The organism is Oligoflexia bacterium, from assembly GCA_034439615.1.
Lineage (GTDB): Bacteria > Bdellovibrionota > Bdellovibrionia > JABDDW01 > JABDDW01 > JAWXAT01.
In genome coordinates, this window is sequence record JAWXAT010000036.1 from 57,672 (window position 1) to 115,342 (window position 57,671).

General features: G+C 39.6%; 49 protein-coding genes (2 of these 49 cut by a window edge). 24 read left to right on the forward strand and 25 right to left on the reverse strand.

The annotated features are described in order from the left end of the window. On the reverse strand, window positions 1-296 hold the beginning of the coding sequence (locus SGI74_09210) for an N-acetyl sugar amidotransferase (GenBank protein MDZ4677673.1). It extends 859 nt beyond the left edge of the window; the window shows 296 of its 1,155 coding nt (coding positions 1-296); the start codon lies at window positions 294-296; its stop codon lies off the left edge, out of view. Window positions 297-463: 167 nt separating this feature from the next. On the opposite strand from SGI74_09210, the gene SGI74_09215 reads away from it, so the two are divergent. After that, window positions 464-1,252, forward strand: a complete 789-nt coding sequence (locus SGI74_09215; protein ID MDZ4677674.1) for a methyltransferase domain-containing protein — start codon at window positions 464-466, stop codon at window positions 1,250-1,252. Between the two features lie 126 nt (window positions 1,253-1,378). Further along, the gene (locus SGI74_09220) at window positions 1,379-2,062 is read left to right on the forward strand and encodes a hypothetical protein (protein ID MDZ4677675.1); all 684 of its coding nucleotides are present in this window, start codon (window positions 1,379-1,381) and stop codon (window positions 2,060-2,062) included. Between the two features lie 2 nt (window positions 2,063-2,064). On the opposite strand, the gene SGI74_09225 is transcribed toward SGI74_09220, so the two are convergent. From SGI74_09225 to SGI74_09235, 3 genes are read right to left on the reverse strand one after another with little or no spacing between them, the layout of a single operon-like run. Further along, complete coding sequence (locus tag SGI74_09225; protein ID MDZ4677676.1) at window positions 2,065-3,522, reverse strand: hypothetical protein; 1,458 nt, start codon at window positions 3,520-3,522, stop codon at window positions 2,065-2,067. Continuing rightward, window positions 3,458-4,801 (reverse strand): alkaline phosphatase family protein, encoded by a 1,344-nt coding sequence (locus SGI74_09230; protein ID MDZ4677677.1) that lies wholly within the window; start codon window positions 4,799-4,801, stop codon window positions 3,458-3,460. The genes SGI74_09225 and SGI74_09230 overlap by 65 nt, the downstream gene beginning before the upstream one ends. Continuing rightward, window positions 4,798-5,859 carry a glycosyltransferase gene (locus tag SGI74_09235; GenBank protein MDZ4677678.1) on the reverse strand — a complete coding sequence of 354 codons (1,062 nt, stop codon included), beginning with the start codon at window positions 5,857-5,859 and terminating at the stop codon, window positions 4,798-4,800. Before SGI74_09235 ends, SGI74_09230 begins: the two co-directional genes overlap by 4 nt. A 35-nt stretch (window positions 5,860-5,894) precedes the next feature. Between SGI74_09235 and SGI74_09240 the strand changes: the two genes are divergently transcribed. Genes SGI74_09240 through SGI74_09260 form a run of 5 tightly spaced genes read left to right on the forward strand, consistent with a single transcriptional unit; the run spans window position 5,895 to window position 12,581 of the window. Next, window positions 5,895-7,274, forward strand: coding sequence for a hypothetical protein (locus SGI74_09240; GenBank protein ID MDZ4677679.1), 1,380 nt, complete (start codon window positions 5,895-5,897; stop codon window positions 7,272-7,274). Window positions 7,275-7,285: 11 nt separating this feature from the next. Continuing rightward, window positions 7,286-7,828 (forward strand): HAD family hydrolase, encoded by a 543-nt coding sequence (locus tag SGI74_09245; GenBank protein MDZ4677680.1) that lies wholly within the window; start codon window positions 7,286-7,288, stop codon window positions 7,826-7,828. Next, on the forward strand, window positions 7,828-9,459 hold the full coding sequence (locus SGI74_09250) for a transaldolase (GenBank protein ID MDZ4677681.1): 1,632 nt from the start codon (window positions 7,828-7,830) through the stop codon (window positions 9,457-9,459). The genes SGI74_09245 and SGI74_09250 overlap by 1 nt, the downstream gene beginning before the upstream one ends. Window positions 9,460-9,484: 25 nt before the next feature. After that, a complete protein-coding gene (locus SGI74_09255; GenBank protein ID MDZ4677682.1) occupies window positions 9,485-10,810 on the forward strand; it encodes a hypothetical protein in 1,326 nt (441 codons plus the stop codon). A 25-nt stretch (window positions 10,811-10,835) separates the two neighbouring features. Further along, window positions 10,836-12,581 carry a hypothetical protein gene (locus tag SGI74_09260; protein MDZ4677683.1) on the forward strand — a complete coding sequence of 582 codons (1,746 nt, stop codon included), beginning with the start codon at window positions 10,836-10,838 and terminating at the stop codon, window positions 12,579-12,581. Between the two features lie 119 nt (window positions 12,582-12,700). Here the strand turns inward: SGI74_09260 and SGI74_09265 are convergent, their stop codons facing one another. Beyond that, window positions 12,701-13,747 carry an MBOAT family O-acyltransferase gene (locus tag SGI74_09265; protein MDZ4677684.1) on the reverse strand — a complete coding sequence of 349 codons (1,047 nt, stop codon included), beginning with the start codon at window positions 13,745-13,747 and terminating at the stop codon, window positions 12,701-12,703. Window positions 13,748-13,925: 178 nt separating this feature from the next. Then, on the reverse strand, window positions 13,926-14,267 hold the full coding sequence (locus SGI74_09270) for a hypothetical protein (protein ID MDZ4677685.1): 342 nt from the start codon (window positions 14,265-14,267) through the stop codon (window positions 13,926-13,928). A 373-nt stretch (window positions 14,268-14,640) separates the two neighbouring features. On the opposite strand from SGI74_09270, the gene SGI74_09275 reads away from it, so the two are divergent. Beyond that, window positions 14,641-15,315 (forward strand): class I SAM-dependent methyltransferase, encoded by a 675-nt coding sequence (locus SGI74_09275; protein ID MDZ4677686.1) that lies wholly within the window; start codon window positions 14,641-14,643, stop codon window positions 15,313-15,315. Here the strand turns inward: SGI74_09275 and SGI74_09280 are convergent. After that, on the reverse strand, window positions 15,312-16,010 hold the full coding sequence (locus tag SGI74_09280; GenBank protein MDZ4677687.1) for a WbqC family protein: 699 nt from the start codon (window positions 16,008-16,010) through the stop codon (window positions 15,312-15,314). The genes SGI74_09275 and SGI74_09280 overlap by 4 nt on opposite strands. Window positions 16,011-16,097: 87 nt before the next feature. On the opposite strand from SGI74_09280, the gene SGI74_09285 reads away from it, so the two are divergent. The 5 genes from SGI74_09285 (at window position 16,098) to SGI74_09305 (ending at window position 22,908) form a co-directional block, all read left to right on the forward strand. After that, the gene (locus SGI74_09285) at window positions 16,098-17,534 is read left to right on the forward strand and encodes an NAD(P)-binding protein (GenBank protein ID MDZ4677688.1); all 1,437 of its coding nucleotides are present in this window, start codon (window positions 16,098-16,100) and stop codon (window positions 17,532-17,534) included. Next, window positions 17,521-18,669, forward strand: a complete 1,149-nt coding sequence (locus tag SGI74_09290) for a class I SAM-dependent methyltransferase (GenBank protein MDZ4677689.1) — start codon at window positions 17,521-17,523, stop codon at window positions 18,667-18,669. The genes SGI74_09285 and SGI74_09290 overlap by 14 nt, the downstream gene beginning before the upstream one ends. 22 nt (window positions 18,670-18,691) lie before the next feature. Then, window positions 18,692-19,621: a glycosyltransferase family 2 protein gene (locus SGI74_09295; protein ID MDZ4677690.1), complete on the forward strand. Its 930-nt coding sequence runs from the start codon at window positions 18,692-18,694 to the stop codon at window positions 19,619-19,621. 17 nt (window positions 19,622-19,638) lie between these two features. Then, a complete protein-coding gene (locus SGI74_09300; protein ID MDZ4677691.1) occupies window positions 19,639-21,054 on the forward strand; it encodes a hypothetical protein in 1,416 nt (471 codons plus the stop codon). Between the two features lie 102 nt (window positions 21,055-21,156). Beyond that, on the forward strand, window positions 21,157-22,908 hold the full coding sequence (locus SGI74_09305) for a hypothetical protein (protein ID MDZ4677692.1): 1,752 nt from the start codon (window positions 21,157-21,159) through the stop codon (window positions 22,906-22,908). Here the strand turns inward: SGI74_09305 and SGI74_09310 are convergent. From SGI74_09310 to SGI74_09320, 3 genes are read right to left on the reverse strand one after another with little or no spacing between them, the layout of a single operon-like run. Next, window positions 22,899-24,809, reverse strand: coding sequence for an N-acetylneuraminate synthase family protein (locus tag SGI74_09310; GenBank protein MDZ4677693.1), 1,911 nt, complete (start codon window positions 24,807-24,809; stop codon window positions 22,899-22,901). The two genes, SGI74_09305 and SGI74_09310, sit on opposite strands and share 10 nt — an antisense overlap. Beyond that, a complete protein-coding gene (locus SGI74_09315; protein ID MDZ4677694.1) occupies window positions 24,806-25,783 on the reverse strand; it encodes a GDP-mannose 4,6-dehydratase in 978 nt (325 codons plus the stop codon). Before SGI74_09315 ends, SGI74_09310 begins: the two co-directional genes overlap by 4 nt. 40 nt (window positions 25,784-25,823) lie before the next feature. After that, window positions 25,824-27,170, reverse strand: a complete 1,347-nt coding sequence (locus SGI74_09320) for an O-antigen ligase family protein (protein ID MDZ4677695.1) — start codon at window positions 27,168-27,170, stop codon at window positions 25,824-25,826. Between the two features lie 122 nt (window positions 27,171-27,292). Between SGI74_09320 and SGI74_09325 the strand changes: the two genes are divergently transcribed. The 4 genes from SGI74_09325 (at window position 27,293) to SGI74_09340 (ending at window position 32,039) form a co-directional block, all read left to right on the forward strand. Next, complete coding sequence (locus tag SGI74_09325) at window positions 27,293-28,843, forward strand: hypothetical protein (GenBank protein ID MDZ4677696.1); 1,551 nt, start codon at window positions 27,293-27,295, stop codon at window positions 28,841-28,843. Next, entirely contained in the window at window positions 28,840-29,538 is a 699-nt protein-coding gene (locus tag SGI74_09330) for an acylneuraminate cytidylyltransferase family protein (protein MDZ4677697.1), read from the forward strand. Before SGI74_09325 ends, SGI74_09330 begins: the two co-directional genes overlap by 4 nt. Window positions 29,539-29,676: 138 nt before the next feature. Continuing rightward, entirely contained in the window at window positions 29,677-31,020 is a 1,344-nt protein-coding gene (locus tag SGI74_09335; protein MDZ4677698.1) for a TIGR04372 family glycosyltransferase, read from the forward strand. A 17-nt stretch (window positions 31,021-31,037) separates the two neighbouring features. After that, window positions 31,038-32,039, forward strand: a complete 1,002-nt coding sequence (locus SGI74_09340) for an SDR family oxidoreductase (protein ID MDZ4677699.1) — start codon at window positions 31,038-31,040, stop codon at window positions 32,037-32,039. Here SGI74_09340 and SGI74_09345 read toward each other — a convergent pair. From SGI74_09345 to SGI74_09355, 3 genes are read right to left on the reverse strand one after another with little or no spacing between them, the layout of a single operon-like run. Next, complete coding sequence (locus SGI74_09345) at window positions 32,026-32,439, reverse strand: NUDIX domain-containing protein (GenBank protein ID MDZ4677700.1); 414 nt, start codon at window positions 32,437-32,439, stop codon at window positions 32,026-32,028. The two genes, SGI74_09340 and SGI74_09345, sit on opposite strands and share 14 nt — an antisense overlap. A gap of 2 nt (window positions 32,440-32,441) precedes the next feature. Beyond that, entirely contained in the window at window positions 32,442-33,332 is an 891-nt protein-coding gene (locus SGI74_09350) for an SDR family oxidoreductase (GenBank protein ID MDZ4677701.1), read from the reverse strand. Then, complete coding sequence (locus SGI74_09355) at window positions 33,329-34,606, reverse strand: nucleotide sugar dehydrogenase (protein ID MDZ4677702.1); 1,278 nt, start codon at window positions 34,604-34,606, stop codon at window positions 33,329-33,331. Before SGI74_09355 ends, SGI74_09350 begins: the two co-directional genes overlap by 4 nt. A gap of 106 nt (window positions 34,607-34,712) precedes the next feature. On the opposite strand from SGI74_09355, the gene SGI74_09360 reads away from it, so the two are divergent. Together SGI74_09360 and SGI74_09365 are read left to right on the forward strand one after the other, a co-directional pair. After that, on the forward strand, window positions 34,713-35,870 hold the full coding sequence (locus SGI74_09360) for a DegT/DnrJ/EryC1/StrS family aminotransferase (protein MDZ4677703.1): 1,158 nt from the start codon (window positions 34,713-34,715) through the stop codon (window positions 35,868-35,870). Continuing rightward, entirely contained in the window at window positions 35,860-36,963 is a 1,104-nt protein-coding gene (locus SGI74_09365; protein ID MDZ4677704.1) for a DegT/DnrJ/EryC1/StrS family aminotransferase, read from the forward strand. Before SGI74_09360 ends, SGI74_09365 begins: the two co-directional genes overlap by 11 nt. A 12-nt stretch (window positions 36,964-36,975) precedes the next feature. Here the strand turns inward: SGI74_09365 and SGI74_09370 are convergent, their stop codons facing one another. Continuing rightward, a complete protein-coding gene (locus SGI74_09370; protein MDZ4677705.1) occupies window positions 36,976-38,022 on the reverse strand; it encodes a transketolase C-terminal domain-containing protein in 1,047 nt (348 codons plus the stop codon). Then, window positions 38,013-38,981, reverse strand: coding sequence for a thiamine pyrophosphate-dependent dehydrogenase E1 component subunit alpha (locus tag SGI74_09375; protein MDZ4677706.1), 969 nt, complete (start codon window positions 38,979-38,981; stop codon window positions 38,013-38,015). Before SGI74_09375 ends, SGI74_09370 begins: the two co-directional genes overlap by 10 nt. 123 nt (window positions 38,982-39,104) lie before the next feature. Between SGI74_09375 and SGI74_09380 the strand changes: the two genes are divergently transcribed. Then, window positions 39,105-39,755, forward strand: a complete 651-nt coding sequence (locus SGI74_09380; GenBank protein MDZ4677707.1) for a class I SAM-dependent methyltransferase — start codon at window positions 39,105-39,107, stop codon at window positions 39,753-39,755. Here SGI74_09380 and SGI74_09385 read toward each other — a convergent pair. Both SGI74_09385 and SGI74_09390 read right to left on the reverse strand, forming a co-directional pair. Next, window positions 39,752-40,669 carry a Gfo/Idh/MocA family oxidoreductase gene (locus tag SGI74_09385; GenBank protein MDZ4677708.1) on the reverse strand — a complete coding sequence of 306 codons (918 nt, stop codon included), beginning with the start codon at window positions 40,667-40,669 and terminating at the stop codon, window positions 39,752-39,754. The two genes, SGI74_09380 and SGI74_09385, sit on opposite strands and share 4 nt — an antisense overlap. Further along, window positions 40,666-42,225: a PfkB family carbohydrate kinase gene (locus SGI74_09390; GenBank protein MDZ4677709.1), complete on the reverse strand. Its 1,560-nt coding sequence runs from the start codon at window positions 42,223-42,225 to the stop codon at window positions 40,666-40,668. The genes SGI74_09385 and SGI74_09390 overlap by 4 nt, the downstream gene beginning before the upstream one ends. A 220-nt stretch (window positions 42,226-42,445) precedes the next feature. Here SGI74_09390 and SGI74_09395 point away from each other — a divergent pair, with 220 nt between their 5' ends. Together SGI74_09395 and SGI74_09400 are read left to right on the forward strand one after the other, a co-directional pair. After that, a complete protein-coding gene (locus tag SGI74_09395; GenBank protein ID MDZ4677710.1) occupies window positions 42,446-44,308 on the forward strand; it encodes a radical SAM protein in 1,863 nt (620 codons plus the stop codon). After that, window positions 44,305-45,261 carry a hypothetical protein gene (locus SGI74_09400; GenBank protein ID MDZ4677711.1) on the forward strand — a complete coding sequence of 319 codons (957 nt, stop codon included), beginning with the start codon at window positions 44,305-44,307 and terminating at the stop codon, window positions 45,259-45,261. The genes SGI74_09395 and SGI74_09400 overlap by 4 nt, the downstream gene beginning before the upstream one ends. 4 nt (window positions 45,262-45,265) lie before the next feature. Here the strand turns inward: SGI74_09400 and SGI74_09405 are convergent, their stop codons facing one another. Genes SGI74_09405 through SGI74_09435 form a run of 7 tightly spaced genes read right to left on the reverse strand, consistent with a single transcriptional unit; the run spans window position 45,266 to window position 54,686 of the window. Continuing rightward, window positions 45,266-47,596: a putative sugar O-methyltransferase gene (locus SGI74_09405; protein MDZ4677712.1), complete on the reverse strand. Its 2,331-nt coding sequence runs from the start codon at window positions 47,594-47,596 to the stop codon at window positions 45,266-45,268. Between the two features lie 36 nt (window positions 47,597-47,632). Further along, on the reverse strand, window positions 47,633-48,898 hold the full coding sequence (locus SGI74_09410) for a sulfotransferase (GenBank protein ID MDZ4677713.1): 1,266 nt from the start codon (window positions 48,896-48,898) through the stop codon (window positions 47,633-47,635). Further along, window positions 48,895-49,707 carry an inositol monophosphatase family protein gene (locus SGI74_09415; GenBank protein ID MDZ4677714.1) on the reverse strand — a complete coding sequence of 271 codons (813 nt, stop codon included), beginning with the start codon at window positions 49,705-49,707 and terminating at the stop codon, window positions 48,895-48,897. Before SGI74_09415 ends, SGI74_09410 begins: the two co-directional genes overlap by 4 nt. Beyond that, window positions 49,704-50,246 (reverse strand): adenylyl-sulfate kinase, encoded by a 543-nt coding sequence (cysC, locus tag SGI74_09420; protein ID MDZ4677715.1) that lies wholly within the window; start codon window positions 50,244-50,246, stop codon window positions 49,704-49,706. Before cysC ends, SGI74_09415 begins: the two co-directional genes overlap by 4 nt. Then, on the reverse strand, window positions 50,243-51,037 hold the full coding sequence (locus tag SGI74_09425; GenBank protein MDZ4677716.1) for a phosphocholine cytidylyltransferase family protein: 795 nt from the start codon (window positions 51,035-51,037) through the stop codon (window positions 50,243-50,245). The genes cysC and SGI74_09425 overlap by 4 nt, the downstream gene beginning before the upstream one ends. Beyond that, the gene (locus SGI74_09430) at window positions 51,034-51,696 is read right to left on the reverse strand and encodes a gamma-glutamyl-gamma-aminobutyrate hydrolase family protein (protein ID MDZ4677717.1); all 663 of its coding nucleotides are present in this window, start codon (window positions 51,694-51,696) and stop codon (window positions 51,034-51,036) included. Before SGI74_09430 ends, SGI74_09425 begins: the two co-directional genes overlap by 4 nt. After that, a complete protein-coding gene (locus SGI74_09435; protein MDZ4677718.1) occupies window positions 51,693-54,686 on the reverse strand; it encodes a PEP/pyruvate-binding domain-containing protein in 2,994 nt (997 codons plus the stop codon). Before SGI74_09435 ends, SGI74_09430 begins: the two co-directional genes overlap by 4 nt. Before the next feature lie 104 nt (window positions 54,687-54,790). Here SGI74_09435 and SGI74_09440 point away from each other — a divergent pair, with 104 nt between their 5' ends. After that, window positions 54,791-55,540 carry a methyltransferase domain-containing protein gene (locus SGI74_09440; GenBank protein MDZ4677719.1) on the forward strand — a complete coding sequence of 250 codons (750 nt, stop codon included), beginning with the start codon at window positions 54,791-54,793 and terminating at the stop codon, window positions 55,538-55,540. Window positions 55,541-55,564: 24 nt separating this feature from the next. Here SGI74_09440 and SGI74_09445 read toward each other — a convergent pair whose 3' ends face one another. Beyond that, on the reverse strand, window positions 55,565-56,953 hold the full coding sequence (locus SGI74_09445) for a hypothetical protein (protein ID MDZ4677720.1): 1,389 nt from the start codon (window positions 56,951-56,953) through the stop codon (window positions 55,565-55,567). Between the two features lie 83 nt (window positions 56,954-57,036). On the opposite strand from SGI74_09445, the gene SGI74_09450 reads away from it, so the two are divergent. After that, window positions 57,037-57,671, forward strand: partial view of a purine-nucleoside phosphorylase gene (locus tag SGI74_09450; GenBank protein ID MDZ4677721.1) — the 5' portion only. The gene runs 235 nt beyond the window's last position; only the first 635 of its 870 coding nucleotides appear in the window; the start codon lies at window positions 57,037-57,039; the stop codon falls past the right edge of the window.

The window sequence follows — 57,671 nt, forward strand, 5'->3', positions numbered from 1 at the left end:
TCACGCATAAAGCCGTGGTTGAACTGAACAACCAGAGGTTTAACTTTATATTCCCGAATTAAATAATTAAGTGTGAAGGTAGAATCTTTTCCACCTGAAAAAGGCACCACACAATCGTATTCATATTTACCTCGATACTCTTCGATGAGTCCGTCTAAGATTTTTTTTCGCGCGGGCCAATTAATTGTGGCGTCTTTAAAGTTTTTTTGGCGACAGATATTGCAAACCATCTTCTCGTCAAACTCGATGGTTTCATATGTTTCAGGAAGTCCACATTTGATGCATTTCTTAAGCATGAAGTACTCACCTTCGTAGGATCTTGTTTAATCTTGACTTAATGACTAAAACCTATCAAGTCTTGTCAAAATATGTCAAATGCATTCATCTCTAGGAGAAGATGCCAGGCTTTAGTATTGAAACCGTCAATATTTAAGAACTATGATATGAGCTTTAAAGGACTAAAATGCAAGATCTTGCCACTGAAGAAAAAGTAAAAAAATTCTATGAATCCCAAGGCTGGGCTGCAGACCAAACAGGCTCAACCACAGACGCCAAACTGTGGGAAGACCTAAGACCCATGGCGCAAAAATATGTTGCAGCCTGTCGCCGAAAACTTCTCAAATATCTTCCGAAAAATGGAGATCTATTCTTAGACTGCGCTTCAGGGCCTATTCAGTACCCAGAATATCTTGAATACTCCCAAGGCTTTAAAAAACGAATCTGCGTTGATATTTCTCAACGCGCATTAGATGTAGCACAAAAAAAGTTAGGCTCTCGAGGCGAAACCGTTTGTGCCAGTCTCTTGAATTTGCCATTTCCGGATAATCATTTTGACGCGGCTGTCAGTTTACATACGATTTATCATATCGACCAAACTCAACAAGAAACTGCGGTTCGCGAACTTCTACGCGTAGCAAAACCTGGTACACCAATTGTGATTGTGTATTCTAATCCAAATCGGCTGTTGGCTCGCATGAAACGCTTCGTTAAGCCTGAACCAACACCTACCGAAGATAGCGAGCGCATTTATTTTTATGCTCACCCGTTAAAATGGTGGAAGCAGTTTGAAGATAAAGCTGATGTAAAAACGGTTGCTTGGCGAAGCCTTACGGCCAAAGATGCCAAACGTTTGATTCCCGGAAATAAAAGTGGCGAAGTTATGTTGAATGCACTTTTAAAAATCGAAACTTATCTTCCAAAATTCATGGCAGGGCTTAGCGCTTACCCTCTAATTATTCTCACCAAAAAATAATTCTCAAATCCAACTATTCGAATCAATGGCCGAATTTCGGATGCACCGACTTCAGCAGCATTTAAACGCCAGATTAGAGTTGTCTGACTTTGCAGTTCATTGTTAGAACTTAACAAGGAGAAGAAAATGTCAGCCGAACTTGCACTCATTGTCCGAACTGAAATCGAATCAGCTATTGCTCCACTCAGAGCTGAGCTCAAATCCGAAATCCAATCGGCTATTGCCCCACTCAGAACTGAGCTCAAATCCGAAATTGGTTCTCTCAGAGGTGAATTCAAAGCTGAACTAAAATCCGAAATTGGTTCTGTAAGAACTGAGCTAAGCGTTGTAAAGAGTGATATCAGTGAATTGAAATCCGGACTCAACTTAGTCAAATCTGATCTCAGTGTAGTAAAGAGTGATATCAGTGAATTGAAATCCGGACTCAACTTAGTCAAATCTGATCTCAGTGTAGTGAAGAGTGATATCAGTGTAGTGAAGAGTGATATCAGTGAATTGAAATCCGGGCTCAACTTAGTCAAATCTGATCTCAGTGTAGTAAAGAGTGATATCAGTGAATTAAAATCCGGGCTCAACTTAGTCAAATCTGATCTCAGCGTTGTGAAGAGTGATATCAGTGAATTAAAATCCGGCCTTGCTTATGTACGTGCTGACATCATCGAAATGAGCACCAAAATCGATACAGCTCTTGATCTAAGTAACCGCGTTATAATTCATGAGCGGGTACAAGATGACGCCCTTACACGATTAGCCAGAGTTGAACTTGATCTTCGAGTTCTAAAATTAGCCTTGATGAATAAACCACATTAAAATCAAAAAATTTGCAGTGGGCATTGAACATTGGCGAGTACTATATTGTCTTCTTTAAACCATTGCTTTTGACACTTACTTAGCTTTTCAAGATTTTTCTTAAGCTCTAGATTTTCTACAGATAATAAAACAGCAAAACTTCCTACAAATTTACTTTTTGCCAAAGGTACAGCGGGCTTTCTGAAAAACCCGTAGAGCTGACGATTATTCAATGGAATACTCTCGTCAAAGTAAACCACAGAGTATCCTTGCTGAGCACTTGGTGCTAATCGACGCACTGTTTCTAGTGCTTTAAAATCTGGATCCGTACTTTTAGTAAAAAGAAATGCGCCTAAAATTATAACGTTTCCAAGCAATAATGCTTGATGAAGCGCTAAGCCGAAATTGGGTTTTACGCGCAATGTGAATGTGAGTAAACCCAAGACCATCCACAAATACACAGGAGCTATAAACCGTGCAATGATGGTGAGTGACAAACAAAGTGAAATTAATGAAACCACAAATACAGCACTAGAAAATATTTGAGCATCACGATTTTCTTGAGATTTCAAATTTTTAATAAAACTAATACAGGCAAATAAAAGAAGAAAAGCCCCGATAAGTTCAGCGCCCAACTCTAGATTTGCTCCAAATATAGTTTTAGTCACCGTTTCAGGAATAAACATATGAGTGAAAGCCTTACTGACACTTGCACTTAAACTGCTGGTCGGGTTTTCATCTACAAGATGCTGGCCAATGCCTCTGGTTTCAAAAGGAAAATAAGATCTAAAAACCGCCATCACTCCAAGACTCACACCTAGTGAAACTAGCCCCTTTTTAAAAACTGCTTTTTGAGATCCGAACATTCCATAGATCATCAAAGAGATTTCAAAAACAAAGATATGGGCCCGAAAGAAAGGCGCAAGCATTGCCATAAACAAATAGAAAAATGATTTTGGCCTGACAAATACAAAATATAAAAACCAACTGACTAAAAACATCGATGGCCCTTCATTGATGGGCCAAAGTTTAAACATGGTCACTGTAAAAGAGAGAAAATACACCGAGAGAACTTGAAAAGTCAGGCACCCATCTAACCCAAAATACCTGAGTAATTTAAAAAGTGGGAACACCGTTGTCAGATGTAAAACCAGGTAAAACAGAGAAATCAGAATAAAGACTTTCTCCATTGGTAAATTGGCTATGGGCAACATCAAAAGAGCTGCACCACTTGTGGCAGTCCCTGGTATGGAGCTGGGTAAGTCGATCAAAACTCTGAGCTCACCCACAGTGCGCAAAGAATCAGCGACGGACAAATAATAAAACTGATCGTTTTGTTTATGAAAATAATCGCCACGATAAATATAAGCACCCCAAGCGATGACGCTAAACAGTGTCGCCCAAATAAAAAGGCGCTTAAGGATTTGCGTGTCGGTTGATGGCGTTATTTTTGGCGGGTTGAGATCTTTGTTGTTGGTCATAGAAGTCCACTATATATTTATACAACTCATGATTGTACATGTTTTTTGGAAGATCGGGAGCATTGCTATAGATTGTGCCCACGGGAATATGTTTGCCCGTTCGAGTAACAATACTTTGAAAAAGTTCAAAGAACTTAAATTTCTGACCATTAATTTCAAGAACTGCATCACCCGCTACTTTATCAAAAAAGTTAATGCGATAAAAAAGTTTCAACGGGTCAGCATCATAGCTTTCAACTAAAAACAAAGCTTGCCCGTTGATCTTAGCATTTTTTAAAATCTCTTGGGCCTTGAGGCAATGTTCTTTTGCTTGAAAAAACACATGAGCGTCGTAAGTCATGTGAGGTTCAACACGCAAAACCTCCACGCCTGCAGTTTCTAAAAATCTACCTTGGTCAAATTGGCGGTACAAAATCCATGGCTTTTCTTTATTGGTATTCATCTGCGAAAGCCCATTGAGCATTATAAATACATCATCTTCATCAAGTTCTTTAAGAACATGACCTAAAATTCTATCGATATACTCTAAGCAAAAAACAAGACGCTCATTGTTTTTATAATCTTCCCCATGCCAATGATGATGTTGCACATGAGCAATACTGTTTAAAAATAGAATTGTGAATTGTGGATTATAACGCCTTCTGTACTCTAAAAATACCAAAGTCAAAATATAATCGGTAAATGAAATAGCGACGAAATGCTCACCTTTATATTTAATAAGGTTCTTAATGGCCTTAGGCAATTCAGTTAAAAAAGCCAACGTCACTTTTGATGAGAAAAATACACTTAAGAATTTAAAAAGTTTTGAAGTCGATTTAGTTTTTGAAATATCAAGATAGTTTTTCGCTAAATACCGTGGAAAATCTAAAAGTTTATTAAGCTCCGAAGGATACCCGGGTTCAGAAAAAGTCCAGGGGTCTGGTAAAAAAAACTGACAATGAGCTGCGTTATTGCGACTGGCATTCATGGCGCCCCAAACACCACTGGTCACCCCTTTTTGAGATAAAACCTCCCAAATCTGCGGAGCTCCTAAATGAGGTACATCACCTAGATGTTTAATCTGATGTTCACTAGAAGGTGTGCCCGTGTGTACTGAAACCCACTGTACCCAAGGCTCTAAGAAATTACTGTCGTAAGTATCAGAAGTTCGCGTTGTGGATTGGGGATAAGTTAAAACTTTTTGGATGTTTTTTAACGAAAGGGCCTTTGATGCTTCTGTGAGAAGATCTTTATTGTACTCATTGAGTTCAAATAACAAAATTCTCTTTTGTTTTTTCATGACCTCTCAACCTCGGGTGGTCTAAAGATCAAATCACGCTGAATCACAAAATTGAATAAGAAAAGTGTGGAATCCACCGCCACTCGAGAAAAATAAACATTAAAATGCCACTGCTCAACAAACAAGATCATGAGCGCGTATGAAATTCCAAGAAGACTTAGCCAAAGTGTTGCGTACTGCACCAATACTTTGCCCATTTTTTTATCTGATTTAAAAACAAAAATCTTAGATCCCGTGACATTGACAACGGCTCCACCTAAACGTCCGAAAAGAACGCTGTTAAAGACCTGACCTGAAAAATAATAGACGATAGAAAAAATAATCAGGTCAGTCATGTAAGTCACTAAAGAGAGCGAGATGAATCGAAGAAAAATAAAATAAATACGAAACGAATCTAAAAACGGATTAAAATGTGAACTTTGATTGTTATTCTCGTAAACAGTGGCAATGGCCACTTCATTTAACGAGTAACCACTTCGAACAGCCGTGATGAGCATATCGAGTTCAAATTCATAGCGCGTGCTTTTTATTGGTAAAAGAGTGCTCAAAAAAGCCGTGGGGATGCCTCTTAAACCTGTTTGTGTATCAACCAATTTTTTACCTATAAGCAAACGAAAGATGTTTCTTGTCATCAAATTGCCAAAGCGACTGCGCAGAGGTACTTCACCTTGAAATGCACGAGAACCCAAAATCAATGAATTTGCACTTTGCAAAAGCTCTTGGGCTACTTTGAGCACATCCCCAGGACGGTGCTGCCCATCGGCATCCACAGTGACAACACCTTTGACGTTTGGTTGATTTACCAAAATATGGTTAAAAGCCGTCTTAAGCGCTGCTCCTTTACCAAGGTTCACTGCATGGTGAAGCAGGGTCACTTCATTTTTTTGAGAAAGCTTGTCTAAAACGGCGGTTTTTTCAGGGCGTGAACCATCATTCACAACTACGATGGAGGAAAACCCTAAACTAATAAGCTCCTCTACCAATAAAACCAATGAAGGATCTGGTTGATAGGCAGGAATGATCAATGGCGGTAAGATAGGGTTTTGCAAAACAGGCATAGGTTATGCTTAAATCATCCCCTCATGGAGAAGCAATGAAAAACAAAGAAGCAAGCCTTCAATGGATCCTAGGTGCCAGCTGCCTTGCAGCTCTTTTCATCTATGTGTTTTTTTTCCTGTTTTTACCCCAAAGTTGGACTCTCAATAACGACTATGGCGTTATAAAATTCTACACCCGCCCCGATGTAAAAAGTCTTTGGGACGAGATCCAGCATATCGTCTCAAATGGAATGAACGAAGGGCGCTTTATGGTGCTCTGGTGGTCATCAGTGGTTTTGCGCTATCTTTATCTTCCAATTAAGCCAGCACTTTTTAATTTAATAAATTTAGGCCTAGGAATAATCGCATTAACTGCATTCACAGATTTTTTAAAAAATCTAAAATTATCACGCATTCAAATTCTTTTAGCTCTGACCATGCTTCTTACAGCATTCACCATGAAAGACTGGATCGCCTATACAGCTTGTGCTGAGCCTTTGGCCATAACCTTTTTATGCATAGCCTTAGCTCTCTATCGTCGAGAAAAAAAATGGCCAGCACTTTTATTTTTCACATGCTCTTTTCTCTCTAAAGAAAGTTTTTTTGCTGCGGCTCCGACATTTTTATTTTTAGAATATTTAGATTATAAACGTAAAAAAACTTTCAACTGGCCCATCTTGATTGCTTTTACTTTAATTCCATTGGCGTTTGTGGGTTACGTGAAATCTCTTCCCCAGGTTTATACTGCAGGAAAATTTGCTCAATTCACCTTCAAAGGAATCCTTAAAGCACTTATTTTACCGCCACTGAAATGCTACGGCCCTTTTTTACTTTTAGTGGGTCATGATGTTTATCAACGAAAACAATGGATTTCAAAAGAATCCTTTGCACCAGTAGGTTTGGGTTCAATTATCGTTTTAGTATTTAGTATTTTCTTAAGTGGTTGGGGTGAATATGATTCTTGGTCTTATCTTCATATGTTTATACCTTTTGGTTGGGCCTTAATTCTTGCAGGCCTTTGGCAACCCGCTACAAATCCTCAAGAAAAAATACAAATCGGACTCACTTTAGCCTCATGTCTTTTTGGACTATTAATCACCATCAACGGGTCATTTAATCTTTGGACTTTCTTTGCCAATGCTAAAACAACAGCAGAAATTGCTTGTAGCGATTACAAACAAACCCCTGATTTAAAAATTTTCACCAATTGCCAAGAAGGGGCCGTACAATTAGCCAACTACTTAGCGTTGAGTGGTCAGTGTACAAATTTACCTGAAATAAAATGGATGCCTACGGGCTCGCTACCAGCAAATACTCAAGCCCCCTATGAGATGCTCCTAGCTAGCCGTTGGTGCACCCCTTATGATACAAGCATGACGGCTCCAAGCCGAATAGAGCTACGACACTGGACTATTTTAAAAAACCTGAACAAGTAAACGGATTGTTGATGAATTTAAAACCCAATAAAGCTGTATTTCTTGACCGTGATGGGGTGATCAACGAAGGTGTCATTCGAGGTGGTAAACCCTATCCACCACAAACGGTGGCGGAGTTTAAACTTTTACCCGGCGTGAGCGAAGCCGTGATGGCGCTAAAAAAAGCTGGATATAAAATCATCGTCACCACCAATCAGCCCGATGTCAGTCAAGGAAAACAAAAAATGGAAGTCATTGAAGCCATGCATGGTCTTTTAAAAAAATGGCTCCCTCTTGATGCCATCAAAGTTTGTTTTCATGTTGATTCAGATAATTGCGAATGCCGAAAACCAAAAGCAGGAATGATTTTTGAAGCATCAAAAGAGTTTAATATCGATCTTAAAAAGTCATTTATGATCGGCGATCGTTGGCGAGATGTTGAAGCTGGTCAAACCGCTGGGTGTACATGTTTTTTTCTTGAATATGATTATAAAGAAAAAAAGCCCGCACAGCCGTATATCAAAGTTCAATCTCTATTAGAAGCCGGCCAAAAAATAATTTCCGGAACATTTTAATGCAAAAAGAAATGAATCTTATCGTCAATAATAAAGTCGCAGCGCGCGTTTCCTTTCAAGGAAAGAATGCGCCCGACAGGCTTATTGATTACGATATGAACGAAGCTCTTAAAAATGCTGAAAAATTTTATTCAGAGTTTTATGCTCAAAGTAAAAATCCACTGGCAAAAACAAGAGAGATTCAATTTGAGCAATTAATTAAAATTCTCAACCCTTATTTAGGTCAGTTATCTACAAAAACAACACTTGATGTAGGTTGTGGAAATGGAAGCTTTGTTGATTTTTTAGAAAAAAATCTAAGTAATGATTTTAAATCCTTCGGCGTTGAGCCCGCACTAAAAGAAGAAACTGCTAAGCTTAAAAAAATCTCACTTCATGAAATTTCAAATAATAATAAAATTCCACAAAATTATTCTTTGGTTTCACTTTTAGATGTGTTTGAGCATTTTTCAAACCCTGAAGAGGGTTTAACCCATCTGACAAAACTCATCGAAAACCAAGGACTTTTACTTTTAAAAGTGCCCAATAAAAATTCAACTTTTTATCGTTTGGGGAAAGCCTTAAGAGGTTTTCTACCGCCATTAAGCAATCTGATTTTATCTCGCCTTTTTCAAATCAATTACCCACCACCCCATTTTTTCTATTACGATTTAGAATCACTTGAAAGGGCTTTAGAACCCAGGTTTATGATCTTACACAAAAGTTTTATGTCTGAATGCCCAGTAAGAGGGCTCTGGACGCGCTTTTGGGGAATCCCGACATTATTACGCCCATTGGCAATTTGCCTTGGATTGATATATCGCCTTTTCTCATTGCGCAATTTCAATGATGCCATCGTAATTTTGGCTCAAAAACGTGGACTTCTCACCCCGAACCATAATAAAAATAATGGATTCGAAAAACACAAGGGAGATTCTATGACTCAGCAAAAACTCAAAATTCATGTGTACGCCGATGGTGCCAATAAAGAAGAAATGATCAAGCGTAACAAAGAAGGCTTTGTCAAAGGATTTACTACTAACCCAACATTGATGGCAAAAGTCGGAATCAAAGACTATGAAGCCTTTGCTCGTGATGTTTTAAAAGATATTAAAGATCTCCCAATTTCCTTTGAAGTTTTCTCAGATGATTTTAATGAAATGAAAAAACAAGCTCTAAAAATCAATTCATGGGGTTCAAACGTTAACGTTAAGATCCCAATCACCAATACAAAAAAACAACCTTCACTAGCACTGATTAAAGATCTCTTAGCTGAAGGAATTAAACTTAATGTCACAGCGATCTTTACTCGCGAACAACTAATCGGCCTAAAAGAAGTTATGAAGCCTCAAGATGATGTTATCGTCTCTGTATTTGCTGGACGTATTGCTGACGCAGGAGTTGATCCAATTCCTGTGATGCAAGAAACTGTAAAAATGTTTGCCCCCTTGAAAGGTGCAAAAGTTTTATGGGCCTCACCTCGTGAAGTGCTCAACGCCTATCAAGCTGAAGAGTGCGGATGTCACATCATCACCATGACTGATGATCTGATTAAAAAACTTTCTCTTCGCGGAAAAGATCTCACCGAGTATTCTCTAGACACAGTAAAAATGTTCTACGACGATGCAACAAAGGCCGGCTTTAGTCTTTAATTTACCTTAACAAACAGGATTCCCCATGGCCAAACCAACTTGGCGACACCTTGTACTTATCTTGGCTAGTGGTGTTTTACTTCAAATCATCTTCAGTCAGCCCTTTTTTGGGCTCATGGATGATGCAAGTAATCTCTCTCAACTTTTACCCAAAATTCAAAAGCAAGGTCTTCTAGCTGCCACCCTTGATTATTTAAAACTCGATCTTCAGTGGGGAATGTTCAGGCTAACGTATCCGTCTATGGTTTATTTTCTGTACGGTCTTGGGGCGAGTTTTGGGCCCACTGTATTTTTTCTTTTAAACGCCGTTTTTGTCATGGGCATTTTGTATCTCAACGCACATGTGTTCTCACTGATTCTTAAAATCGACAAATGGCTTCTACTGCTTTTTATGGCAGCCTTCCCCTACACTTTTGATTTATTTCAGCACCCCAGTCTTCAAGAAAAAATGGTCATGCTCTGGGGAGCAAGTCTTCTGTGGGCATGTCATAAAAAAAACCTCACAGGAATTATTGTTTTTGCTGCTTTAGGCTTTTTTAGTAAAGCCTCATTTTGCATTTATATTCCCATGGGGTTTTTAACACTCTTAAGTGCGAGTCAATTTAAAATCAAAAAGGACAAACTGTTATTAGGTGTTTATATTTTGGCAAGTTGCTCAGGAGTTCTGTTCTTGGCTTGGGTGGCTTCAAAAGGATCTTACACGGCTCGGTATTCACCGCAAAATATTCTCCATAACTTAAAAAGCCTCCATGGTATTTTCTTTTTGGCCATACTCTCGTTAAGTTTTTTTATTTTAATTCGATTCAAAAAAATCAGCCAGTGGATTCCATGGACCGGCGTATTAAGTTTCATTGTGGTTTTTTTGCCATGGCATATCGGCGCCTACTTGCAATCTGTCATTGCACCAACACTTGCTGCACTTTCTCTACAAGTGGCCATACTTGTGTTCCCCAAGAAAAAATACTGGGCAAGTGCATTAGGAGTTTTAGCTATCACTGTAACCAGCTACCGCTCTTATGGAATGTTCACTCGCCTTCGCGATATCAAGAACATCGTGACACTTGCTCCCACCCTTGAACAGCAAGGTGTGAAGCTCATTTGGGTACCCTGCTGGGAAGGGCGTGGTGCTATGGAATATTATTTAAAAGATTTAGCAAAAACAAAATTAGAAGTGCGTTTTTTAAATGAAAATACATTACCCACTGCTGGGCCTGTTTTTTTTGATGGATCTATGTGTGTTTTGCCGCAAGCCGTTCGACTAGACGCCCAATGCAAAAAAACCTCTCTTTATAAGAGTAAACTAAGAAAGGGCTACGAACTTGCCAGCTTTGAATGTGAAAAAACTCTTTAAGAAGTTCTTTGTCAAAGAGATTTCCTTGGCTTTTGCAATTTGTCTTTTGCCCATGCTTCCTATTTTACGCTTGAAGTATTCTTACTATGTAGATTGGAACATCGTTAATTGGTTTATCGCGTATACAGGAGAATTTTTTAAACACCATTTAAGTTTTCCTGAAGTTTTTAATACGTATCAACAGGTGGGTGATACCACCTCGTTTTTTTACTCAACTTTTTTAAGCTGGATCGTGGCCATTCCAAGTGCGTTTGTCGGAACCAATATCGCTTACCGAGTCTTTGCTATTTTTTTAATGTTCCTTCAATTTTTCTTAGTCAAAAATGCTTTCTCTCTTATCAGCAAACAAAAATATATCGGTTGGGCAGTTAGCACAATGGTCACCTGGGCCATATTTCCTATGACAACTCTTTATAATCGATCAGCTGTTGTAGAATTTAGCTCAGCTGTGATTATGCATTGTACTTTAGCCTGTCTTTTAACCACGGCTTTTCATTCACAACGAAGACTAAGACTTCTTTCTCTCTATTGCGCTGGTTTTTTATTTGCCATAGCAGCAGGGTCTCACCCACTCGTGGGGCTATACGGAAGTGTTTTTATTCTTTTAATAGCTCCCGGGCTTTTAATGGTTTCAAAAAATCGAAAAGAAATGCTTAAACACGGTGTTTCAGTGGCCCTACTTATAGCCATGTCTTTGTCTTTTTTGATTTATACCAATCATAAATTTAACAAACATCTAGATGTCACCAGCACACTTCAAATCGGATTTTTTTCTGAAAATGTTGATAGGCTTTCTACTCGGTTTTTTCCCATTGCCCATGACCCACGAACTGCTGGCAGTAGCCACGAGCAAGTGATCGCAGACCATGTGACAGCGCCCTATCTTGATGCGCAAATAAATTTAGCTCTTTTTATAGGAGTAGTTTTTTTACTGATTTTAATCTTTAAACGAAAAAAGAGAATTAAATTTAACTCAAACCTAGGTTTTGGAATAAGTTCATTTGTTATCTTTTCTTTTTTTCTTTGGGCGTCTCTTTCATTTACCCCTTGGAGTTTTTTGCCCATGATTTTTCGCGTAGCCCAGTACGCTTGTCGTCTTGTGAATTACAGCAATATGGCATTATTGATGACACTTGCCGGGCTTTTAAGTTTTGCGGCTATCCAAGAAGAACTAAAATCAAAGAAATATAAAATCGCCGTAATTATTTGCTTGTGTTTTAGCGCTCTCAGTTTAGGAACAAAACTGCCTCGAGCAAATTTAAGTGCTGTATACAATATTTTCCCTGGCGCTTTTTTAAACGGACCAAAAGATACCATACTTGATATGAGTAAAGGTGGGCCCGTAGATATTTGGAACTATACCACCCCCTCACTCTACAAACACCATGTTCAAACGACTGCAGACAATGTGGTCTTAACACCCATCCCGGTGCTTACAGGATCTAACTTTGGTAAAACAGATAAAAAAACTTTTTCACTCGCAGAAGAAAGTTTCATTCAGACAAATGTTCATATTTTTCCATGGAACAAACTTTTTATTAATAATCAACTTGTCAAAGATGAAGATCTTTATAGCTTCAAAGAAATTAAACTTAGCGTGACCCGTTTTTTCGCCCTCAAACTTCCCAAGGGTGAATACGAAATCAAATACGAATTTATGCCGAATTCACTTTGGCAAATACTCAGAATACTTTCACAACTTACATTGGTAGTTTGGTTTTTAGGACTTGTTTTATTGGCTGGAAAAGAACTAAAAAAGAGAGCTGCTTAATTTAAAATTGAAAATAAATAAAAGCATCGGTTGAATCTGAAAACTGTCCAATCATGGATAAGATTAAAACCGATGATAACGTGAATCCCAGCACAGTCCCAGCAATTATTCTTGGTACATTATTTTGAGCATTTAATATTATTTCGGCAAAGTAATGCACAGGCTTTTCTAAGAAGAAATATTTTTAAAATCAAAATAGAGTGCGATTTGTTTGACGGTATCCATAAAAAACTCTGATTAATAAATGATTGAAGACCTGACCAGCGGATGGCTCTTTGTCCGATTAATAACAAGCCATGGTACAAACCCCAGATTAAAAATGTCCAATTAGCGCCGTGCCACACTCCAGAGATGGCCATGGCTGCAAGCAAGGTTAGGCTTGAATGAAAACGACTGCCGCGGTTTCCACCCATGGGGATGTAGATATAATCACGGATCCATTGGCTTAAGGTAATATGCCATCTGGTCCAAAATTCTGATGATGATTTTTCCAAGTAAGGTGAGAGAAAGTTCTCAGGCAGATGAATGCCTAAAATACGAGCTACTCCCCGCCCCATATCTGTGTATCCGCTAAAATCAGCCCATATTTGTGCAGCGTAGCCCAAAACAGCGATAATAAGATTTTGTCGACTAAAGGCACCTGGGTTTGCAAAAGCCTGATTCACTAAAGGGGCGCAGCGATCAGCGATCATGATTTTTTTAAAAAAGCCCATGCAGAAAAAAGAAAGTCCTATTGAGATATCGTCAAGACTTGGAGTTCGCAGTTTTCTTAATTGAGGTAAAAGTTCATGAACTCTGACAATGGGCCCCGCCACCAATTGTGCAAAAAAACTTTTAAACAGAGTATATTCTTTAAAAGGAATGAAACTAGCCGCACCTCTTGCAAAGTCGATAAGATACGCAATTCCTTGAAGAGTAAAAAAGCTGATCCCCACAGGCAGGGGTAATATTAATTTATTACCACCAAGAAAATCTGGATAAATTTTAATCACTTCACCAGAGAGCCGGGGGGCGTATTTCCAAAAAAACAAATGAAGGGCCATTACAGAAATGCCCATGCCAAGAAATGGTTTTTTATACTCTGGAAAATGATGTGCTAGCCAAGTAGATAGCCATGATACTGCAATGACAGATAGAAAAATAAGGGTGTCTAAAAACCCGCCCAAGAGTAAAAAATTAAACTTGCTGATAAAAGAATATAAAATCTAAATTTATAGTTTGGCAGAAAATAAAAAAGAACAAAACAAATTGAAAATAAAATGAAAAATTCTGGATTCGAATAAATCATGGTTTTTTCTGATCCAATGTTTTGTTAATCCAAGAGGCAATAATCTTTGTCACTTTTTAAGCACCCGTATAGGTTAAATGCCCAAAAACAAGAACGTCAGCACCGTGTTTGCCGTAGATATCAAAGCAGCCCGTCCAAGAAAGATAGGCTTGCCATAAACTATCGACACGATTTTCTAAAAGAGAACTATGGATTCCGGCATTAAAAGAGCTGGAAAAATATTTTTTCCATAATTGAGTATCCATTCTCATAGAATCTGGAAACCCAGGAAACAATGTTTGAAATATTTCAGGATATTCTAATGTTTTAATAGCAATACCTTCTCTAAAGGTATTGTGAGAAGCCCATGTTTTATGATTTCTCTTTGCCGAGTCAGCTGTGAGTAAAGAAAAATCCACATACTTTTCATCAAGCGGCAGCTTTCCTAAACTTACCTTTTCATATGAACCTGTTTTTGCGTCAAAATTTCGATTGAGTCAATTAAAGAAAAACCAAAGCCCGCAAAGCGAAACAACAAAACTTATCAAAAGGGCGCGCCAATAGACGTTTGAAGATTTTTTCATTAAAATAATTTATAACTTAACTCTTTGAAATGACAAATTTATTTTATTTATTTGGTATAAATTTATGGGAAGAGTTTGGTTCTTTGATTGTATTTTCTTTTTCCCTATGGACTTAACTTTCATATTCGGTTTTCTCATTTGCTATTATACTGAGCCTGGTAAAGAATAGTCCCTTGAACAGCACTGGAAAAATAAGGATTCACAAAAGATGGCGAAATCAAGAGTCAGGTCACAAGTCGAAACATATCAAAAACAGCTTCTGGCACATGGCGATCATCCCACTTCACTATTTCAAACCTTAGAAACTCAAACCCTTCGCTTTGATCACATGATGCAAAGAATCTTAGAAACAAGTGCTGGGGGATTCACCCTTCACGATGTAGGCTGCGGCCTTGGTCACCTTCACGAATATCTTAATAAAAAAAAGGTAAAGCATCGCTACTCTGGTTCAGATATTGTTCCTGAAGCAGTAGCTCTCTTCCACCAGAAGTTCCCTAAACTTAAAGTGAAATGCGCTGACTTCTTATCTCTAAACACCAATAAAAAATATGATTTCGTGGTCTGCAATGGGATTTTACATTTTCCGGCAGGAACCGACAGTTCTCAGTGGAGAAACTTTGGATACAAACTCATCAAGCACATGTTTACGAATGCAAAAAAAGGAGTCGCTTTTAACTTCTTAACAACTTACAAAACCACAGAAAATCATTCTTTGTTTTATTTTGACCCTAAGGATGTCTTTGATTTTAGCCAAAAACATCTATCGCGCTTTGTGCACCTTGATCATGCCTACCCTCTCTATGAAGCGACAATTACGGTTTTTACAAAAGAATATATGCAGACCCGCTTCAAGCAGGCCACCTTTAAAAAATATTTTCGCTAGGTGCTAGATTTTCCCCAAATAAACTCAGCCGTTTGAGGACCACAGTTGAAAAGAAGATCAACAATAGAAACCTCATGCACAAATGGCGGATGAAGTTGCGGATATTCCACATACGAGGAGTAGTCTTTGAATTCTAAAGTCATTCCATTTTGAGCGAAGTGTGCTGGCTCTAAATAATTACGGGCCGCCGGGCCAGTGACATAGTGCTGAGCTTCGACTTTCTCTAAAAGTTTTAATAAGCGCTCTTCTCTCACACCCTTGAGGTTGAATAATCTCGAATCTATAAATTTTGTTTGAAGTCCTAAAAAATCTTTTGAGATCTTAGAAATAAGATACTGGTTTAACTCTGAAAGAGATTTCCAATTTTTTCCTAGATAGAAATCTTTAAAAAACTCTTTATATAAATTGAAATAGGGCGCTTTTGAATACCACTGATTTAAAAGGCCCCAATGCTGAGATTGCCATTCATGAGTGCTCAGTTCTACTTCACAAATGAGGCGGTTGATGTCTTTTCCAACGGGTATGGTCAGCCAACTAGCACCTTTGTCTGTCTTGATCTTATTACGGTTTCGCCAGTCATTTTTTGTGAATTGCACATCATCGTAAAACACGAAGACTTCAACATCATGAATGATGTCGAAGTAACCCTTCCAGGGGAGATAATTTGATTGAATAACAGCTGTTTTTTTCTGCATTATTTTCAGCTAGAGCTAATAACACTAGGCTTCAAGAGCTGCAATAAAAAAGTTGGACTGCCTAGGTTTATATGCCATATTTCAAAGATGCGTGCTGAGAAAAAAGAAGTCGTTATCGCCGGTGCGGGGTTGCCATCCCTGCTCCTCGCTCTGAAAATAGCCGAAGACCATCCTCAAAACAAAATATTAATACTAGAAAAAAATGCAGAGCTAGGTGGAATGTTTCGCAGTTTTGATTATGGAGAACATGGTTTTTTTGACCATGGAATGCATATCATTTACGAAACATGCATCCCTGCCATCGACGATGTCATTGGCAGCGTTCTTGATAAAGACCAATGGATTTTCTTAGAAGGAAACCGCAAAGACATTGCAGGAATTTACTATAATAACCAACTGCAAAAAGACACTCCTTACGTAGACTTCAGAAATCTGAAACTCAAGAATAGGCTACGCTACACGGGAGGCTTCTTTTATAACTTAGCACTGACACTGAAGGGCGAGCCGTCTTTTGACAATGCAGAAGAAGCTCTTCGTTGGCGATTTGGAAAACTTGTTTCCAATGAGGTTTTCGAACCCATCTTGCGCAAACTTTACTCTCGAAATCTCACCGAACTTGCTCCATTTGCTACTCAATTATTGGCTATGAATCGCATTGCCCTTTTTGACAAAAAGGTCATGCTCAAATTGATGAAATCAGACGCCATAAGAGCTCGCGTGGCTTATCCAGATCAATTAAATCTGCCTAACTTTAGACCTAACAATCAGCGCGGCTTGTATCCCAAAAAATTTGGCATGTTCAGAGTCATGAATGCCATAGAAAAAAAATTAAATAAGTATGGTGTCAAAATTCAGACATCGGCAGATATTAAAGAACTACAGGTTGAGGGTAAAACTTTAAAATCTGTACATTATGTAACTCGCGAAAGTGGGGCCCAAACGGTCTCTGCAGATCATCTTTATTGGGGCGCAGGAACACCGCCTTTGGCTATGTTGCTTAAGATGCCAACGCGCGCTCTCAAAATCGATAAAAATCCTCCGGGCAGATTTGTAAACCTTATTTTCGACACCCCACCCAATATGGGTGAGCTCTACTACTTTTATTGCTTTGAACCTGGGTTTCAAACTTTCAGAGTCACCCGCTACGGAAATTATTGCGCTGATGCCGACGAAAAAGGCCTGTACCGTGTCTGTATTGAACTGTGGCCCCAAAATGAAGAAGAAGCACTGAAAACACAGCCATTAGAGGTAGCACTTTCTGAGCTTAAAAAATTTGGCGTCATCACTGACAAACACCGTCTTGTTTTTTCTGCTGTAGAAATACAGGCCGCTGGATTTCCACTGCCAACAGTTGGAAATATTTCTAACCATAAAATAATTAGAGATTTCATCGTCAGTCAGAATATCTCCAACATCACTCCCATAGGAGCCTTAGCTGAAGAAGGAGTTTTCTTTTTGAAAGACGTCCTAATTGATACTTTCGCAAAAGCAAAACTAAGAGGACATATCCATGAATCCAATTAGCATTCCTCCAATGCCCTTTTATTGGAGAGTCCATGGAGTTCCTAAGACTGACAATATCATAGCTGATAAATGGCCTTTTGAATTTGATTATGAAGAAGAGTTAGGTCTTATCACGCAAAAATACACTCCAAATCTTAAAGGTTATCTCAACCAGATTTACAAGGCAGAATCAAATATTGGTTATCTACAAGATGCCAATCTTCTGGCAAAACCCTATGGAAGCGATCTGTTCCGATTCATCAATCAAAACACCATCACACCAGGTAAAGCCTCACAGATTTTAGAGATTGGTTGCGGAGGCTGCACTGTTTTAGAAAATCTGAAACAGACGGGTCATAAAGTGACGGGTCTTGATCCCAGCCCTGTAGCCCTCAAAGCAGGAAAGAAAAAAAATATCCAAGTGATACATGATTTTTTTCCGTCTCAACAACTGCATGATAAATTTGACCTTATTTTTCACTCTGATGTTCTCGAGCATGTTCCTGATCCGGTTTCTTTTTTGAGAGATCACAAAAGTCATTTGAAAAAATCGGGGCAAGTTTTGATTTCTGTACCTGATTGCACAGAGAGTATTTCTTTAGGCGATCTTTCAATGACTCTGCATCAGCACCTCAATTACTTTGATGAAGAATCTCTATACGCTGTTTTAGCGGCAGCCGGATTCGAGGTCATTGTGATCGAAAAAGCTCTCTATGGGGGCTCACTTTATGCGTTGGGACGGAACACAGACAAAACCTCTATGTCTACCCCCAAACCCCAACAAGAAAAATTCGTATTGTTCAATAACCGTGCGCAACAGGCTATTAAACAGTTCACCAACTATATCAGCACGCTAGAATCCACGAACAATTCTCTTGGATTCTATGTACCTCTTCGCAGCTTTCCGTATCTGGCTTTTTTGAATAAAGAAATCCATTATCGCATTTTTGATGATACTGACCATTGGCACCATAAATTCTTCGATGGGTATGATCGGCCCATAGAAAACCGCAATGATCTGATGAAAAAACCGGTCAAAAATCTGATTATTATGAGCCTTACATTTGGTGACATCATCGAAAAGAAAATAAGAAGCGAGATGGGCTCACAGACCAATATTATACAGCTTCGTGAAATCCTTGATTTCAGTGTTTAGTTAAGTCATCATGAGCTCTGTGATGACCAATAAAGATATTGAACTTTCAGTGGTGGCCAGCATCTATGACGATGCTGAGCTCATTATACCGCTCGTCGAAAAAACAACCAAAGTACTCGTTGCGATGGGTGTTTCTTTTGAAATCATCTTGGTTAATGACAAGAGTCGTGATTATTCTGAACGCATTATAGAAGAACAGTGCCGTAAACATTCTTTTGTACGAGCTCTTACGCTCTCTAGAAATTTCGGTCAGCAGATTGCCATCAGTGCTGGTGTGCACTACGCTCGTGGTCGTTATGTTTTGATCATGGATGGTGATCTTCAAAACCCCATCGATGCCATTCCAAAACTTTACGGCAAGATCAAAGAGGGTTTTGGCATCGTTTACGCTATCTCTACTGTGAGAAATTCTTTCTCTGAAAAAATTACTTCCAAAATTTTTTGGCTTATCATCAACAAATGGTTTCGCGCCAATATTTTGCCTCACCAACTTATGATGCGCATCATGACGGCCGAGTGCGCTGAGACGTATAATTCCTACACTGAAATTACACGCACCGTTGCAGGTGTTATGGCCGATATGGGATTTAGCTCAACTATTTTAGAAGTTCAAAATCAACGCCGCACCCATGGCAAAAGTCATTACAATTTTATCAAACGATTTAATCTTTTCATTGATGCTGTGTTGAGCCTTACAAATAATCCGCTGAACATACTCATCTATTTTGGCTCAACAATGTTGGTGCTCACCCTAGGATTTGCACTTTATGTTGTCTCCACGCATTTCGGAGGTGAACCTATACCAGGGTATTGGTTTGCGGCCATGGTGGTCTCATTTTTCGGAAGTATTATCATTGTAATCTTAGGTATATTGGCCCGTTACCTGGCCAATATTTATACCGAAGTCAGGCGACGTCCGCTTTTTCTTGTGCAAAGAAAGTTCAATTTTTGAGAGGCCTCGTTTTGCGCATGAAACACTTGAACTGGATATGCGGAGTTCTGCTTCTTATTCTGTTTTTTCTTTCATTAAAAACCCTAACTACCTTCCCAGATCTTTTTGACGATGAAGGCCTTTATGCAGCATTTGCCCAAGCTTTGGGAGAAACCGGAAAAACTCACTACTTGGGTTATGCCGTAGAAGCTCCCTACACCCAAGGCAACGCATTAGTCACGCATTTTCATACGGGTCTCTATGCCTGTATTGCGAAATTATTCGGATATACTTTCACTTCGGCAAGAGCGGTTTCATTTTCTCTTTTTTTGATATCAGTACTTCTGTGGGGTTTTATCTCTAGGAGAATAGGTTTTCCTGTTTTCATAGGTACTTTTTTGTTCGCTTCGACAGAACGTTTATTTCATGCCTCACATGTCTTCAGACCTGAAATCAGTTTAATATTCATCAACTGCCTCTATTTATTTCTTTTCACAAATAGACCTGATGCTCCTCTGAAGCCCACGACTTCATTTGCCAGAGGCTTATTTAACTCTCTTTTTGTCATCGCTCATGGCAATGGTATCGCCTCTGTGGCCATTAATTGCTATGACATGGCCACACGCTCTTTCTTTACATTGAAAAAACATTTTTTGGCCAATGGAATCTATTACTGCGGCTCTATTATCGCTGTTGGTCTTTTTTATTTTTTCCAGGTTAGCAGCATTGGATGGAGTGATTTTGTGCTGCAACTCAAGGCCCAACCAGTTCAGCATAAAACGTTTTTAGAACTCATACAGACTGATATTGTGTTGAGGTGGGGTCGAGAACTGGTTGTCGTCGGAGGCAGTCTCGTTGCCAAATTTATGCGAGCATATTTCTATATCGTCATTTTTTTCACAGCGGCCTATTCAGTTGCAAAACTGACGACGCAAGCGCGACAGGCAGGGACCATGGTGTTCATCTGTGTGCTTGCTTACGTTTTTCTTATTCGGGATAAAGTCGACATCCACATAGCCGAAATGATGCCCTTTTTTCTTTTTTCATTTATGCTCTATTTTGTAACACTCCAGAAACAAAAAAGAAGTCTCCTCCCCGGCGTCTTACTTGTTAGTCTACTTCTGGTGAATTCGTTTTTAACTTTTCATCATGTTTTTAAATACGCAGAAAAATCTATTCCTGAAGCAAGAGTTGACATTCTCGTAAATTTTCTTGACCAAGAAACTATACGCCCAGCTTCTGAATATAAAATTTTTGTCGGAAAGCTCACTTATTGGTTTCAACTCCATGATCGCATGCAAATGATTCATCAAAGATTTCTTGAACAGCATCTCCCTTTTAAAGGAGGTGTAATCGCTACTGATGACGTTCTTGAATTGCCGTTTCTTATTAAAAATTGCAAAATCGATTACACAGACCCTTCGGGTATTTTTAGGGCATTTTATTGCCCTTGAGATGCGACGCTATCACTATTTCGCGCTACATAGGTTTAAGACTCTGATTTGTATAGTCAATTAACTATTGCTAGAAAAACCTACGTAGAATAAAAATATCTTATGACAAAGATTCCTAAAAAGTTTTGGTGGATCCTCCTAGCCATTATTGCCGTGTATTATCCACTCTCTCCCCTACTTCCAGTGACTGGAAACTTTGATGAAGACTGGTACCATCATCTTTGGCTTACGGGTTATTTAGGTCAATATCTCTCAAGCCATGGGCATTGGCCATTAGCACTTAATGCCACCAATGCCATCGGCACACCTATTCAGAGCTTTTATGGTTTTTTAATCTATCCACTACTTTCGCTTTTTAGCCTTGTACTCGGACCCAATATAGCTTTGCGCTGTGGAATTATTTTATTCATGGGATTGCAGTTTTTCTTGGTCTATCGACTTATCCTAGAAATTATAAAAGAAAAAACCACAGCCTTCACCACGGCATGTCTTATCACATGGGCTATTTACCCTATGACCAATATTTATAATCGAGGGGCGCTAGCCGAATTTTTTGCAACCACTTGCTTAGTAGGAGCTGTTTGTTCTTGGCTTTTAATTATACTTTGCAAAAGCCAGTATGAACGACGTGTTTTCACTTTTGTCTGTGGGCTGATGATGTGTTTCACTTTAGGAAGTCATCCGATTACTGCCATTTATGCTATTCCTTTTTCAGTGCCTCTGATTTTTTTCACTTTTTCTCATCTTAGAAATAAAGAAAAAAAAGAACGTTTTGAAATATTACTTTCTCTAGGCCTCACGATTTTATTCACACTGATTGTTATTAGTCCTTGGGCCTATTTAAATTGGAGTCACCGCAACACTTTAGAAATCTCTTCATCCATCAACTCTATGGTTTGGTATTTAACAGATATTGATCTTTTTGATACACGCTTTGCCCTGCTCCCATTTGATAAACGAAGTTTGGTTTCAGGTAAAAATGTGGGAACTCCTTATCTAGATGCACAAATGAATATGCCCCTTTTAATTTTAGTCTTAGGAAGTTTTGTCATCAGCTTGCTTGGATCAAAACCACGAGAGAAAAGTTTGAGTTTTTTTACAGTCAGTGTGATCTTTTTTATCTTCGCAAGTATATTATCTCTTTCTCCTGAAGCCTTCACTTACTTACCCCAAAAAGCAGCGGTCATTCAATTTGGCTATCGATTTATTACTTATCAAAATCTTATGGCTTTTTTAGCACTGATTGCTTTGATGCTGGTAAAACCAGGTGTTTTTGAAAAAATCAAAGACAGCTGGCAAAAAACTTCTTTGATAACGATCTGTTTAACATTGGCACTGTGTGGAGTTTTTCTCAAATACCAACGAGCCAATGTAATTCGCAATAAAAATTCAAAACCGGGATATGAGTTCAAGGCAGAAGATAAAACTGCTTTTTTGAAGATGCATAAGAATTTTAATTATAGAGTGTATAACTCCATTGATATCCCTAATATTCCCATCTCCATAGATGCGCCTATTGATAATGTGGTTTTTAATTTGGGGACAGGTGAAAATTTCAGCGACCCTCAGCCCCTGAATATCGAAGTAAAAACGGGCCAGTGGTTTAAGACCAATGTGGTTTCTTTTGATTGGAATAAAATCAGCGTGGGCAATGAAGAACTAAGCTCGGATCAAATCAAAAGACACGATGCTCATTTGGCTATCTGGATACCTGCCGGCCAGCATACCTTGGTGACATCTGTGAAACCAGACCCTGCCTTACTTATTTTAAGAGGCATTTCATTTTATTCATTTGTGATGTGGGTTGTAGGAGCTTTGATATTCATCATTCGACAAAGACGAGTTTACTTGTGAATCTCGCAAGATTCCCCGCCTACTTTTTTTAGAATCTTTTCTAAACTAACTAAAGCCTCTTTAAAGCCGCGGCCTTTTTCAAGATGCCCCTGCCAAATTTCAGGAATAAACCCTACATCTAGTTTAGAGAGCAATGTGAAAATATGTTCAAAATCAATATCACCTTGGCCAATTTGTAAACCCTCTTGGGTTGCACCTTTGCCATCAGAAATATGCAGGTAGTGAACATGATCCAAAATTTTCTTAGTGAAATCAGAGAGTGTCACGCCCGCATGGTTGCAATAGAGTTGCGCATGAGACGTATCATAGCAAATTCCCCATTTCATATCGCCAGCGAACTGTGCGATTTCACCAGCGTCCATGAATATAGTATTGTACCACTGCCCGCCAAAATACCAAGGCAGTGGCGGCATGTTTTCTACCAAGAGCTGTACACCTTCTGAATTGATAGATTTTAAGTTCTTCTTTAAAAGTTTATATTGATCTTCTTTGTTAGACAGTGTGGCTTTTTTAAAATGTCCACCCGGGTGAACGACCACTCGAGGGCCACGGGGGTCTTTCATCCCTTTAAAGTTCACAGCTAGATCACGAGCCAGGGCAATGGTTCTCTGAAGCATCTCGAGGCTGTACTCAGTTACGCTTGAATCTTGAGAACTAAAATCGATAAGCTGGTCTTTAAAATACTCTGGGGCATGTACCACCAAATCTTGTTCATGAACGTGTTGATGATTAGATTCATAGCCGACAAGATCACGCCAGGTCAGATGAATTTCAATTAAATCTGGTTTAAGATCTAAAAATTCATTGTAGTCGTTAAGACGACCAACGATACCCCAAGTTTTTTTGATGTCGTATTTTTGCACTCGTTGAGTTTCAGAATTTTCTAAGACGTCAAAAAAGAGATAATCATCTTTTTTAAGATCTCCCTTTATTTTTTTACCGATAAATTTGCCAATTTCAAGTGGAGACACTCCCTTAGCTGGTGACTTAACATCTAAGTGTTCAGCCGTTAATAGAGTCCCCGCTTTAAGATCAAAAGCAGCTACTAAAGATTTTGCTAATGTAATTCTGTTATTTTTTTCACCTTGATTATAGTTTTTCGCTGGAAGCCCCAGACTCTCTTCCACTTTTCGAACATCGGCTACCATTCGTCCAAAATCTTCTATGGTCAAAGAAGAGCTGTGATCTGGTCCGGTTTGATCTACATCCCGTGTGATATGGCGTTCAATGATCATCGCACCAAGTGCTACTGCAGTTAAAGTGGGCACATATCCACGCTCATGACCTGAGTAACCAACTTTTATACCAGTCTTTTTTTCTAAAACTGGAATGTACTTTAAATTGATATCACCAGGAGATGCTGGGTAAGTACTATTGCAATGCAAAAGAGAAAAATCGGCATTTTTTGATTTAAGAAAATCTACAACCTGTAAGATTTCTTTTTCATTAGACATACCTGTAGACAAAATCATGGGCAAATCAAAACCAGCTACCACTTCTAGAAGAGGTAACGATGTAAAATCAGGAGAGCCTATTTTAAATAATTTTACTCCAAGATCTTTGAGAAAATACGCTGACTTTTTATCAAATGGGGTTGCAAAAAAATCGACAGTAAATTGTTTTGAATAATCAAACAATTCTTTAACATCGTCATAAGTAAGATGAGCTTTTTTTAATTCATGAAGTATATATTGAGTGCCCTGTTCAGCTTTAAGTGGATCATCCAAAACAGCTTTTGTGTAGACAGCTTCAAGATCACGCACTTGAATTTTTACGCCATTAGCCCCGGCTTCAACAGCAGCTTTGATGAGCTTTTTGGCTTCACCAAGATTACCATTATGATTAATCCCTACCTCTGCAATGATGTAGACGCCCTTAAAGGTTTTAAAAAGGCTACTCACTTTTGAGTCTCCTTTTTTTGTAAAGCGAGCTCATGATCAACCATGATTTTAAACATCTGACTAAAACTCGTTTTTGGAGACCAGTTTATTTTAGCTTTGGTGTTTTCAATATCCACACAAATTTCTGGAGCTTCAAAAGGCCTGAACAATGTAGGGTCAACACGCACATATTTATCATAATCAAGATCAAGCAGTTCAAGAGCTTGGCGAGCAATGGATTCAATAGAATGACTAACGCCCGATGCGATAATTAAATCTTCAGGCTCTGACATGTGCAACATTTTGTGAACAGCTTCCATATAATCCGGAGCGTAACCCCAGTCGCGAATCAGCTGAGTGTTACCGATGACCAATTGATCTTCGATACCCAACTTAATACGCGCCGCCGTTCGAACTATTTTTTTACATAAGAAATTTTCATGGCGTCTTTCAGACTCATGGTTAAACAAAATTCCATTTACCGCATAGAGCCCGTAATTTTGTCGGTAAGATTTTACCATGTTGTGCGCAAACGCCTTACTACAGCCATAGGGATTATGAGGTGCTAAGATTGATTTTTCAGTTAATTTTTCTTTGAGGGCTGGATAAAAAATTTCACTGCTTGAGGCCTGAAAAAATTTAATTTTTCGATTAAGCCTGGCGATGGCTTCTAAAAAATAACAAGGCAGGATTCCTGAAGCTTGAAATGTTTCATCTAACATTTCCCAAGATTTACCCACGTATGTTTGGCCGGCAAAATTATACACTTCATCGGGTTGCACTGAATCAATAACTTCAGATACAGAGTGCAAATCATAGGTGCAGTAGCGCATCTCGATTTTTTTATAGATATGTTTTGTATTGTCAGTGGGTTTTGTAGCAGGGTCTCGCGTGAGCCCTATAATTCGATAGTCTTTTTTTAAAAGAAGTTCCGCAAGATATGATCCATCTTGGCCATTAATTCCTGTAATAAGCGCAGTCTTTTTATTCATCATATAGGCTCTTTTTCACTCGCAAAGAGCCTACCAGAACGTACTATGAGGATCCATGTAATTTTTTTGATTTTACCGCCAGCGCTGAACTGATTGCGAGCAATATAAGAAAACTTCTAACAGGGCCTTCAAGACCTACGTTAAAGGCACCATAAATCATCTGCCCGTATATAGCCCACCCAGTCCATGTCCAACCTTCTTTAAACAAAAGCCAGCAAACCAAAACATGTAGAATAAAAAATAAAACGCCGATGATCCCTATGCGTGCTAGCGCATTAATGTAGCTGTTGTGTGGGCCAGAGATGGGCGCTCGACATTCTGGGTATTTTGGCAGACAGCCATCGTTAGGTAAATATTTTCCAAAACCATCATAAACCCTGTAGACAACCTGATCTTGAAATCCAATTCCTCCCACGGGATGAGATCTAAAAAGATCAAAAGCATCTTTCCACATGGCTGCTCTAAACATTTCCATACCAGAAGAATTTGTTTCACCTCTTTTTAGAGGGTCAACTTCTGTAATATCGGTCGCAACTTTTTCTGTGACAGGAGCTTTATTTACTAAATAATCTGCGTAATAAATCGGATATAAAACTGCTGAAACAGCGATGACAATCATCCAAAGCGCAAATCTACGCAGAAACAGAAATCGCTTTTTATTATCAACAATACTTTTGAGCCCCACAAAAATAAGTGGAAGTGAAATGCCCACTAAAAGTGTGCGTTGCATGGTTGTAGCCATGGTTGTACCAAAGGCAATTCCAATGAGGGCTATGATAACTAAACTCAGTTTTTTTTCTTTAGCCTCGGTCAAAGCTAAAATAAGAAAAGGGTAAAAAGGCACAAAGGGAATCATGAGGATAGAGAGCATGCCCGTGTAAAATACACCTAAGGTGAAGACGAAAATTATTAAGCTAGTTACAAAACTAAAAAAACATACTGTTTCAATAATTTTTGAAATTTTAGGAATAAAAGAAAGCGAGAGGCACAAAAATAAATACCAACAAAATGCTGAGTTACGAATCGCAAGAATGGGGTTGGGCTTAAAAGTCATGGCTAGTCTCACTAAAGAAAAAATCAAAAGTGCTATAACCATCAGACTCAACGGATTTTTTAAAAGGCCTCTTAATTTATTTTTTGTAACAAAAAATAAACCAAAAAAGCTCGCCAGGAGAAAATACTGTTCAAAAACAAACAACTTGATCTGAGAATTGGGAATGGCTCCTAGCTGCTTAAAAAACGAAAAATCCAAGCCAATATGTCCAAAGATATGGGCCCATATAAGAAAACCAAGGCTAATAACTAATGTATAAATGCCAAAACTTAATAGAAGGGGGTTTTTATAAAAATCCATTAAATGCTTTTTGATTTTCAGCCATTCTTGTCTCATTACTCTCTCCGTTTTCTAATATTTCATAGTAATTGACTGGTTTTGCAAAGAAGTTCAATGTTTAATGTCTCTCAGAGAGGAATTATGTTGAGTCGGGCTTTTTGATGTCGCATAAAGGGTTGATGATAAAAAAGCTCAAAAAAATTGCGCGTCGGTTTCTTGATATTACGAAGTTCAAAAAGCACCGTGCTTTGTTTGAAATATTTTTAGACACGGTGCCCCGAAAGATCCAGGTAAAAGCCAATGGAAAACGCGTAGGGCTCCTTTTAGATGTCAGTCATTATACTGCCGTTCCATGGTATGTAATCACCTTAGCATTTCTTTACAAATCCCGTGGATACGAACCCATTATTATTTGGGATGACATCCCCTACACCGACAAAGTTCGTAACAATGATCAAAACCGCGTTATTCGGAAAACCCTCTCGAGTTTGTCCGATGATTTTGAAATTATTAAACTCAGTGATTTTGAAAAGCATCCCCTTGATCAAAAAGATTCAAAAGAAATAGAAAGACTCTGTCATGTTTATCTGGTCTCTCGTTTTAGAAGTTCCGTACCTCATGAAGGTTGGAAGCCCTACCGCGATAAGTTAAAAAAGACATTGAGTGAGAATCTTTCTCGAGTGAAAAGCCTCATGGCCCAGAATTCTTTTGATCACCTGGTTTTGCAAGGCGGACTCTGGGGAAACACTTCCTTGTTTTTTTGGGAGGCCCATCGCCATGGAATACGAGCAGCAACTCATGATTCAGGTTTTGGAATTATCTACACCGCCGTAGACGGCATCGCCGCCCACCAACCCGATGTTGCAAAAATTTTCGATTTAGATGTTTTTGGAGATCATGAATCTCTTGAGCGTAAGAAAATATTAGAGTTGGCAAAACAAGAATTACAACATCGCATGCAAGCAACTGAAAAAAACGGTGGAACCCTTGACGACCAGAAATTTCAAAAACAGGTATATAATAAATCAAACACCTTCTCTTGTGATGTTCTTATTCCTCTCAACGTTGACTACGATGCTGCAGCTCTTGGAAAACAAACTTTTTTTGACAACCCCTTCCAATGGCTTATGGAGACATTAGATTTTTTGATAAAAAACACCTCAGCCACTATTGGAGTGAGGCAACACCCTGTAGAGCGCAATCCATTTTATAAAGCAAAACATGATTTAAAATTAGAAATCGAACGTGCGTTTCCCGGAAACACACGCATTCGATTTATTTCTGCCGACGAAGATGTAAACACCTATAACTTGATCGAGACATCACGGCTTACTTTGCCACTCTCCTCCACCACAGGCATTGAAGCCGCCACTTTTGGAAAACGCGTGATCATTGCCAGCGATGCCTATTATTCTGATTTTTCATTTGTTGAGAAGGCCACTTCAAAGACTGATTATTTTCAAAAAATCAGTCAATATTTAAAAAACCCTCAACCCCAATCGCAAAAGCAAATTGAAGAAGCCTTGTTGTGCTATTTCTCAGCTCAAGTGGCTAATCGTATTTTTTCACACTTCACCCCTCAACCACCCGATTATGCGCAATGGGTGAAAAAAGATTTTTCAAATCTTTTCGCTGATACAAGTGTGCAATCAATGATTGACACCTTGAGTGATGGTGTTCCTGCCGTTGTGTGGCGCATGAAAGAAATTTTAGCAAAGGAGCTAAAATGATCCAAGGTAAACGCATTCTTGGTGTGATGATTGCCAGAGGTGGATCCAAAGGTCTGCCCCGTAAAAATCTCAAGCTTGCAGGCGGAAAACCTTTGATAGCTTGGACTATCGAAGTCGCCAAAAAATCTAAATATCTAGACCGATTCGTGCTCTCCTCTGAAGATTTAGAAATCATTGAGGTTGCTAAAAAATGGGGTTGTGAAGTTCCATTTGTACGTCCCATGGAGCTAGCCGATGACAATGTCCCCGGAGTAGACACTGTCGTGCATGCCGTAAAGACATTGCCTGGCTTTGATTACGTGGTCATGTTGCAGCCCACATCACCACTGAGAACTGTTGATGATCTTGATGACTGTATTAAATATTGCGTTGAGCGTGAAGCCAATGTCTGCGCTTCAGTGACGGACCCAGAGAAACCACCCCATTGGGTTTTTAAAATGGATGGAAATAATATTTTGCATCCCATCATTGATGGAGCCAACAGCCTCCCTCAATACCGACAGATCTTGCCTAAGGCCTATCTTTTAAATGGAGCCATGTTTATGGCGCGCACGGATTGGCTCCTCAAACACAAAAAATTTCTGACCGATGAAACTTTGGGCTATATGATGCCGCGGTCGCGATCTATCGATGTCGATACAGACATGGATTGGATGATGCTGGAAGTGCTGCTTCAAAAGGACAAGAACTTATAAAGTTCGACGTTCAGCAAATTGTCAACTAAAGTGGGTGATATTTAAGATTTAATGAAACTACGAATTCTACTCAGAAATGCAGTTACATTTATTAATAAAAGGAGCCCCCTATTCATTCTGACGACCTCAGAGTCGGCTATGGGGGATACATGCGAAGCTATTTTTTATGGTACCGCCCATGCGCGGCGCAGCGGTAAAAAGATTTTACTCCTTCGTCGCTTTCGTTTTTTCGGTTATCCCAAAATTCCAATTGTAGAAATATATAATCTCCAATCACCTTATTCATTGAATGGACCTTTAGGTAAACTCGCAACCTTTGTGGGTAACTTGTTCATTACACTTTTCTTCGGCCATATCACGGCCCTCTGGAATTACTTTTTGAGCAATGGCAAGAGGCTTTGTCTTTATATAGTTACAAGTTTTTTACATTTTGTAACAAATGGAAAAGTGCAGAAAAAACAATTCATCAAACGGTATTATAAAGATCTTTTTTTTGAAGTTTGCATTGGCGCCGAACTCATGGGAAATCCCAATTACCATAAGAATTTTAGCTGGGAAGCCACAAAAGCTTTTGATTGGGCAAATGAATACGCCAATATTCCAAACTTTGTTTTACCTCCCAAAAAAGAAAAGCGAGCTAAAGAGCAATTAACACGTATGGGAATCGATAGTTGGTATGTTTGCCTCCATGCGCGCGAAGGGGGATTTCATGGAGATATGCAAAACGCACGCAATTCCAATATTATGAACTGCATTCCAGCCATCAAAGCCATTACTGAAGCTGGTGGTTGGGTTGTGCGAATGGGGGATCGATCTATGACTCCCTTACCTCAAATGCCGAGGGTTCTTGACTATCCCTTTTCCGAATTTAAATCCCAACCCATGGATCTTCACCTTGTTAAAAACTGCAAATTTGTAATCGCTGTGGGGGGTTCTTTTGTTGATATGGGTTCAAACCTTTTTGGAAAACAAACCGTAAGCATCGGCGCTGTCGAACTGATTCAAACTCCTATGCCTCAGAAAAACACGCTAGTGATACCAAAACATGTATTCTCAAAAAAACAGGGCCGTTTTCTTTCTATCAAAGAACTACTGGAAGAACCCCAAATGATTTTTGAGTCCACTGAGAAATACAGTCTCCAAGACAATACGCCTGAGGAGATCCTCGATGTCATTATTGAAACCATGTCCGCAGCCTTAGGCAAAGATCTTGAGTTCAGCCCCCTTCAACTGGAGTTTATCAAAAAACGGGATGAATCTATTCACAGCTACTTTGAGGCGGGGTTGCCCTCCAATTATGGGGTTGCCTATTTCTCAAGTGTTGAGTTTGACACCTATCATAAGTACCGAGTTGCATCAAGAATGATTGGAAATCAAGGCACCTTGGGAAAGAAGTATTTGGAGCAGAATTGGCACAAAGATCAGTTGCAAAAGGATTCTAGTAAAATATATCCTACAACCTTAAACGGTGAATTTAATTAATTCAAAGGAGAGTTTCGGTGGCTAAAAATATTCTTGTGACCGGTGGTGCGGGTTATGTAGGTTCTGTCTTGGTACCAAAACTTTTAGCCAAGGGTTATGCCGTCACTGTCTACGACCTGATGATCTACGGTGATGATACGTTGCCAAAACATCCAAAACTTAAAGTAGTAAAAGGTGATATTCGAGATACAGCTTTTTATTTCAAAAATCTCACAGGCATAGATAGCGTGATACACTTAGCTTGTATTTCAAATGATCCAAGCTTTACTTTAAATCCAAATCTTAGCAAATCCATCAACTTTGATTGTTTCGAGCCCATGGTCAAAGCAACTCGGGAAGCAGGCGTTCAACGTTTTATTTATGCCTCTACAAGTTCTGTTTATGGTGTAAGTGATGCTCCTGAGGTGACTGAAACTCATCCCTTAGTTCCACTTTCAGATTATAATAAGTTTAAAGGTTTGACTGAGCCTTTCTTACTCAAGTACCAGGCTTCTGATTTCACAACCGTCATTATTCGCCCAGCAACTGTTTGTGGATACTCGCCTCGTACTCGACTTGATTTGTCGGTTAATATTTTGACAAATTTGGCTGTGAATAAAGGCAAGATTACTGTTTTTGGTGGAGCACAAAAACGCCCCAGCATTCACGTAGATGACATTACTGATCTTTATCTTGAGCTTTTAGAAATGCCGAAAGAAAAAATCGCAGGCGAAACATTCAATGCGGGTTATCAAAATCACACCATCGCCGAATTGGCTCAGATGGTAAAAAAAGTTGTTGAACAAGAATTTCCAGAGATGGATCCCATCACTATTGAAACTTCAACCAGTGATGATATGCGCTCATATCATGTGTCTTCAAAAAAGATTGCTGAGAAATTAGGTTTTACACCCAAGCGCTCTGTAGAAGACGCTATTCGCGATCTGTGCAAAGCTTTTAAAGATAAGAAACTTCCCAATAGCCTTGACGATAGTCGTTATTTTAATATCAAGCGCATGACCGAAGTTAATCTCGAGTAAGGTTCATTTCATTTAAGGCGCGATCCCAATAGGGCAAGATAAACTGCAAAACAGCATACTGGCTGACGTCTTGTCTTTTTACGAATTTTAGATCTTGGCCTTCAAGACATTCATATTTTTGATTGTTGTCATAAGTTGTCCAATAGAGGGCAATTCTGTAATCATCTCCGATACCATCGTTACAAATAAAATCATCAATGAGCTTGAGTTGGTCACAGCGATAAGACGTTTCTTCAAATACTTCTCTGCGAGCACAATCTTCAAGTTTTTCTCCAGGATTGCGATGACCACCTGGAATTGTCCATAGCCCAGGATGTCTGATCTCGGGTTTGTCGTCGCGGTGTTGCAAAAGTGCTGAGCCGTCATCTTTTAAGATAAAGACACCGCTAACGACTTTCATCATTAGCGACTTTTCAGAGCATGCACTGTTTTAGCAAGTCCTTCAGAAATCGATGTAAATGAAAAAGTTGGAAAAGCCCTGATAGTTTCTGTGACATCAAAATGTCGATGAACGATGGGGCCCGACCGGGGATTGCATTCGATTTTAGTTTGTGGACCAGAATTACTTGCCACCGCTTGCGCCACTTCCATAAAAGAAGGTGATGAACCACTGGCGATGTTGAGTAAACCTTCAGACACATGACCAAGAGTTAGAGTAATTAATCGCACCACATCATCGATAAAAACATGGTCGCGTTTTTCTTCGCCATTGCCAAAAAGTGTGATTTTAGAATCTTTCAGTGCGGTTCTTGCAAAGCGATTTGGACCATAGCTGTTATGTGTATCATGTGGGCCGTAAACAGCGCATGGGCGAAGAACTAATGTCGGAGTCTTGTGTTTTTGCGCACTAGCTTTAACAGCGTGTTCACGAGCTAAATGCATGCATCCATAGAGAGTGGCAGGTGCTGCATAGGATGTTTCACTTACTGGGTTAATATCATCTGCGTAAACAGCATCAGAGCTAATGTAAACAAAATGGGCCAACTTTTTTTCTTCCAAAAATTCTGACACATTCTGAGCCATGCTCATGTTTTTAATAAGTGTGGCGGTGTCTTTACCTTTTTCAGGTGTAAGAGCTGATAAAAGAACAACAGTATCTGTGCTTTGAATTTTTTCTTTCAAAGTTTGAACTGCACTCTTTTGCATGAGGTCCACATCTTTTGAAGAAAATGCGAGCACATTCACATTTTTACTTTCGAGATGAGCTTTGAGTTCACGGCCGATGAATCCTGAGGCCCCAAGAAGTACAACACGTTGAGGTGCTAACCATTGAGCCTGATTATGCTTCATCATAAATTTACTCCAAGTTTAAAGTATTCAAATCCAAGTTCTTCACAATTTTTAGGATCCAGCATTCCATGAGGGTCAATCACTGTTTTACCCTTCATTACAGCCTTTGCCTGTTTTAAATCAGCTTTTGTAAATTCACTCCAAGGCGTCATAATTAAAAGGGCATGGGCATTACGACAAGCCTCAATGGCATTTGAAGTTTGTTTAATTGTTCTACCTTCAAGATGCTGGGGCAACACTGCTTGCGGGTCATATATCTGAACATTCACACCCTTCATTCCCTCAAGGAGTGCTACGGCTGGAGAGTTTTTTATAGATTTAGTCTCTTGTTTATAAGCTAAACCCCAAACTGCAACCATAGCATCTTTATGTTTTGAAAGTGTTTCGACATGAGCCGTTCTTAAAACCCATTCTTTTCTATACTGACTATTACTCGTGAAAGCATCGGCAACATGGGCTTGTGTTCCATGTTCTTGAGACAGATTTTGGATAGTGGCGATGTCGCGCTCGATGTTTCCACCAGATAATCCAAGACCAGGAGCTAAATAAGCATGAGGACCAATGCGTCTATCGAGTTTTAATGAGGGTGAGATTTCATACCAATTGGCGCCAATTTTTTCACAGATTTCAGCCAAAGTATTGGTGACAGTAACAGATGCAGCTAAATACATGTTGATTGAAATTTTAGCAAGTTCAGCACTTTCATAGCGCATGGGTAAAATGGGGCAATTAAAATTTTCTAGCAATTTTTTATAAACAGGGGGCAAATCTTTTTTCGGATCAGCACATCCTACAATGTAGCGCTCAGGAAAAAGAGCTCGCTCAACGGCTCTTCCAAAAATTAAAGTTTCAACTTGATAGAGAAGATTAAATTTTGACGTTGCTAGCTTTCGTGTAAATCCGGGTGGCACTTGGCTTAAAACGACCAATGAAGCTTGAGGGCGATTATTGAGATCAGCTTTTTCAATAACGTTGCTGATTATTTTTTTAAGATTTGTAAGATCACTTGTGTTTTTTTCGTCAGTGCTCACATCGAGAGAAATATAAATCACATCTGCTTTTTTGAGATCTTCCAATTTACTGGTGAAAGTGATCCGATCAGCGCTTTTAGTTAATAGCTCCTCAAGACCAGGTTCAAATATGGGAAGTTGTTTTTTATTAAGTGCATCGACCAATGGGGCATCTTGATCATAGGCGATGACGTCAAACCCTTTTGAGGCAATGGCGATGCCTGAGTTGATTCCTAAATGGGATAATCCAGCAAAACCGATCACCATATGATTCCTATCTTTGTCATTTGCAGATCTATTTTGAGTAACACCTGAAAGTGGCCTTTGACAATAGTTTTGTATCTGCTTTCACTCTTGATTTCCGCCACTCACAGTGGAATACTTCCGAGCTAAATCAAAACAAAGGTTGGAACGCGTTATGACACCCTCAAAACCAATAGTCCCCTATACAGATTTAGGAAATCAAGCCGCCCCTCTAAAAGAGCAACTACTTAACGCCGTCGGCAAAGTAATTGATGGTGGCAATTTCATCTTAGGCCAAAATGTCACAGAGTTTGAAAGAGCTTTTGCGCGTTATTGCCAAACAGAATACGCCACAGGTTTAGCCAATGGTACTTGCGCACTTCATTTGGTACTGCGTGGCTTAGATTTCAAACAGGGCGATGAAGTTATTACAGCGCCAAATTCTTTTATCGCCTCAGCTTCATCCATTGATCTTGCAGGTCTACGTGTTGTTTTTTCTGATGTCCGTGAAGACATGAATATGGATCCAGAAAAAATTGAGGCAGCTATTACTCCCAAAACAAAAGCCATCATGCCCGTGCACTTAACGGGAAGACCCGCACCTATGAAAGAAATCATAGCTATTGCAAAAAAACATAAACTTTTTGTTTTAGAAGATGCCGCTCAAGCTTTGGGCGCGACATTAAACGGTCAACGTGTAGGAAGTTTTGGTGATGCGGCTTGTTTTAGTTTGCACCCACTCAAAAATCTTTTTGCCTTCGGTGATGCAGGCATGATGACAACTCCTCGTAAAGATATTTATGAAAAAATGCTGAAATCCCGCACCCACGGTTTGAAAAACAGAAACGACTGTGAATTTTTCAGCTTCAATTGCAGACTCGATGAATTGCAAGCCGCTATGCTCCTGGTGACCATGACAAAACTTGAAGAATGGACAAATAAACGTCGAGAACTGGCTTTTTATTACAATAAAAATTTAAAACCCTTTGTGGAAGTTCCTGAAGAAGGCCCTGGTGAGTTTTGTGTTTATCAAACCTATGTCATTAAAGCTGATCGTCGTGATGAGTTACTAAAATATTTAAACGAAAACGGTGTTGATGCAAAAGTTCATTATCCAACACCCATTCACATGCAAGAGGCCGCTCAGCATTTAGGTTATAAAGAAAATGATTTTCCAATGGCACTCAAACTTTCAAAAAGAATTATGAGTTTGCCGTTGTATCCGACACTCAAAGTACAACAACAAGATCTCTTGATCGATCTCGTAAGAAAGTTTTATGCACGTTAAGTATAATTATCTTGATAAACAATTTGGTGATTTTGAAGAATACCTCCCCGATTTACGCGAACTCGTAGCCTCAGGTGAATTTACTCTTGGGCCGTACGTTGATCGGTTTGAAAAAAAATTCGCAAAATACATTGGTGTAAAACACGTCATTGCTGTGAATAACGGAACTGACGCATTGATTTTATCGTTAAAAGCTGTGGGAGTAAAAGCTGGTGATGAAGTCATCACCGTGGCCAATACATTCTATGCTACAGCAGGCGCTATCGTCGCTGTGGGTGCACGACCTGTGTTTGTTGATTCAGATGATCGCCACTTAATTGACGTAAAAAAAATCGAAGCCGCAATCACTTCAAAAACAAAAGCCATATTACCTGTGCACTGGGCCGGCTGCCCTGCTGAGATGGATGCGGTTATGAAGATTGCAGATCAACATGGAATTCCAGTTATTGAAGATGCTTGCCCCGCCACAGGTGCAAAAATTGGAAATAAAATGTGTGGCAGCTTTGGCAAAGTAAACGCCTTTAGCATGCATCCACTAAAACCACTCAACGTCATGGGTGATGGTGGAATGATCGTCACCAACGATGATAAATGTAATGAATGGCTTAGAGTTTATCGCAATCACGGCATGGTCGATCGTGACCACATTGACATGTGGGGAATCAACGCCCGCCTTCAACCTTTTCAAGCGGTGATTGGTTATAAACTCCTCGATAAAATGGAATCCGTGATTGGGGAGCGCAATCGCGTGGCCCGTCAACTTGATAAGGGCTTAGCTGATCTGCCAGATTTTGTACGTGTGCCACGTCGCCCCGAAGGTATGCGTGAAGCTTATCAATTATATTTGGTGCGCGTAAAACGCCGTGATGAGTTACTTAAGTTTTTAATTGATAATAAAATTGAGGCCAAAGTTCATTACCCTTTACCACTTCATCTGCAAAAACCTGCTCGCGCGTTAGGTTATAAAGAAGGTGATTTTCCGGTAGCAGAACAAGAAGCAAAAGAGATTATCACATTGCCAGCACACCAATATATAACACCTGAACAAGGTGATTTTATCATTGAGCGCATTCACGCGTTTTATAAAAAATAATCAAAAGTTAAATTAAAATGGCCCCGACAGAGTGCCGGAGTGGGATTTATTTGTAGTGCTAATATGGTGAGAAAGGGTTGATTCACCAGAGAGCATTTGAGTTACTGCGTTTACAATATCTTTTGCCATTGGGTAATAATGAACATCAAGAGCGTAACTTGCCGGAACCGGGTGATTAGGCCATGTGATAGCCGAAGGTGCGTGCTTGAGTGCTTTGAATATTTTTTGAGTGACCTCGCTAATAATTGCAGAAGCTACTCCAAAGTGTGGCCAATCAGAATCGGCCACCAAGAGATGTCCTGTTTTCTCAACAGAAGTCATGATCGTATCAAAATCAATTGGCCGAACAGTGCGCAGATTTATAACCTCAACAGATTTACCCAGTGCTGCTAATTTCTCAGCAGCAATCATAGCCTCTTGAACCATGGGGCCAATTGCAATAATCGTTGCGTCTTTTCCTTCAAGCATCACGTGAGCTTTGCCTATGGGTATTTGATAAAGCCCACCTGGAACTTCACCCGTATCACTGTGAAGCCAGCGATGATCGATGTAAATCACGGGCTCATCATCTAAAATTGCAGAAACCATCAGCCCTTTAGCTTCAGCGGCATTTGCTGGAACAACCACTTTCACACCAGGTGTAGACGCAGCGAAACCATGAAGACTTTGTGTGTGCTGAGGCCCATTACCCCAGCCGCGCCCAACGATTCCACGAATAACACATGGAACTTTTTGCTGACCACCGAACATGTAATACCACTTTGCCATGTGATTACCGATTTGATCCCAGGTGAGTGGTAAGAAGTCCACACGGTGATGTATCAAAACAGGGCGTAATCCTAAAGTGGCGGCTCCGAAAGCAAAACCCGTGAGCATTTGTTCTGCCAGCGGCCCCTCAACAACGCGCTCAGGACCAAATTCTTTATACAAGCCGTTGAGAGTTCCAAAAACTGCTTTAGGGTCAATCAAACCTACTCCCACCAAAAACACTTCTGGGTGGGCTCTCATTGTTTGAGCATAGGCATCTTGAATGGCTTCGGTAAATTTCATTACGGACATGAATAACCCTCAGGAATCATAGATGTCGGAAAGGGTGCTTGCCGGGCGAAAACAAAAGCAGCGTCAATTTCATCTTGATGTTTTTTTCGTAAGCGCTCTTTCGCATCACTTGAAACAATCGTTTCTAAAAAAGCAATGGGGTCTTTTAATTTCCAATCATCTACTTCTTTTTGTGTTCGGTAGCCAACGGAGACATCGTAGTTAGGGCCGCAATGTTCTAAAATGCGATATGTTTTGCACTCAATAAATGAAGGGCCTTCACCAGCGCGAGCTCGCGCAACAGCTGCGTTCATCGCCTTGTAAACTTCAAGGGCATTGTTTCCATCAACTTGTACTGAGTTTACACCGAATCCAGCTCCGCGTTTATAAATTGGGACATCGGGTTGTCGTTCGTTGATCCAGGTGTTTGTTGCGAGACCATTATTCTCACAAATAAAAATTACAGGTAATTTTCTTACAGCTGCAAACATCAATGATTCTTGAAACAAACCTTCTTCAGAAGCCCCATCGCCAAAAGCTGCGATGGCAACATGATTTTGTTTTTTATACTTAATCGTAAAGGCCGCACCAACAGCATGGGGTATGGCTGCTCCGACGATGGCAGTCGTTCCTTGAAATCCAACTTTGAGATCGATGAGATGCATGGAGCCGCCAAAACCACGACTGCAGCCTGTGGCTTTTCCGAAAAACTCGCTGACCATTTCATCGAGATTTCCACCTTTGGCTAAATACCAACCATGTGAACGATAATAAGCGTAGGCAATGTCGTCTTTGGTGAGATTAGCGCAAACCCCAGCGGCGATGGCTTCTTGCCCTGTGCATAAATGAATGGGAGTTTTCATCTCCGCTTTGGGATATTCACGAGCAAGGGCATCCTCGAGCATGCGAATTCTTAGAGCTAAAGAATAAACCTTTTCGATAACTTGATGATCTAATTGAGACGCGTTTTGTGTTGCCATAGATGGAAGTAACATAAAATGGACCACCACATTATGGCAACAGAAAACCCCTAGCTTCTTGTTGCAATGGAGCTTTAGGCCACTATATTGTTTACCTTACTGATTCAATATAAGGTGACCACCATGGCTGAAGTAAATCTTTTAGATAAATACCCCAAAATCAAACGTAATTTAGATGAGAGAGCCGCTTCTACCGACGATGACAGGCAAATCGCAAAACAGTTCGGAAAAGAATACTTCGATGGCACTAGAAGTACGGGCTACGGTGGTTATCGTTATGATGGTCGCTGGAAACCTGTAGTCGCGCACTTTATCGAACATTACGGACTGACAAATAAAAGTCGCATCTTAGATATTGGATGCGCAAAAGGCTTTATGCTCCACGATTTTAAGGAAGCCTTACCCGACGCCACTGTAGCGGGTATTGATATTTCAACTTATGCCATTGAAAATTCGCTGCCGTCAGTAAAGCCCTTTGTCAAAATCGGCAATGCCATAAAGCTACCCTACCCTGATAAATCCTTTGATCTCGTCATAGCAATAAACACACTTCATAATTTAAAAGGCGAAGAGCTTAACGTGGCATTGCGAGAGATGGAACGCGTGAGTGCTAAAGATAAATACACCATCAATGACGCTTATCTTAATGACGAAGAAAGAGCTGCTCTGATGAAATGGAATCTCACCGCCGTAACTATCTTACATCGCAGAGAGTGGGAAAAACTCTTCAGCCAAGTTGGGTACAGTGGTGATTATTATTGGTTTACCCCTTAACTTTTAAACTTGCTGAGTTTGGTAAGTGTCGCGTTAATCCATTCATCATTTTGAATATTGCTTGTTCCCGTTTTACACAAGATTTTGAAATGATCATATTCAAGTGCCCATGTGGGATCAGATTGGGTCAGAGTTTGTACTTCTTCCGGAGGTCTCCCACTGGGTAAAACACGTTTACGAACGGTGAATGTGCTTGGCCCCCATTTACACAGACATTCAATATGAGCGGAGCCATTTTCAGCATACACATCGGCATGAAAAGTATTGCGCCAAGATAAGAGCGTTGCTTCAAAAAACAAGGAGGGGCTGGAGTCTCGAGTTCCAAAGTGAACGTGATCGTATGATTTGTTCTCAAAACAATCAAAGCTGAGGGGCTTGAATTCGCGATTTCTCAAATCTCCAAATAAAAAATTCGCAGTATCTAAAAGATGTGAGCCTAGATCAGGAAGAACGCCATCGCCCTTATCGCGCCAAACAGAATTGCGCACATCGCGAGCCGTACCATTGCCATAAAAAAACTTTGCCATATGAATTTTGCCCAAAATGCCTGACTCAATACACTTTTTTAGATTAATAAAATGTGGCTCAAATCGATGATTGTAAGCCGTATATGCTGTGGTTTTATTTTTTTCGGCAAGCTGCTGAAGTTCGACAAGTTGATTTTGATTTTCAGTCAATAATGGTTTTTCAACCAATACGTGTTTCTTATTTGAGAGGAGATAATGAAGCAATTCAAATTTTGGTTGATCAGGAGTACAAACCAAAGCCGCATCATATTTATCAAGAGGCACTTCTTTAATATTTTTGTAATCAGCATTTGGGTTTACTGGATCAACAACTCCAATGACATCTTTTCCTGCGATTGCCCGACGCTTATGCCCTTGGATACCAAGGCCAACGACAATGACCCTCATGAATATTGAGCTCGTTTTTCGTTGATATCGAGAATCTTCATGACTTCTTCAGGGGGCACGGGGTTGTTACCCTCATGTTCGCAAGCGACTGCGGCAGCCATAGAACCTAAAATAGACGCGATAACTTCAGACTTTGTCGCAATAAGTGCAAGTGTGGCGTAAGAGACAAGTGCGTCACCCGCCCCGACTGGATCCACAAGTCTTTCCACAAAAGTATCGATGGTGAAAAATGCCCGAGGATCGTTATCATCATTGCGAGGGCGATACGTGATGATCCCCCGCTCTCCTAATTTTAAAATCAGGTATTTGCACTCTGCGGCTTTGTAAAGATCAAGAGCTAAAGGGCGAATAACCGAGTCTTGATCACCTAAGGCAAAACGCGCTTCCCGTTCGTTAGGTGTGATAAGATCAAATCCTCTGAACTCTAAGATATTTCCCCAACGACTGGCCACTTGGCTATCTGCCACGCGCATCGTATTTTTAGGAATGGAATCAATCAATGCAGGAATCGTTCGGCGGCTGAAAATTCCATGTCTAAAATCACTAAAAACAACAGCATCAGATTTTGTATCACTAATGGAATTTTTAAATTCAGAAAGTACTTTGTCTGAAATCGGACGGTTATCCAGCTTATCAACTTTTAATAAATGATAACCTTTTGCAATAAACGCATTTTTTTGTGTGGTGGGACGTGTTTTATCGACGAGCGCATTGCATTCAATGCCTTCAACTTTAAGGTCATTTAAAACGAAATCCTTTAAAGGATCTTCACCTAATACAGTGGTGAGTTTTACTTTTGCGCCCGTTTTTCTCATGTGTTTTGCAACGACGGCAGCACCCCCTACAAAATCCACTTGATCTTCGTACTTCACACTAAAAGTTGGAGTTTTTGTACCGCTGCCAATCATGGAGCAATGGGTGTAAGAATCCACGATTGTGTCACCAACAACATGAAGGGAGATGTCTTTAAAAGCAGAAAGAGTTTTTCGAAGATCATCGAAAGTAATGTTCTCTGATTTCATCAAAGTAACAAGTTTATCAATTGAAATTTTTGGCGGTGTATTTTCGATAATGGCCGATGAAGAGTAGACCACATCACCTGGTGTGAAGATAATCTCTCCGCCGTAGCTTTCAAGAACATCTATTTCTTCTTTAGTTTTGGGGGGAATATTAGTCGTATTACTGTAATCATAACCTTTGGCGAAATAATCAGGTTGTAAAAACTTGAGATTCTCTAGCGGTGTTGAACGCTCGTCAATAATGACATAATCAACTACTTCGAGAGCCGCTAAGTTCATGGCGCGCAATTGTTCAGGCACAAAGGGTCGCAGCTGACCTTTGTTGATAAAAATATCACTGGTGAGACTTGCAATCAGAACATGGGCTTTTTCTTTAGCGTAGATAAGATGACGAATATGGCCTGGATGAACAATGTCAAATGTGCCGTGGCACATGATCACAGATTTTTTGCGAGGGCGAGGGCCAATGATTTCGCGCAATTCTTCTCTGGTTTTAATTTTGCGCTTAAAGTCCTCGGGTTTAGTTTTTTTCGCCATGCAATAAGTCTCCTAATTGGGCAATACAACCTGTTTCACTAGTCTTATAACGACCTCAATATAAATGTAAATTTATACCTTGCGCAATGGGGAAACCATTGAAAAAGCCTCAGTCACCACTAAAATCCTTAATGGGCTTGCTTAGAGGGGATTTACGACTTGACTCCGCAGCACTGCGCTATTAAAATTAAGCTCATTAAAAAAATAAATTCGAGGCGGCATGCAAACAGACAAATTGGTTACCGAAAACCGAGAAACAAAAGACAGTAAAATATTCAAACGCGGTGATGAGATACTCAATCGTATCTTTCCAAAAAGGGAAATCAAAAAAACACTCCTCATTACCCCACCAGACGCAAGCAAAGAACTCTTTCGTATGGAAACCGCAAGAAGGCTGCGTTACACAAATTACCCTCCTTACGGATTAGCTGTCTTAGCAACCCAACTTGAAAAAGTGGGTGTAACCGTCGAAATACTTAACCTCAATCATACCGTGATCAAAGCCGCCACTGAAACTAATGATCCAGAAAAATTTGATTTTGACGCTGTCTGGAAAGAAGCACTCGTTAAAAAACTCAAAGAATTTAATCCAGATATGGTTGGTATCACATGCATGTTCACTATGACTCACACCTCTCTAAAGCGAGTTTGTGAACTCATAAGCACCCATAAAGTGCCAATTGGTATTGGCGGTGTTCATGTGAGTAATGATGTTGAGCGTGTACTCAAAGATATTTCCTCTGCTGATATTGCGTTTCTTAAAGAAGGCGACAACAGCCTTAAGAATTTTATTCAAGTGGTGAATAAAAAATCACCGGTCAATATTCTCGGCCAAACAATACTTCGCGAGGGCGATGAGTATGTTCGTTTTTTAAACGATCTTCGTCCTAATTCAGAAGATCTTAATGTTTTGCCTAGCCATGACCTCATCACAGATCTTTCCAATTATTCAAATCATGGCACCGTCGGTGCTTTTTATTGGCTCAGACCCAAGGGAACAAAATTTGCCACAGCACTTTCTAATCGCGGCTGTCGCGCTCGTTGCACTTTTTGTAGCGTGAGAAACTTCAATGGTACCGGTGTTAGACTAAGATCAGCCCGCGTTGTTGTTGATGAACTTGAGCATTTACGTGATGTTCACGGCATCACTCACGTTATGTGGCTCGATGACGACTTGTTGAATGACAAAGAATCCGCAATGGAACTCTTTAATGAAATGGTGAGACGTAAACTCAATATGACTTGGGACGCCACCAATGGCCTCATTGCATTTTCGTGCACTGAAGAGATGATTTCCGCAGCAGAAGCTTCAGGTTGTGTGGCTGTAAATATCGGAATGGAATCGGGCAATGCAAAAATACTTCATGAAGTTAGAAAACCAGGTAAAGTAGAAACCTTTCTTAAAGCCGCAGAAGTTCTTCGAAGACATCCAAAAATTTACGCCAGTGTTTTATTGATGGTTGGTTTCCCAGGTGAAACTTTAAATATGGTTTTTGACACCATTAAAGTAGCTAAAGAAATGGATTTAGATTGGTACAGAATCAGCCCACTTCAGCCACTTCCAAATACCCCCATATACGATTCCATGGTAGCTCAAGGATTATTACAAGATATGGATACTGCAAAAACAGTATTCCAAGGTGGTGCATACGGTCGTCAAATTGCAATTGAAGCAGGCATAAGTCTTTCAACTCCGAATTTCGAAGAGGCTTTTAAAGAAATCAAACCCGATCAAATTCCCAACAGTGAACAAATCACGGATATTTGGTTTTATATGAACTACCATCTTAATTTTCACAGACTTTTTCATGAAGATCGCCCTATAAAAATTAAACAACAAATGGCCAATCTTCAAAACTTGACTGATGTTATTGCACCTGAAAATGGATTTGCTTTATACTTCCTTGCGGTTCTTCAACAGCGCACCCAAGGTTTTATCGAAGCAGGGCTTGAAGAACGTTTGCAACGAAGACTCAATACATCAGATTACTGGCGTGATCGTCTCAATGCGTTTGGATTAAGTACTAATGATTTCAACTCGCCAACTTTTGGAAGAGCAAGCAATCCTGTATCTGGGTTATGAATCAAACAGAGACACACAAAGTAAATGATAACAGTCAAGAGTTGACGCGCACTGAATTTTGGAATGCGCTCAATCAAAATTCAAAAATCAAACCGGATATTTTTGACTGTCAATTTACCAAGAGTTATTTAGCTGCTCCTGAAAATTACGAAGCCATTAAAAAATCTGTATTTGAAATCATTCTAGGTTCATTACCAAAAAGTGAAATTCACTCAGTGAAGACTCCAAATGATTATGAACGCATCATTGAACAGATCAATGGTACAAAATCACTGGCTATCAAAAAAAACTGGGACCTCTTTGTAAAACTTGAAAAATCAGTGATCGATGAACTTGATCGCTTGGGTTTAACTTCCTTGATAAAGGGAATTGAATTCCCAATTAATGTTCGTGTCGCACACGGCAGAGCACCAGAGGAATACAAAGAGACCGATTATGCCACTGATCATCTTCATAGTGATTTATGGGCTGGGGAACCTGACGATATTATAAATTGTCTGATGTACATCGATGGCGATCTCAAATCGACGTATATGGAACTTTATAACCCCTTAGAATCTAAAGTTGCAGCCATAGCCTCTTTTAACGGACCTTACCGCGCATTTGATGCAAAAATGGAAGGTATTGAAAAGGTCAATTACGTAGCTCAAGAAGGGCAATTCATTTTATTCGATGGCGTGTGTCCACACCAGACTATCAGAAAAGGTGGAGGAGCTCGCATCAGCATTGATTTTCGAATCAGACGTGTTGACCCCTACAAAAATACTGAAGATAAGCCTTACAGAAGTGGGATGTGGGGGAAATATTGGTATCTTGATTCAAAAAGCGAAACATTCCAACAGCGCTGCGAAAACGAATTAATAAAACTGCATGAAAGTAGACTAGAAGTTATTCCAAAGAGAACAGCTTGGATCACCAAAATGAACAATCTTTCAAAAGCCACTGCCCCCTAACAAACTAGATTGTCGGTTTGTTAGAAAGACCTAGATCATGATAAAAATCTTGTTTGCGTTGGAAAATCAGAGATAATTCTGAAGGTGCGCTAAAAAAAGCAGTGTCCCCAGTAGTTTTTGATATCTCACAATATAAATATTTGGCTTGAAGATGTCGCAAATAGGGTTTGATGGTGAGACTTGTTTTAAAGCATTCAGCGGCCTTTTGATATCGATGTGCACCAAAATAAATATTCCCGATAAAATCTGAATGAAGAAAAGCACCAGGTCGAAGACTCAGTGATTTTGTGAGCATTTTATCCGCGAAGTCATCAAGACGCGCATCTTGCAAAAGTTTTCCTGCCCTAGCCATGGTGTAATAATCTATGGGGCTCTTTGTGATGGCATCATTGATAAAACCAAGAGCCTCATCTTTTCGTGAGACTTCAAGCAACAGGTTGCCGTAAGTCAGCAATGCCTGATAGTTGTCGGATTTAGGTGCGCACAATTCTATAAACTCGTTAATTAAAGTTTTTCTAAATTCATCAGCATCCGGCTTTGAAGATGATGTTCTGGCAATGCTTAAAAGTAAAGCGGCACATGAATCAGGTGAAATCGTAAAAAGTTTTTTGCAAAGACTTACTACGAGATCAAACTCACCTGCTCGAACCGCAGTTTTTGCCAATGAATTACAGCGTGTTAAATCTGCATCGCAGTTTTTCTCAAGATCTTGAAATATCTTTTTTGCATTCAAAGAATTTCCAATGAGAGCTGTGATTTCAGCGCGTTTAAGCTTAAGAAAATAATCTTCATTGCTCGCATTTTCTGTTTTGCTTAAAACCACTTCTGTTTCTTTGGCAAAATTAAATCGAGATAATAAATAAGCAAATCGTGTCAACCAAGTGGGGCTTGATGAGTCTTTCATACACTTCATCAAAAGATCACGCCCAGATTCTTTGTTGTGTAGAACCATTTGAATGGCCGAAATATAGGCCGTCCAGTATTCAGACTCATGCAAGTTACTTAAATGCAAAGTGTGCTTTTCACAAATCGATTGTAATTGCTGAGTAATTTTATCGGCTGAAAAATTCTGCTCATTCTCTGCTTTCAATTTCATCAGCTGGAGCATTTCATTTTGAACATGCCAAACAGCCTCAACATTGCGTTGGGTGAAACTCTTCTCACTCAGAGACTTAGCTTTTGTCTGACCATATATTTCAACAAATGGCTTTGTTGTGAAAAAAATGGATTTGTTTAAATTTTCAATAAACTCAAGTGGTACCGAAAGGCCATGTTTTACAAGGATCCCCTGAATCTGATTAAAGGCTTGGTCTGGTGAAAATCGTCGAGGTAAACCACTCAGTTCATTCACAAGCTCAGGTGAATTTGAAATAAATCCTGAAAGAAAACCATTCCACAATACGCGAAGAACAAGACGGCGCGTTTCAGGATTCTCTTTTTCACGAGTTCTAAAAAAAATAAATCTAGCTTGTTCAGATTCAGAGCAACTCTCAATCTGGTAGGCAATTTCAGCCGAGTTGATCGTCCAAAACCCGTCTAAGGTACATTCTGTGGGCTCAATGAGTGGTGATGATGTGTGTCCAAAGTGATTTTCAAAATAAAAGAATCCATCGTCTGAAATATTTTTTTCAATATATCGAATGTATCCCGCAACAATGTCTCGATCCATTTCTTGCATTGAATCAATATTGATGGCCACATCAAACTTAAAAGGCTGACTTTCAAGTACATAGGCATTAATAAAATTAATTCCGCCTTTGAAAAACTCTACATTATCTTCACCGGCCTTGTGAGAAGTTTTTGCTGCGGGAAAGTTGGCTCTGAGGGACCATTCTTGGAATGAAAGAGTTTCTGGAATATCGACGATATAGAGAGTGATCTTATCATTAAAATAATTACGAAGTAAGGTAACAACACCACCTAGGCCTCCACCAATTTCCATGACTGTGGGTTCAGAAATATTTTTTGCTTCAATAGCGGTAATAATCTTTGCCGCATACAAAACGTGATGGATAAATCCGCTGCTGTAAACTTGACCAAAAAGCTTAATGTCTTTACGCGGAGAGCCAAAATCACTCTCCCCATAACTCAACAATTTTTTAACAATCGGATCACTTGCATCAAGAACTGTACGATCAATCAAGTAATGATTATCATCAACCCACGTATTCACCTTACTTTCAGGTGAAAGCATTTCAAGCATTGGAGTAAAAGAAAAATTTGTTTCCCAATGCTTAAGGGTTTGGGCCCAGGTATCTGAAAGGTTGGAATTGCTTGTATTGCAATTTTTGTAATGCCCTACGATTTCTTGATGCAGATCACGTAAATTGGTCATTGTGATTTTATCCTTTTATCGAAATTTACAAGGACTTTAGGACTTAAATTCAGGTGATGTCAAGGATCTGACAAAAATTCTTGCCCCCTTCCAGAACTTACGTTCAAGCTCAGCCAGGTAGCCTTCACTGCAGTCGATGGGGTAACCCACCAAATAGAGATAACTAAAAATATAGCGGGCTAAAATATTATTAATGATAAATGGAAGACGGAGTAAACCACCCTTTCGTAGTGCCTCAAGTTCCAATTTGCTAGGCTTTAAAATGAGAAGTGGAAGGAGCAGGCGCGTCTTGCGGGAGACTTTCCCATATCCATGTTTTTCAACAAATTTCTTCAATAAGCCATTTAGTACAAGAGTATCAATGGTATCAAAATTGTCCTGCCAATCTTCATACTTTGTATGTTGCACTGAAAAACCATTGATAGCATTTCTTGCTGAGGTATCAGCCCAGAATGCCAGGCCATTGAAGGTACTTTCCAGTAAGCTATCATTCCACGCTATATTTAAAAAACTAGCCACCCGCTCCATTTCGCGGCGGGGATTTTCGTGTAACTGCTCCAATTGCACCTCTAGAAAAGGAGCATGTGGATACTTTCTTTGAACAGTGGTCCATCCAACTAATTGATGCTTATAATGTGTACGATAATCAGTGTTTAAAACCGACATGTAGGCTTCACGTAGACGGGCATCGCTGCTGTTTTTACTAGCCATAGTCCTTGCTGCCCTAATGTGAGAATTAAATCCTCGCAGTGGATGGCGCAACATACCCAGTGACAACATATCTGGGAAGTCAGCAAACACATTGCCAATTCGAGTCAAATCATTTGAAGAGTGCAAATGATAGAGTAAGACTTTTTTTGTGCTGATGTCTTCGCCTCGCGCTAAAGCGTATGCAAAATGTGCTGCGATGAAAAAATATTTTCGAGGAGAATTCTGATCAGAAATACCCTGCAATATTTCATGCATGTATTTTTTGAAAAGCGCTTGATCAACACTAAGACAAGTATTTTTATTAGGACCTAAATTTTCAAAACCACAATTGTTAATATCTTGTTTGCCATCAAAACTAGCAATATTCAAACGAATGAAAGCATCTAGGCGCTGCTCAAGACTGTTATATTTATTTATTTCTTCCCATTGCTCATGATGAAAACTCATAAGCATAAGAGAGGGTAAGTTTAGAACTTCAGGATGAGAATCTAACAAACTATGCATCAGTAAGGTTCCTGAGCGTCCCCAGAAATAAAGAGCTACAACCTTGATTTTAGACATGGCTTCTATGGTAGGAATTGTAGATTTCATTTCTCATCCCTTAGCTGTAATAAAGCTTTAAATTGATGACTGAAATTTTCTATCATAGCGAGGGTACCGGCACAAGCTCCGCATTTAATACGGGGTTTCGGCTGATTAAATGCATTCGCAGCACCATCAAAACGAGAATAAAACTTATTAGAAAACCCAAGTAATGCCACACCGCCACAGATATCCCACTCAGACTTAGGCTCAACTGAAAAGTAAAAATCATCTTGCTCAGCTGCCACTCTTAAAAGTTTATAAGCCACACTTCCCAATGGTTTTATCTGAGGTAACTGCTCTCTAAATACATCGATTTGTCCTTTAGAAAACTCAGTGCGACTTACAGAAATTTCAGCTTGGACTAAAGAAGTTTGAACAATACGAGATTTAGATCCCCAATACTCAACACCATTATCAAGACTACCAACTCCACCTTCACCGGTGGCGGGGTTCACAACGCCCCCTAAAATCGGCAACCCCTTACTAACGAGCCCTACTGAGATTGCAATTTCAGGAATGCCAGAAATAAATTCTTTAGTGCCATCGATGGGGTCTACGACCCACACATAAGATTTTGTAAGTCTATCGGTGTTGTCTTTATCTTCTTCTGAGAGCCAACCAGAATCGGGTAAAAGTTTAGTTAGTTCTAGTTTAAGAAATTTATTAACTTCAAGCTCAACTTTGGTAACAGAAGTTCCATCTTGTTTTTTGGTAGTGCCGAGTTCTTCAGAAGACTTATTTAAATGCCCCTTAATAATTTCAGATGCTTTGAGCAGTATATTTTTAAAGTTTGTGAGATTAACAGGAACCTTCATCGAAAATCAGGAGCCAATCGAATGATCCGATCAACTATTTCTTCAAAAGAGTTTGGAGCTTGAGAGGTATCTAAAACTAGATCTGGGGTTTTGGGCGCATCAAAGGGAAGATCCACACCGATGACGTCTTTCATCGCCCCTGATTTAACACCACTGTAAAGTTTTTTTGTGTCACGCATCTCAAGAACACTCATAGGTGTATCAAGATAAACTTCATAATAATTGGATATGTTTTTTCTATTCCACTCATGAATCTCTTGAAACAAAGACATCGTTGCACAAACTACTGGTACACCCTGCCCCGAGAGCCATTTACAAAGTTTAGATATTTGCTGAGCGTTTTTTTTTCGATCTTCTAAACCATGACCAAGATGTGAATTTAAAACGTCACGTACCTCGTCTCCGTCAATCAAAATAGATGCATGATTTTGGCTACGTAAACGAGCACAAACTTTATTGGCAATAGTAGATTTACCCGAACCTGAAAGACCCGTGATCCAAAAAACTGGGCCCGCTGCTTTCACACCCATTGAATTCATGGTGTGTTCCTATTGATAGTCAGAGTGTTTCCTGAGGTGAGTGCAAATTTCTGGGCTAATTCTAAATCGCGATGGGAATCTATTTCTAACCATTTTTCATTGATGGGTACTGCGTGAATATCAGTGCCTGAATTAATCAGCCCTTGTAAAAAATCTGTCATGTACAACATATCAAAATTTCTTTTTGTTGAAATAAGTGTGCGACCATCTTGGTGGGCCTTGCGCTCTTTTTCAAAAAGATCTTTGGCAAGTTGAACACTTTTACCCTTAAATGAAAGTAGGCCAATGTATTGGGCTTGAATGCGCTCAAGGGAAGTTTCTTTATTTCCAATATCTGTAATTCTACCATCGTCAGCCAGGCGAAGGCTTTCGGCATCATCTAAAACATTATCCACGCGTTTTTCCCAATAGCTTTTCCACTCTCGATCAACAACCACTGAAATATCATGGGGAGATTTTAAAAGTGCTTCTAAAACCGAAGGTTCATAGACGATATCGCCATAGCTTACGATAAAAGAATCTCCGAAATACTCAGCCGCACACCAAAGAGTTTGAAGCATATTGGTCTCAGCAAATCTTTTATTTTCAACAAAAGTGAGTTCTTCACCTTGAACTGTTTCTTTACAAAATCCCCTGACAACTACAATATTTTTAACACCAGCAGCCCGCGCAGTATTGGTTTGCCAATAAAGAAGTGGTTTTCCTTCTAAAGGAACCATACATTTAGGGCGATCAGCAGTGATGGGTTTTAAACGATTACCAGTTCCGGCGGCTAAAATAATCATGTTCATTTGAGAACTCCCTGACCCAGCTTAAGCCAATCAATTAACATGGCTTTGTCTTGCCCAGCTGAAGGACCTTTTCTTTCGGGATGCCATTGAACCCCATAAATTGGAAATTTAGAATGATACGCCCCTTCAACGATTCCTTCGGGACTTTTAGCAAACGCAATAAGTTCTGAGGCCAATTCTTTTTCAGTCAAACCTTGATCGTGATAGGAGTTCACTTGAAATTCATCTAGCTTAAACACTTTTGAAGCCTTGTGATCGACGATACGTACTAGATGATTGGCCCCGGTATGTTTTTCATCAGGACTCTGGGCCTTGATGCTTTTAATTAATGAACCCCCAAAATAAACATTTAAAAACTGCAACCCGCGACAAATACCCACAACAGGCAAGTTTTTTTTAATAGCGTACTCCACCATGGCCCGCTCTGTTTGGTCACGCACAGGATCCGCTCCCACGTCATTCCCATTGGAGAGAATCACACCACTTATTCCAGTGGCATCCATAAGTTCTGCAGGCGTATTTATGCCATTAGGAATAAAAATTGGAAGCACATTTAAATCAGAAAGTAATTCTACCCAATCACGACTGATAGCGTCTCGCACTTCGGAGTATGCTTCTGTGGTAACACTTCTAAGTGAAATGGCGATACGTGGTTTCATTTTAATATCCGAATTTGACGTTTGCCACAATCCAGCTCCATGAGTTCATGCTTTGCCAGCTTATCAAAGAGCATTTCTCCACAACCAATGGCAGCTGGAAGTCCGAATTCTGCAGCACGTATAGCCATATGTGATGCAACTCCACCGTATTTTGTAATGATCCCAGCGATGGGGTAGCTAAAAATCCAATCGTAACCGGGATCCGCTCGCTCAAGCAAAATGATCTTGTCATTTAAATTTGAAGTCTGTGAATTTTTATCTAATTTTAAGCAGTCAGCCACAACACGCTTATGGGTAATAAAATTAGGTTGGCATTTCATTTGGCTGAAAAAATCAAAATCAGAAACATCAGAAATAAGCGGCGGCAGATGAAGTGCTTTTGTTAATTCAAAACGTTTACGCGTAAAACCAATGGCTCTTTGCAACTCAATTGATGTGGCAGATGATGTTCCGTTGGTTGCCATTTGAATCAAAGTCTCAATAGATACAAAAGCCATATCATCCCGAGAAAGCTGAAACTTCTGGCCGAGTTTTTCAGTTAACATCAAAATAAGATTTAAATTCTTAGTAAATTCAAATTTTGAACTTTCACGCGCTGGTATAGCTTCCAAAATAAATTTCATCAGCGTCATAACATCAACATTCAAACCCAAATCTTTAAGAACCTTATCAATCTGACTGAATTTAGATTCGAAAATCTGACGAGCCTTATTGATATCAGGCTTGTGCGTTGAAGCGCGAGGTGTACCTGAACTACGAATATAAAGTGGAAGTGCTTGGCCCATGTTTTCAGAAAGTATGTCGTAGGTATCAGGTCTGAGATGGGCATAGCGACTTACAAATGCCGCTTCAGCAATCTGACCAGCGGCTAGCAATTCAAAATCCTCAGACATCTGACTAGCTACAGTTGAAATATTCCTAAGAATTTCATCATACTCTTCATCGCTAAGAATTTTTGCAGACACAAAAGATTTAAGAAATGCAAGGGCCACAAATGCATAACGAGCCAAAATAGAGAAAGGCAATGTGCCCCAATTAATGCAATCTTCAGAAAGCACACGCAAAGCTATTGCTATGGCATGGGGATTATCTGGCAGTTGAGATGAGATTTGTTCACGTCTTAAATTCAATTTTTCAAGAAGCTGCATCTGACTGGCAATACTTACTTCTTTTTCTTGGATAATAGATTGAGTTAATAACTTTAATTTTTCTTCTAGGTTTTTAATTTCAGCATCTGAAAATTTCGCAGCACTTAAGAGTTCTTTTGTATTTTTGAAATCTTGAGTGAGACATGTGGGTACAATATGAAACTCTATTTTATCATGAAGTTCAGGATTTTCTTTTAAGCGCCCGATGTAATGATTCACTAATTTTTCTGAAAGTGATGATTCTAAATTCTGAGGTAAAAAAGAATTTACACTTGCACGTACGTCAATATAGGGCCGCCCAAGAAGCGCAACAAGTAGCGGAGCACTCGTCACATCTTTGTAACCGATCAAAGCCCGAGCTTTTGCCCAGGTGCTATCGGTAATAAGTCTTTGATACAGCGAAAGTGCTAAGGGCTTTGGGCAAGTACCGATAATTTCAGCAGGATTCCAATCAGGCATAATACCTAAAACAGTGGTTGTACCTGACACTGCTGGATTAGGCTTAAACAATTGCGCAGAATAATCACGAATCAACGCTAACTCTTGTGCAAAGTCATCATCGGTGAGCGCAAAACGATTGCGATCTACAGTCAAAGGCCTCACCTGAAGAATGTAGACTTTTTCATCTCGATCAATTGCAAACTCAATATCGAGGGCATCGTGATCAATAAGTGATTCAAGTTCTCGAGCTGCAGCGATCAACATATGCATGTGCTTATCAGGATAAGGACCTTTACTTTGTTTTGACACAACCCACGTTTCTGCGTTTTCAGAACCTGAGGTGATTGTATCTGTTCTTGAAGTGGTAGTATCGCAATTGATAACAAGGTAAGGTGCGTTGGTTTCTAAATCACGGGTGAGTATGACTCCACTGTTTGTAACATTGAGAACTTGTGGTTGAACAAAAATCTGATGTTCAAGATCGTCCTTTGGAAAACTATTAAACACTTCAGTTATCGCATCAGAAATTTGCGAAGACTCTTGAATATCCACATTTAATATACTTTTAAAGCGCCCTGCTTGAGAACCACTCCACGCATCTTCACTCAAGGCACTGCTGCGTACAACTACAAGACCCTCATTAAAAGTTTTTTTAACGCTTGCTACAACTTCTTGAGGATTTTTCTTCCACTCAGACACTGCAAATCTAAATTGATCTAGAATTTTTGAGAAGCGAACGACAGGTTGTAATCTTTGAAGTGTTTGTGCTTTAGTACCAAGAATAAGTTTTGCTGCGTTTTTTGGTTTAGAAAGTGAAGCAAATTTAGAGCTGATATCTACAGAACTTAACCCTGCACCCTCTCTTGAAAGCACAGAAAAACATTTTACAAGATCATCTGTTTCATTTTTACTTCCGCTAGTTGCACGCTCACGAAAAAATTTTTGTAAAAGCTCTGAACCTTTCGCACTAACCAGTGCAACACCAGCAAAAGGAGTCTCAGAATTTACAGGCCCATCAACACCCAATACAAAGTCAGACTTACTGTCATGCATTTGCTTTGATAATAAATCCAGGGCTTCACGATGAAAGACAATGTCAGCAGAGCAAATATAACATGAATCGGTAAGCTCCTTGATGGCACAACCCAAAGCATCGACATCTGAACCTGTCATCCAATCAGCGTAAAAATGGTATTTAAGATCGGGGTAATTCTCGATGACCTTTTCAATATGATAACCGCCGACGTAGCAAACTTGTGACACCTGCAATTGTTGAAATGACTGAAGAATCCAGTCCAGTGCGCGTCTGGAGCCTTCAAATTCACTGAGATGATATGGGTAACTTTTATTTGGGTCGAGGCGTCGAACACCTCTGGAACTTCCTAGGATAATAGCTTTCATATCGGCTAAAACCATATGTAAATCCCAATTTACTAGCAATAAAAAAAGCCCCTCCATGGATTTTTGTTGCGCAGGTTCAAGTCACAGAAGTATTATCTTTTTCGATGAAAACAACCTGGGATTATTCTGATTTAGCCAATGCCTATTTAATGCGTCCGGATTACTCCGATTCAGCCATTGATGACATGCTTAAAATTGCAGGCATTCAAAAAGGCGCTAAGGTCTGTGATGTTGGCGCTGGTGTAGCTCATCTCACCTTGAAACTTGCAGTTCGTGGCCTTGATGTCACAGCAGTCGAACCTAACGATGCCATGAGAGCAAACGGTATTAAAAGAACCGCAGATTTTCCTAAAGTACGTTGGTTTGAAGGAACTGGTGAGCAATCAGGTCAACCCGCTAACACTTATGAGATGGTAACTTTCGGTTCTTCTTTCAACGTGACTGATCGCACGGCTGCTTTAAAAGAAAGCATTCGAATCCTTAAGCCAAACGGTTGGTTTGCCTGTATGTGGAATCACCGTGATTTAAAAGATCCTATTCAATCTAAAATTGAATCCATTATTAAATCAGTCATCTCAGATTATGATTACGGCACACGTCGCGCTGATCAAACTGATTTTTTAAATGAGAGCGGCATGCTGAGAGAATTGCATAAAGTTGAAGGTCGCGTACTACACACACAATCTGTAGAAGATTGCCTAGAAGCTTGGCGCTCTCACGCAACATTACACCGTCAAGCGGGTCCTAAATTTAAGCTCATCATTGAAAAAATCAGTGAAGCCCTTGACCAAACAAAACTCTCAAAAATTCAAATTCCCTACACAACCAATATCTGGGTTGCTCAAGTAAAATAATTAATTTTCCAACATTTTTATAAGCTACTTCGGATTCAACTCGCGATCACAGTATTTGTGTTCATTTTCGTACACAAAACGGTAATAGCGTTCCATGACTGGCTCGAATTCACGATTGTCATAGGGAAGTTTTGTTTCTGGTGGTTTATATTGCCCATCAAAGTAGCTCCAGATGTAATGATCATTGGGAACTTGCACAACATGATACTGATAGAGATTGGCGTAGCTTTCCTTTATTCCGAAGAGAAAAAGTGCTGAAAGCAAAAGTAATTTTATATTTCTTTTTTTACCAGAGTAGATCCACTTCTCAATTTCTGAGTACCCCAAAAAACACACAAACACGACAGGTATCACCGCCATGAGTGTTCTAATGGAATGAGGAATGCCCTCATTGGTTAAGGCGGCAGGAGCGTAAGAAATCGCAAAAACCGACGCAATATAGGCCCAGAAGAAATTACGTCTACGAATGATCTGTAAAAGTGCTGCAGCAAAACCAAGTAAATAGCATGGCAAAAAAAACTGATTCAATTCACCTTTGTATTGTGTGTGATGGCGAGAGTTTCCATCACCTTGAAAAAATAAAAAATCAGGCCCCATATGCTGAAAATATCTTGTCACAACACCCACGGGTTCCAGGGCTTTGACGACTTGAAATCTCTGCAAAGTTTTTTGTGCGTGAAGGAGATCATCAAAAGTGGGAATACCCAAAGCTATTGCTACTAAAACTGCTACGAATAAACCCTGGCATCTTTTTAATGAGAACGGGATTCCTTTAAGATGTATGAAAATAAAAGGAAATGGAAACCAGATGAAGTAGAGGGATTTACTGCCGTAGTACATGTACAAAAGTGAAGCCCAAAAGAGGGCGTGACCAAAACCTCGTGCTTTGGACTCAGGCTTTTCTATAAGCCACCAACCTGTGGCAATAAAGCCCATCATGACAAAGCAGACACCTGCAAATTCAATAGGAATACGGTGGGGCAACAACATCCATGAGGATACAAGCAAGAATAAAGTCATCAAAGGATACGCTAGTGGAAATCGAAACTTGGGAAATTCTTTTGAACGATAAATAAAGAATACCGCTGCAAAAATGGCCGTAGCCCCCATAAACATGCTGATGATACGCGAAGAGTACAGAGTCAGTGGATAAATGAAGTCAGAGAGCGCAAACGCATAGATGATTAAAGGTGGTCTATAATCGTTAAATGCGCGAAAGTACCATGGTAAAAAGGTCCCGTATTCATCGGCACCTGAAAGGCGAATACACAGAGCATTAAAAACATCGGTGACTGAGTCAAGATGATAACCCGTGGGCATTTCGCGGCTTTTATAAAAATAGACATAGACGGCAATAGCAAAGACAAGCATGTTTGCCACAACATGGATTTTTTTAAAGATAGATTTAAGCATCTTGAATAGATTTCGTAGTTTAGGGGTTGAAAGCAAGAGAATAATGACCTAAGCAGTTCGTGTATGAATCATAGGGACACATTTTGAATATTTTTGAACTTTCCAATAATCTTTTGTCAAAACTCAATGATTTAAAAGTCAATTCACCATCGCTGCATCTTGTTTTAGGTTCATCATTTTCTGACATCTTTTCTGAACAAAGTTTTAAGGCCCAGTGGGAAGAAAAAGCTCAAATTACATTTAGCGAAGCGGGGTTTAAAGGCTCAACAGCACCTGGACACCGTGGGGTTTTTCACTATCTGCAAAATAAAAAAACCAAGAGTACTATTACTTGTCAGGTAGGAAGGCTCCATGGATATGAAGGCACCACTCCTCAAGACGCTATCGCACCTGTACTTGCCCATCGGCTTTTGGGTACAAAAAAATTTATACTTACAAATGCTGCCGGTGCATTAACAAAAAAATTTAAAGTGGGATCTCTCATGATCATCAAAGATCATGTCAATCTCACAGGATTAAATCCGTTAGTTGGTGCAAATCCTGTGAATTCAGAAGGTATGCATTTGGGCCAGAGGTTTCCAGACATGAGTCAGGCCTATGACCTTGAGCTTTCAAATAAATTAGAAAATTATTTTAAAAAATCAGATCTTCAGGTGAATCACGGGGTGTATCTTGGACTTCTAGGACCAAGCTTTGAAACACCAGCCGAAATAAAACT

Excerpts from the sequence above, each read along its gene's own strand:
- SGI74_09375 (MDZ4677706.1), bottom strand. The coding sequence starts at position 38,981 with ATGGCAACACAAAACGCGTCTCAATTAGATCATCAAGTTATCGAAAAG.
- SGI74_09405 (MDZ4677712.1), bottom strand. The coding sequence starts at position 47,596 with ATGACCAATTTACGTGATCTGCATCAAGAAATCGTAGGGCATTACAAA.
- SGI74_09335 (MDZ4677698.1), top strand. The coding sequence starts at position 29,677 with ATGGGGGATACATGCGAAGCTATTTTTTATGGTACCGCCCATGCGCGG.
- SGI74_09235 (MDZ4677678.1), bottom strand. The coding sequence starts at position 5,859 with ATGCCTGTTTTGCAAAACCCTATCTTACCGCCATTGATCATTCCTGCC.
- SGI74_09365 (MDZ4677704.1), top strand. The coding sequence starts at position 35,860 with ATGCACGTTAAGTATAATTATCTTGATAAACAATTTGGTGATTTTGAA.
- SGI74_09285 (MDZ4677688.1), top strand. The coding sequence starts at position 16,098 with ATGCGTGCTGAGAAAAAAGAAGTCGTTATCGCCGGTGCGGGGTTGCCA.
- SGI74_09305 (MDZ4677692.1), top strand. The coding sequence starts at position 21,157 with ATGACAAAGATTCCTAAAAAGTTTTGGTGGATCCTCCTAGCCATTATT.
- SGI74_09300 (MDZ4677691.1), top strand. The coding sequence starts at position 19,639 with ATGAAACACTTGAACTGGATATGCGGAGTTCTGCTTCTTATTCTGTTT.
- SGI74_09400 (MDZ4677711.1), top strand. The coding sequence starts at position 44,305 with ATGAATCAAACAGAGACACACAAAGTAAATGATAACAGTCAAGAGTTG.
- SGI74_09370 (MDZ4677705.1), bottom strand. The coding sequence starts at position 38,022 with ATGTCCGTAATGAAATTTACCGAAGCCATTCAAGATGCCTATGCTCAA.
- SGI74_09390 (MDZ4677709.1), bottom strand. The coding sequence starts at position 42,225 with ATGGCGAAAAAAACTAAACCCGAGGACTTTAAGCGCAAAATTAAAACC.
- SGI74_09350 (MDZ4677701.1), bottom strand. The coding sequence starts at position 33,332 with ATGATGAAGCATAATCAGGCTCAATGGTTAGCACCTCAACGTGTTGTA.
- SGI74_09230 (MDZ4677677.1), bottom strand. The coding sequence starts at position 4,801 with ATGAAAAAACAAAAGAGAATTTTGTTATTTGAACTCAATGAGTACAAT.
- SGI74_09280 (MDZ4677687.1), bottom strand. The coding sequence starts at position 16,010 with ATGCAGAAAAAAACAGCTGTTATTCAATCAAATTATCTCCCCTGGAAG.
- SGI74_09330 (MDZ4677697.1), top strand. The coding sequence starts at position 28,840 with ATGATCCAAGGTAAACGCATTCTTGGTGTGATGATTGCCAGAGGTGGA.
- SGI74_09325 (MDZ4677696.1), top strand. The coding sequence starts at position 27,293 with ATGATAAAAAAGCTCAAAAAAATTGCGCGTCGGTTTCTTGATATTACG.
- SGI74_09225 (MDZ4677676.1), bottom strand. The coding sequence starts at position 3,522 with ATGACCAACAACAAAGATCTCAACCCGCCAAAAATAACGCCATCAACC.
- SGI74_09215 (MDZ4677674.1), top strand. The coding sequence starts at position 464 with ATGCAAGATCTTGCCACTGAAGAAAAAGTAAAAAAATTCTATGAATCC.
- SGI74_09245 (MDZ4677680.1), top strand. The coding sequence starts at position 7,286 with ATGAATTTAAAACCCAATAAAGCTGTATTTCTTGACCGTGATGGGGTG.
- SGI74_09395 (MDZ4677710.1), top strand. The coding sequence starts at position 42,446 with ATGCAAACAGACAAATTGGTTACCGAAAACCGAGAAACAAAAGACAGT.
- SGI74_09410 (MDZ4677713.1), bottom strand. The coding sequence starts at position 48,898 with ATGAAATCTACAATTCCTACCATAGAAGCCATGTCTAAAATCAAGGTT.
- SGI74_09220 (MDZ4677675.1), top strand. The coding sequence starts at position 1,379 with ATGTCAGCCGAACTTGCACTCATTGTCCGAACTGAAATCGAATCAGCT.
- SGI74_09295 (MDZ4677690.1), top strand. The coding sequence starts at position 18,692 with ATGACCAATAAAGATATTGAACTTTCAGTGGTGGCCAGCATCTATGAC.
- SGI74_09430 (MDZ4677717.1), bottom strand. The coding sequence starts at position 51,696 with ATGAAACCACGTATCGCCATTTCACTTAGAAGTGTTACCACAGAAGCA.
- SGI74_09385 (MDZ4677708.1), bottom strand. The coding sequence starts at position 40,669 with ATGAGGGTCATTGTCGTTGGCCTTGGTATCCAAGGGCATAAGCGTCGG.
- SGI74_09425 (MDZ4677716.1), bottom strand. The coding sequence starts at position 51,037 with ATGAACATGATTATTTTAGCCGCCGGAACTGGTAATCGTTTAAAACCC.
- SGI74_09240 (MDZ4677679.1), top strand. The coding sequence starts at position 5,895 with ATGAAAAACAAAGAAGCAAGCCTTCAATGGATCCTAGGTGCCAGCTGC.
- SGI74_09320 (MDZ4677695.1), bottom strand. The coding sequence starts at position 27,170 with ATGAGACAAGAATGGCTGAAAATCAAAAAGCATTTAATGGATTTTTAT.
- SGI74_09440 (MDZ4677719.1), top strand. The coding sequence starts at position 54,791 with ATGAAAACAACCTGGGATTATTCTGATTTAGCCAATGCCTATTTAATG.
- cysC (MDZ4677715.1), bottom strand. The coding sequence starts at position 50,246 with ATGAATTCAATGGGTGTGAAAGCAGCGGGCCCAGTTTTTTGGATCACG.
- SGI74_09435 (MDZ4677718.1), bottom strand. The coding sequence starts at position 54,686 with ATGAAAGCTATTATCCTAGGAAGTTCCAGAGGTGTTCGACGCCTCGAC.
- SGI74_09290 (MDZ4677689.1), top strand. The coding sequence starts at position 17,521 with ATGAATCCAATTAGCATTCCTCCAATGCCCTTTTATTGGAGAGTCCAT.
- SGI74_09415 (MDZ4677714.1), bottom strand. The coding sequence starts at position 49,707 with ATGAAGGTTCCTGTTAATCTCACAAACTTTAAAAATATACTGCTCAAA.
- SGI74_09355 (MDZ4677702.1), bottom strand. The coding sequence starts at position 34,606 with ATGGTGATCGGTTTTGCTGGATTATCCCATTTAGGAATCAACTCAGGC.
- SGI74_09250 (MDZ4677681.1), top strand. The coding sequence starts at position 7,828 with ATGCAAAAAGAAATGAATCTTATCGTCAATAATAAAGTCGCAGCGCGC.
- SGI74_09315 (MDZ4677694.1), bottom strand. The coding sequence starts at position 25,783 with ATGATGAATAAAAAGACTGCGCTTATTACAGGAATTAATGGCCAAGAT.
- SGI74_09275 (MDZ4677686.1), top strand. The coding sequence starts at position 14,641 with ATGGCGAAATCAAGAGTCAGGTCACAAGTCGAAACATATCAAAAACAG.
- SGI74_09345 (MDZ4677700.1), bottom strand. The coding sequence starts at position 32,439 with ATGAAAGTCGTTAGCGGTGTCTTTATCTTAAAAGATGACGGCTCAGCA.
- SGI74_09255 (MDZ4677682.1), top strand. The coding sequence starts at position 9,485 with ATGGCCAAACCAACTTGGCGACACCTTGTACTTATCTTGGCTAGTGGT.
- SGI74_09380 (MDZ4677707.1), top strand. The coding sequence starts at position 39,105 with ATGGCTGAAGTAAATCTTTTAGATAAATACCCCAAAATCAAACGTAAT.
- SGI74_09445 (MDZ4677720.1), bottom strand. The coding sequence starts at position 56,953 with ATGCTTAAATCTATCTTTAAAAAAATCCATGTTGTGGCAAACATGCTT.